Source organism: Pseudomonas sp. NFR16 (assembly GCF_900108875.1).
Classification (GTDB): domain Bacteria; phylum Pseudomonadota; class Gammaproteobacteria; order Pseudomonadales; family Pseudomonadaceae; genus Aquipseudomonas.
Window position 1 is genome coordinate 1 of sequence record NZ_FNYJ01000001.1, and the last position, 56,620, is coordinate 56,620.

Annotated in this window: 52 protein-coding genes and 2 pseudogenes (1 of these 54 cut by a window edge); 23 read left to right on the forward strand and 31 right to left on the reverse strand. The window is 60.3% G+C overall.

All coding sequences use genetic code 11. The features are described 5' to 3' along the window. The first annotated feature begins 409 nt into the window (after positions 1–409). The gene (locus tag BMZ10_RS00005) at positions 410–1,084 is read left to right on the forward strand and encodes an HAD family hydrolase (RefSeq protein ID WP_093458027.1); all 675 of its coding nucleotides are present in this window, start codon (positions 410–412) and stop codon (positions 1,082–1,084) included. A gap of 46 nt (positions 1,085–1,130) precedes the next feature. Here the strand turns inward: BMZ10_RS00005 and BMZ10_RS00010 are convergent, their stop codons facing one another. From BMZ10_RS00010 to BMZ10_RS00025, 5 genes and pseudogenes are all read right to left on the reverse strand, one after another. Then, positions 1,131–1,289, reverse strand: coding sequence for a DUF2986 domain-containing protein (locus BMZ10_RS00010; RefSeq protein WP_093458028.1), 159 nt, complete (start codon positions 1,287–1,289; stop codon positions 1,131–1,133). A gap of 61 nt (positions 1,290–1,350) precedes the next feature. Further along, positions 1,351–2,214, reverse strand: coding sequence for a methyl-accepting chemotaxis protein (locus BMZ10_RS28110; protein ID WP_371265930.1), 864 nt, complete (start codon positions 2,212–2,214; stop codon positions 1,351–1,353). Further along, a pseudogene (locus BMZ10_RS28115) lies at positions 2,209–2,970 on the reverse strand (MCP four helix bundle domain-containing protein); the annotation flags it as partial. The gene BMZ10_RS28110 and the pseudogene BMZ10_RS28115, both read right to left, overlap by 6 nt. A gap of 311 nt (positions 2,971–3,281) precedes the next feature. Beyond that, positions 3,282–3,812 (reverse strand): glyoxalase superfamily protein, encoded by a 531-nt coding sequence (locus BMZ10_RS00020; RefSeq protein ID WP_093458030.1) that lies wholly within the window; start codon positions 3,810–3,812, stop codon positions 3,282–3,284. A 217-nt stretch (positions 3,813–4,029) separates the two neighbouring features. Beyond that, positions 4,030–5,229, reverse strand: a complete 1,200-nt coding sequence (locus BMZ10_RS00025; RefSeq protein ID WP_093458031.1) for an MFS transporter — start codon at positions 5,227–5,229, stop codon at positions 4,030–4,032. Between the two features lie 234 nt (positions 5,230–5,463). Here BMZ10_RS00025 and BMZ10_RS00030 point away from each other — a divergent pair, with 234 nt between their 5' ends. From BMZ10_RS00030 to BMZ10_RS00050, 5 genes are all read left to right on the forward strand, one after another. Next, on the forward strand, positions 5,464–6,384 hold the full coding sequence (locus BMZ10_RS00030; RefSeq protein WP_177182015.1) for an AraC family transcriptional regulator: 921 nt from the start codon (positions 5,464–5,466) through the stop codon (positions 6,382–6,384). Between the two features lie 86 nt (positions 6,385–6,470). Next, entirely contained in the window at positions 6,471–6,935 is a 465-nt protein-coding gene (locus BMZ10_RS00035; RefSeq protein ID WP_093458033.1) for a (2Fe-2S)-binding protein, read from the forward strand. Beyond that, positions 6,935–9,184, forward strand: coding sequence for a xanthine dehydrogenase family protein molybdopterin-binding subunit (locus BMZ10_RS00040; protein ID WP_093458034.1), 2,250 nt, complete (start codon positions 6,935–6,937; stop codon positions 9,182–9,184). The genes BMZ10_RS00035 and BMZ10_RS00040 overlap by 1 nt, the downstream gene beginning before the upstream one ends. Positions 9,185–9,201: 17 nt before the next feature. Further along, on the forward strand, positions 9,202–10,554 hold the full coding sequence (locus BMZ10_RS00045; RefSeq protein WP_093458035.1) for a c-type cytochrome: 1,353 nt from the start codon (positions 9,202–9,204) through the stop codon (positions 10,552–10,554). A gap of 11 nt (positions 10,555–10,565) precedes the next feature. Then, positions 10,566–11,603 (forward strand): XdhC family protein, encoded by a 1,038-nt coding sequence (locus tag BMZ10_RS00050; protein ID WP_093458036.1) that lies wholly within the window; start codon positions 10,566–10,568, stop codon positions 11,601–11,603. Here BMZ10_RS00050 and BMZ10_RS00055 read toward each other — a convergent pair. From BMZ10_RS00055 to BMZ10_RS00090, 8 genes are all read right to left on the reverse strand, one after another. After that, positions 11,582–13,321 carry an ABC transporter ATP-binding protein gene (locus BMZ10_RS00055; protein ID WP_093458037.1) on the reverse strand — a complete coding sequence of 580 codons (1,740 nt, stop codon included), beginning with the start codon at positions 13,319–13,321 and terminating at the stop codon, positions 11,582–11,584. The two genes, BMZ10_RS00050 and BMZ10_RS00055, sit on opposite strands and share 22 nt — an antisense overlap. After that, positions 13,321–14,268: an acetamidase/formamidase family protein gene (locus BMZ10_RS00060; protein ID WP_093458038.1), complete on the reverse strand. Its 948-nt coding sequence runs from the start codon at positions 14,266–14,268 to the stop codon at positions 13,321–13,323. The genes BMZ10_RS00055 and BMZ10_RS00060 overlap by 1 nt, the downstream gene beginning before the upstream one ends. Before the next feature lie 69 nt (positions 14,269–14,337). Continuing rightward, the gene (locus tag BMZ10_RS00065; protein WP_093458039.1) at positions 14,338–15,945 is read right to left on the reverse strand and encodes an ABC transporter substrate-binding protein; all 1,608 of its coding nucleotides are present in this window, start codon (positions 15,943–15,945) and stop codon (positions 14,338–14,340) included. A gap of 26 nt (positions 15,946–15,971) precedes the next feature. Next, on the reverse strand, positions 15,972–16,898 hold the full coding sequence (locus BMZ10_RS00070; protein WP_093458040.1) for an ABC transporter permease: 927 nt from the start codon (positions 16,896–16,898) through the stop codon (positions 15,972–15,974). Then, positions 16,898–17,746, reverse strand: a complete 849-nt coding sequence (locus BMZ10_RS00075; protein ID WP_093458041.1) for an ABC transporter permease — start codon at positions 17,744–17,746, stop codon at positions 16,898–16,900. The genes BMZ10_RS00070 and BMZ10_RS00075 overlap by 1 nt, the downstream gene beginning before the upstream one ends. After that, the gene (locus tag BMZ10_RS00080; protein WP_093458042.1) at positions 17,743–18,327 is read right to left on the reverse strand and encodes an ANTAR domain-containing response regulator; all 585 of its coding nucleotides are present in this window, start codon (positions 18,325–18,327) and stop codon (positions 17,743–17,745) included. The genes BMZ10_RS00075 and BMZ10_RS00080 overlap by 4 nt, the downstream gene beginning before the upstream one ends. Next, positions 18,324–19,469 (reverse strand): transporter substrate-binding protein, encoded by a 1,146-nt coding sequence (locus BMZ10_RS00085; RefSeq protein ID WP_093458043.1) that lies wholly within the window; start codon positions 19,467–19,469, stop codon positions 18,324–18,326. The genes BMZ10_RS00080 and BMZ10_RS00085 overlap by 4 nt, the downstream gene beginning before the upstream one ends. A gap of 292 nt (positions 19,470–19,761) precedes the next feature. Continuing rightward, positions 19,762–20,271 carry a zinc-binding dehydrogenase gene (locus tag BMZ10_RS00090; protein WP_256214261.1) on the reverse strand — a complete coding sequence of 170 codons (510 nt, stop codon included), beginning with the start codon at positions 20,269–20,271 and terminating at the stop codon, positions 19,762–19,764. Positions 20,272–20,291: 20 nt separating this feature from the next. Between BMZ10_RS00090 and BMZ10_RS00095 the strand changes: the two genes are divergently transcribed. Then, complete coding sequence (locus BMZ10_RS00095; RefSeq protein WP_093458044.1) at positions 20,292–21,041, forward strand: carbon-nitrogen hydrolase family protein; 750 nt, start codon at positions 20,292–20,294, stop codon at positions 21,039–21,041. A 110-nt stretch (positions 21,042–21,151) separates the two neighbouring features. Here the strand turns inward: BMZ10_RS00095 and BMZ10_RS00100 are convergent, their stop codons facing one another. Together BMZ10_RS00100 and BMZ10_RS00105 are read right to left on the reverse strand one after the other, a co-directional pair. Continuing rightward, positions 21,152–21,583: a nuclear transport factor 2 family protein gene (locus BMZ10_RS00100; protein ID WP_093458045.1), complete on the reverse strand. Its 432-nt coding sequence runs from the start codon at positions 21,581–21,583 to the stop codon at positions 21,152–21,154. A gap of 88 nt (positions 21,584–21,671) precedes the next feature. After that, positions 21,672–23,081, reverse strand: a complete 1,410-nt coding sequence (locus tag BMZ10_RS00105; RefSeq protein ID WP_093458046.1) for an MFS transporter — start codon at positions 23,079–23,081, stop codon at positions 21,672–21,674. A 443-nt stretch (positions 23,082–23,524) separates the two neighbouring features. Between BMZ10_RS00105 and BMZ10_RS00110 the strand changes: the two genes are divergently transcribed. Then, the gene (locus BMZ10_RS00110; RefSeq protein WP_093459838.1) at positions 23,525–23,950 is read left to right on the forward strand and encodes a MarR family winged helix-turn-helix transcriptional regulator; all 426 of its coding nucleotides are present in this window, start codon (positions 23,525–23,527) and stop codon (positions 23,948–23,950) included. Positions 23,951–24,078: 128 nt separating this feature from the next. Here BMZ10_RS00110 and BMZ10_RS00115 read toward each other — a convergent pair whose 3' ends face one another. Continuing rightward, entirely contained in the window at positions 24,079–24,714 is a 636-nt protein-coding gene (locus BMZ10_RS00115; RefSeq protein WP_093458047.1) for a TetR/AcrR family transcriptional regulator, read from the reverse strand. Between the two features lie 112 nt (positions 24,715–24,826). Between BMZ10_RS00115 and BMZ10_RS00120 the strand changes: the two genes are divergently transcribed. Further along, positions 24,827–26,032 carry an MFS transporter gene (locus BMZ10_RS00120; RefSeq protein WP_093458048.1) on the forward strand — a complete coding sequence of 402 codons (1,206 nt, stop codon included), beginning with the start codon at positions 24,827–24,829 and terminating at the stop codon, positions 26,030–26,032. Between the two features lie 224 nt (positions 26,033–26,256). Here the strand turns inward: BMZ10_RS00120 and BMZ10_RS00125 are convergent, their stop codons facing one another. Beyond that, complete coding sequence (locus BMZ10_RS00125) at positions 26,257–26,574, reverse strand: hypothetical protein (RefSeq protein ID WP_093458049.1); 318 nt, start codon at positions 26,572–26,574, stop codon at positions 26,257–26,259. A 270-nt stretch (positions 26,575–26,844) separates the two neighbouring features. On the opposite strand from BMZ10_RS00125, the gene BMZ10_RS00130 reads away from it, so the two are divergent. From BMZ10_RS00130 to BMZ10_RS00160, 7 genes are all read left to right on the forward strand, one after another. Next, a complete protein-coding gene (locus tag BMZ10_RS00130; protein ID WP_093458050.1) occupies positions 26,845–26,985 on the forward strand; it encodes a DUF2256 domain-containing protein in 141 nt (46 codons plus the stop codon). Between the two features lie 874 nt (positions 26,986–27,859). Beyond that, complete coding sequence (locus tag BMZ10_RS00135) at positions 27,860–29,431, forward strand: hypothetical protein (protein WP_093458051.1); 1,572 nt, start codon at positions 27,860–27,862, stop codon at positions 29,429–29,431. A 1,035-nt stretch (positions 29,432–30,466) separates the two neighbouring features. Next, a complete protein-coding gene (locus BMZ10_RS00140; protein ID WP_093458052.1) occupies positions 30,467–31,168 on the forward strand; it encodes a glutathione S-transferase family protein in 702 nt (233 codons plus the stop codon). Between the two features lie 227 nt (positions 31,169–31,395). Continuing rightward, positions 31,396–31,959 carry a TetR/AcrR family transcriptional regulator gene (locus BMZ10_RS00145; RefSeq protein ID WP_093459840.1) on the forward strand — a complete coding sequence of 188 codons (564 nt, stop codon included), beginning with the start codon at positions 31,396–31,398 and terminating at the stop codon, positions 31,957–31,959. 155 nt (positions 31,960–32,114) lie between these two features. Continuing rightward, on the forward strand, positions 32,115–32,924 hold the full coding sequence (locus BMZ10_RS00150) for a helix-turn-helix transcriptional regulator (RefSeq protein ID WP_093458053.1): 810 nt from the start codon (positions 32,115–32,117) through the stop codon (positions 32,922–32,924). A 105-nt stretch (positions 32,925–33,029) separates the two neighbouring features. Beyond that, positions 33,030–34,430, forward strand: coding sequence for an NAD-dependent succinate-semialdehyde dehydrogenase (locus BMZ10_RS00155; protein ID WP_218147180.1), 1,401 nt, complete (start codon positions 33,030–33,032; stop codon positions 34,428–34,430). 38 nt (positions 34,431–34,468) lie between these two features. Further along, positions 34,469–35,563: an alkene reductase gene (locus BMZ10_RS00160; RefSeq protein ID WP_093458055.1), complete on the forward strand. Its 1,095-nt coding sequence runs from the start codon at positions 34,469–34,471 to the stop codon at positions 35,561–35,563. 534 nt (positions 35,564–36,097) lie between these two features. On the opposite strand, the gene BMZ10_RS00170 is transcribed toward BMZ10_RS00160, so the two are convergent. The 3 genes from BMZ10_RS00170 to BMZ10_RS00180 form a co-directional block, all read right to left on the reverse strand. After that, on the reverse strand, positions 36,098–37,057 hold the full coding sequence (locus BMZ10_RS00170; RefSeq protein ID WP_256214263.1) for an alpha/beta fold hydrolase: 960 nt from the start codon (positions 37,055–37,057) through the stop codon (positions 36,098–36,100). A 137-nt stretch (positions 37,058–37,194) separates the two neighbouring features. After that, positions 37,195–38,064, reverse strand: coding sequence for an SDR family oxidoreductase (locus BMZ10_RS00175; RefSeq protein ID WP_093458056.1), 870 nt, complete (start codon positions 38,062–38,064; stop codon positions 37,195–37,197). Positions 38,065–38,109: 45 nt separating this feature from the next. Continuing rightward, positions 38,110–38,862 (reverse strand): SDR family NAD(P)-dependent oxidoreductase, encoded by a 753-nt coding sequence (locus BMZ10_RS00180; RefSeq protein WP_093458057.1) that lies wholly within the window; start codon positions 38,860–38,862, stop codon positions 38,110–38,112. Between the two features lie 106 nt (positions 38,863–38,968). Here BMZ10_RS00180 and BMZ10_RS00185 point away from each other — a divergent pair, with 106 nt between their 5' ends. Beyond that, positions 38,969–39,562, forward strand: coding sequence for a TetR/AcrR family transcriptional regulator (locus BMZ10_RS00185; RefSeq protein WP_093458058.1), 594 nt, complete (start codon positions 38,969–38,971; stop codon positions 39,560–39,562). Between the two features lie 179 nt (positions 39,563–39,741). Then, the gene (locus BMZ10_RS00190; protein ID WP_093458059.1) at positions 39,742–40,512 is read left to right on the forward strand and encodes an SDR family NAD(P)-dependent oxidoreductase; all 771 of its coding nucleotides are present in this window, start codon (positions 39,742–39,744) and stop codon (positions 40,510–40,512) included. 680 nt (positions 40,513–41,192) lie between these two features. Here the strand turns inward: BMZ10_RS00190 and BMZ10_RS00195 are convergent. Further along, positions 41,193–41,648, reverse strand: coding sequence for an anti-virulence regulator CigR family protein (locus BMZ10_RS00195; protein ID WP_093458060.1), 456 nt, complete (start codon positions 41,646–41,648; stop codon positions 41,193–41,195). Positions 41,649–41,901: 253 nt separating this feature from the next. Here BMZ10_RS00195 and chrA point away from each other — a divergent pair, with 253 nt between their 5' ends. After that, the gene (chrA, locus tag BMZ10_RS00200) at positions 41,902–43,104 is read left to right on the forward strand and encodes a chromate efflux transporter (RefSeq protein ID WP_093458061.1); all 1,203 of its coding nucleotides are present in this window, start codon (positions 41,902–41,904) and stop codon (positions 43,102–43,104) included. Positions 43,105–43,271: 167 nt separating this feature from the next. Here the strand turns inward: chrA and BMZ10_RS00205 are convergent, their stop codons facing one another. Continuing rightward, a complete protein-coding gene (locus BMZ10_RS00205; RefSeq protein ID WP_093458062.1) occupies positions 43,272–43,643 on the reverse strand; it encodes a winged helix-turn-helix transcriptional regulator in 372 nt (123 codons plus the stop codon). Between the two features lie 97 nt (positions 43,644–43,740). Here BMZ10_RS00205 and BMZ10_RS00210 point away from each other — a divergent pair, with 97 nt between their 5' ends. Next, positions 43,741–44,466 carry an SDR family NAD(P)-dependent oxidoreductase gene (locus tag BMZ10_RS00210; protein ID WP_093458063.1) on the forward strand — a complete coding sequence of 242 codons (726 nt, stop codon included), beginning with the start codon at positions 43,741–43,743 and terminating at the stop codon, positions 44,464–44,466. Between the two features lie 307 nt (positions 44,467–44,773). Here BMZ10_RS00210 and BMZ10_RS00215 read toward each other — a convergent pair whose 3' ends face one another. Next, on the reverse strand, positions 44,774–45,367 hold the full coding sequence (locus BMZ10_RS00215) for an NADPH-dependent F420 reductase (RefSeq protein ID WP_093458064.1): 594 nt from the start codon (positions 45,365–45,367) through the stop codon (positions 44,774–44,776). Between the two features lie 10 nt (positions 45,368–45,377). Beyond that, entirely contained in the window at positions 45,378–46,130 is a 753-nt protein-coding gene (locus BMZ10_RS00220; RefSeq protein WP_093458065.1) for a 3-oxoacyl-ACP reductase family protein, read from the reverse strand. Positions 46,131–46,241: 111 nt separating this feature from the next. Here BMZ10_RS00220 and BMZ10_RS00225 point away from each other — a divergent pair, with 111 nt between their 5' ends. Further along, the gene (locus BMZ10_RS00225; protein ID WP_093458066.1) at positions 46,242–47,180 is read left to right on the forward strand and encodes a LysR family transcriptional regulator; all 939 of its coding nucleotides are present in this window, start codon (positions 46,242–46,244) and stop codon (positions 47,178–47,180) included. A gap of 199 nt (positions 47,181–47,379) precedes the next feature. On the opposite strand, the gene BMZ10_RS00230 is transcribed toward BMZ10_RS00225, so the two are convergent. From BMZ10_RS00230 to BMZ10_RS27870, 3 genes and pseudogenes are all read right to left on the reverse strand, one after another. After that, positions 47,380–48,975: a histidine kinase famiy protein gene (locus BMZ10_RS00230; protein WP_093458067.1), complete on the reverse strand. Its 1,596-nt coding sequence runs from the start codon at positions 48,973–48,975 to the stop codon at positions 47,380–47,382. A gap of 222 nt (positions 48,976–49,197) precedes the next feature. Then, on the reverse strand, positions 49,198–49,449 hold the full coding sequence (locus BMZ10_RS00235; protein ID WP_093459844.1) for a DUF3509 domain-containing protein: 252 nt from the start codon (positions 49,447–49,449) through the stop codon (positions 49,198–49,200). Between the two features lie 287 nt (positions 49,450–49,736). Then, positions 49,737–50,056, reverse strand: a pseudogene (locus BMZ10_RS27870) (chloride channel protein); the annotation flags it as partial. 168 nt (positions 50,057–50,224) lie between these two features. Here BMZ10_RS27870 and BMZ10_RS00245 point away from each other — a divergent pair. Together BMZ10_RS00245 and BMZ10_RS00250 are read left to right on the forward strand one after the other, a co-directional pair. Beyond that, positions 50,225–51,121 (forward strand): LysR family transcriptional regulator, encoded by an 897-nt coding sequence (locus BMZ10_RS00245; protein ID WP_093459846.1) that lies wholly within the window; start codon positions 50,225–50,227, stop codon positions 51,119–51,121. 199 nt (positions 51,122–51,320) lie between these two features. Beyond that, positions 51,321–52,427 (forward strand): alkene reductase, encoded by a 1,107-nt coding sequence (locus BMZ10_RS00250; protein WP_093458068.1) that lies wholly within the window; start codon positions 51,321–51,323, stop codon positions 52,425–52,427. Positions 52,428–52,576: 149 nt separating this feature from the next. Here the strand turns inward: BMZ10_RS00250 and BMZ10_RS00255 are convergent, their stop codons facing one another. From BMZ10_RS00255 to BMZ10_RS00270, 4 genes are all read right to left on the reverse strand, one after another. Then, positions 52,577–53,569 carry a zinc-dependent alcohol dehydrogenase family protein gene (locus BMZ10_RS00255; protein WP_093458069.1) on the reverse strand — a complete coding sequence of 331 codons (993 nt, stop codon included), beginning with the start codon at positions 53,567–53,569 and terminating at the stop codon, positions 52,577–52,579. Between the two features lie 107 nt (positions 53,570–53,676). Next, positions 53,677–54,888: an MFS transporter gene (locus BMZ10_RS00260; RefSeq protein ID WP_093458070.1), complete on the reverse strand. Its 1,212-nt coding sequence runs from the start codon at positions 54,886–54,888 to the stop codon at positions 53,677–53,679. A gap of 42 nt (positions 54,889–54,930) precedes the next feature. Continuing rightward, entirely contained in the window at positions 54,931–56,049 is a 1,119-nt protein-coding gene (locus BMZ10_RS00265) for an alkene reductase (protein WP_256214266.1), read from the reverse strand. Between the two features lie 40 nt (positions 56,050–56,089). After that, on the reverse strand, positions 56,090–56,620 hold the end of the coding sequence (locus tag BMZ10_RS00270) for a Gfo/Idh/MocA family protein (protein WP_093458072.1). Its footprint extends 576 nt past the window's final position; the window shows 531 of its 1,107 coding nt (coding positions 577–1,107); the start codon falls outside the window, past its right edge; the stop codon is at positions 56,090–56,092.

Genomic DNA, 56,620 nt, shown 5'->3' on the forward strand with positions numbered 1-56,620 from the left:
TGTGGGAGCGTGGCTTGTCCCGCGATCGGCGACGCAGTCGTCGTGATTCCGGTGGCTGCGGTGGTTCTGAAAAACCGCGTTCGTCGCTTCGCGCCGCTTGCTCGCCAGCGCCTGCTGGCTGATGTGGGCGAGCGCCGAGAAAGATCGAACGCCTGATGACGTGCGCACTCGAAACAGGGCAGATGGTTTGATTGTCGCCCGACTGTTCTGACTTGCCGGCCCCGATGCGGGTCGAGATGCTGCCTGACCAGGCCCGAACGCATTTTCAAGCACGTTACCCGCAGGTCACTTGGCTGCGAATGTCGAGCGACAAAACCCGGACCTGCACATTCCTGACAGCCATGCCTGGCCAGGTACCCCTTATTTTTTGGCCCGTGTCCGACGGTCGATCGAAGCAGAAGAGAATCCCATGCGCCCCCAGACCTCGTTCATTTTTGACCTGGACGGCACGCTGACAGACAGCGTTTATCAGAACGTAGCGGCCTGGAAAGAGGCGCTCGACGCCGAAGACATTCCGCTGGCGATGTGGCGAATCCACAGGAAGATCGGCATGAGCGGCGGGTTGATGCTCAAGTCGCTTTCTCGTGAGACGGGGCTGGACATCAGTGAAGATCAGGCCCAGCGCCTCAGTGACAGACACGCTGAAGCCTACGAGCGGCTGCAAGGCCAGATCATCGCGCTGCCGGGCGCCAAAGCGTTGCTCCAGTCGCTGAGCAAAGACAAGCTGAAGTGGTGCATCGCCACCAGCGGCGGCATGGACACCGCGAAAATCAACCTAAAGGCGCTGGGTCTTGAGATCGGCGATGTCGACCTGATCACCCGCGACGATGTGAACTACGGCAAGCCCGATCCGGACCTGTTCCTGGCGGCGGCGAAGCGCATGAACGTGGACATTGAAGAGTGCCTGGTCATCGGCGATGCGATCTGGGACATGCTTGCCGCCAGACGTTGCAAGGCAACCGGCATCGGCTTGCTCTCCGGCGGTTACGATATCGGCGAGCTTGAGCGGGCAGGGGCGTTGCGCGTGTATGAAGATCCGCAGGACTTGCTGGACCATCTGGACGAGATCGCGTCTCGCCCCTGATGACCACGTGCTGGATAAATGCCAGCGCCCCGGCCCGTCGACGGTGTCAGCCTTCGGTTGAGTCGGCCGGGCCTTGACCGGCCTCTTCGGCGAGCCTGGCCCGATCGGCCTTGCTGATGTATTTGGGCTTGCGCGGCGCCAGTTTGGCGTTGGCCTTTTTGGCGTGCGCTTCCAGCAGTTGCTTAATCTTCTTGCGGCGATTCATGGCATGTTCCCGACTTGGCAGGAGGCGATGATATCAGCTGGCGCGCAGCCTCGAAAAACGCCTACAACGTGAATCGACTGGTCATGGTCTTGAGTTGCGATGCCAGCGTGGACAGATCATGGCTTGCCACGCTGGTCTGCTCGGCGCCCTTGGACGTCTGCTGCGACAGGTCGCGGATGCGCACCAGGTTGCGATCAACCTCACGAGCCACTTGCGCTTGTTGCTCGGCGGCGGTGGCGATGACGATATTGCGCTCATTGATGATGCCCACGGCGATGGTGATCTGATTCAGCGCTTCATCGGTACGGCCGGCGCGCTGCAGGGTGTCGGTGGTCTGCTCGGCGCTGGATTGCATGGCGTCGACGGTCTCACGGGTCGATTGCTCGACCTTGCCGATCAGTGCTTCGATTTCGCGGGTCGACTGTCCTGTGCGATGGGCCAGAGCGCGAACCTCGTCGGCGACCACGGCGAACCCTCGGCCAGCGTCGCCCGCCCTCGCGGCTTCGATAGCAGCGTTGAGCGCCAGCAGGTTGGTCTGCTCGGCGACCGAGCGAATCACGTCCAGCACCTGGCTGATTTCAACCGTCTGCAGGGCCAGGCTCTGGACGCGTTCGGAGGTGGTGTTGACACGGGTCACCACCGTGTTCAGGGATTCGATGGTCTCGCTCAGTTCATTCTGGCCCTGCTGTGCCGTCTGCGAGGAGGCCTTCGATTCGTTGGATGTCGAGACCGCGTTGCGCGCCACTTCGTCGATTGCTGCGCTCATCTGGTTGAACGCCGCTGCGGCCTGATCGATTTCCTGATTCTGCTGGCGCAGACCTTCGCTGCTTTGCGCCATCACCTGACTCATTTCCTCGGCGGCGCTGGAAAGCTGCTCAGTGGACTGGGTGATTTCGCCGATCGTGCTGCGAAGGTTGTTGCGCATCACGCTCAGAGACTGCAGCAGTTGCGCCGGCTCGTCGGAACCGCTGCTGTCGATTTCGCCGCTCAAATCATTCGCCGCGATTCGCCGAGAGGTCGCCAGCGCGACACCTAGTGGCCGGTTGATGCTCAGGCTGAAGCGCCAGCTCAGCACGAGCGAGGCAGCCACCGCCAGCCCGATCGCAATCAGCGCCACCAGCCGCGCCTGGCTGTAGGCTTGTGCGGCCTCCAGTGCGGCGTCGTGGGCGTGCTCGCGTTCAAGCCGGTTCAGCAGTTCCGTCTGTTCATTGAAGGTGGTCCCGAACGCTGCCATTGAGCGAAGCTGCGCCGCTGCGTCATCCGGGCGACCGGCCTCCATCATGCTCAGCTCTTGGGCCACGCCGCTTTTGTAACCTTCATAGGCCTGGGACAGCTTGCCCAGCGCCTCTTGCTTGGCGGGGGTATCGGCGCTGTCGCGGTAGGCGGCGAGATTCTGGTCGATCAGCTTCTCCAGGCCGGCGATGGTGTTGGCCGCGGCAAGATAATCGGCCTTGGAGGTGAAGGTGTGTGACTGATAGGCCGTGATGCGCAAGCGCGAAACGTTGACCCCCAGCTCATTGCTCAGGTTGATGGCCGGAATGGAACGGGTTTCCATCTCTGTCACGGCCTGACGGATCGTGCTCATCTGGGCCACGCAGAACAGGCCAAGGGCGACGAGCATCAAAATGATTGCGATGAAGCACAGGAGGGTCCGTGCCTGGATTTTCAGTTTTCTCAGCATTGGGGCATTCTCGCCAGCAGGCGTTACGGTGACACGCCCGAGAGGGCCCGCGGGTGGCGACCATCCATTGCATCTCGGAAGCGGAGTTGTACGGGAAATATTTTCTGTACAAGATTTGTAGAGCTTCGAGGCAAAGATGGCAGGTTGGTTCAGGGCTGTTGAGCAAAATGCGGCAAATGGCCATCAGTTGTCGCAGACACGTATCCCGATGTCGCATCTGGATTATTTTTTGTGCTGGGTGCTTCAGTTCGGCGGGTTTGCCTCAAGAGACTGCCTTGAAGCAAAGCCGTGCAAGGTCCGTGAAGAGTGAATCAGCTCTGGCAGAACCGGATCCGGTTACCGAAAGGATCGTAGACCTCAAGCACTCGTCCCCAGCCCTGCTGAACGATGTCCGGACGGCCGTATCCGTAGCGCCGGGCCTGCAGCTCGTCGCGCAAGCGCTCGATATTACGCACCGGTACGAAGATCGTCGCACCGGGGCTCGCATCGCCATGATGCTCGGAAAGATGCAGGTTCAGATCGCCCCGGCTTATCCCCAGATAAAGTGGCATGCCGGCTTCGAAGCGATGCTCGAATTCGACGCTGAAACCGAGAAAATCCAGGTAGAACTCCCGTGCCTTGGCTTCATCGAACATGCGCAGTCTCGGGATGGTTTTCTCGAACGTGATGGCGTCGGTTGCATCGCCGCCAGGGAGCATCGCCGATGCGGTGTTCCAGTCCTTGTAGCCCAGTTGATGCGCCACCGTTTCCAGCGCAGCCGCGGGAGTGAGCGTCTTGTCGCGCGCCGCCAGCGAGGCGCGCAACCCTTTGGCCATCTGTTTGGCCTGTTCGATCGATACCATCGTAGCTCCCTGGGTCAAGGCATGTGGGTGCTCGCGTTGCCAGACCTCGACTCTTGAGAGATGCGACAGGAATGGGGAAGAACAATGCTTTCACCTTAGCGTACGCAGCGAGCGGCGGGCAGCATCGGCCCGTTGTGATGATACACAAAGGGAATCGGGCCGGTGCGCTTCCTGTTTGCTTAATGGTTACTGCCTGGCTCAAGGGATGTCGGGCGCCTTATGCGATGCCGTCGTCGGGCCGTAACGAGGGTGCAGCGGATGCCTCTCGCCCCGCGAGCCAGGCGAGGGCTGCTGCAAGCAACAGTACCGACGCGCTCGCTTCGAATGTCGCGCGATATCCGCTCAGGTCATAAGCGATGCCTCCGATGATCGCCCCTGCCGAGATCGCCAGCTGGACGATCGCCACCAGCAATCCGCCGCCTGCATCGGTGTCGTCAGGCAGCATGCGCGCCAGCCAGGTCCACCAACCCACGGGAGCAGCGGTGGCCACCAGTCCCCAGAGCGCCAGCAATATCGAGGTCAACGCGGGCGAAGAACCGAGGGTAATCAGTGCCAGAGCGATGGTCGCCATCAGCAGGGGAATCACTGTGAGCGTGCGATAGAGGTTCTCGCCCAGAAAACGCTCGATCAGGAAGGTCCCGATGAATCCCGCAATGCCCAGCCCCAGCAAGATCAGCGAAAGCGCCGAAACGCCGACCCCGGTCACTGTTTCAAGAAAAGGCCGCAGGTAGGTGAATAGCATGAATTGCCCCATGAAAAACACACTGACGGCGACCATGCCCAACGCGACAGGCTTTCTCTTCAGCAACCGCAAGGCGTTGCGGCTGTTCGGGCTGTGTTCATCGTTGAAGGACGGCAGGCTTGACCACAACCAGAGTGCCGCGAGGGCTGCAACCGGCACCACGCAGAAGAAAGCGCCACGCCAGCCAATCAGCGATCCGAGGAAACTGCCCATTGGCGCTGCTATGACAGTTGCCAGCGCGTTACCGCCGTTGACGATTGCCAGCGCGCGGGGTATCTGAGCAGGTGCTACCAGGCGTATAGCAGTGGCCGCTGACAGAGACCAGAACCCGCCGATCGCGACGCCGATCAGGGCGCGGCCGAGCATGAACGAGAAATACCCCGGCGCGAACGCCACCACCGTGCCGGAAGCCATCATCAATACGGCAAGGCATAGCAACAGGTGCTTGCGTTCCACGCGTGCCGCGATGGCGGCGATGAGCAGGCTGGTGATCAAGGCAAATGCGCCGGAGACAGAGATGCCCTGGCCCGCTTGCCCTTCGGTGACGTGCAGGTCCTGTGCGATCGGGGTCAACAGGCTGACCGGCATGAATTCGGATGCCACGAGGGCAAAGGCGGCCAGCGACATGGCCAGCACGGCGCCCCAGTGGTGTGTTTCGGTCGAGCGGGAAGTCATGAAAAAATCCTGTGCAGCGGTAGGTGAGGCAGCGGCATTCGCACGCCAAAGGCGATGCCGATATTCAAGGCACCGGTCGGTTGCGCTGCCCCGATCGCCTCATTGTCCCGGCGCCTCCTGCGGCCTCGTAGCGCAATCCTCTTGAATACTTGCCCAATCCTCTGACCTTGCAGGGCCATGGATAGGAATCGGCTCGCGCGAGAGCTAGAGTGGGTTCATCAGGAGCTTGTAACCATGACCAATGCCCGTTCTGGCCGGCCGCCAAATCTCGCGTCGATCATCGACCGACATGTGCGTCAGTCAGGTGATTTCGCCACGCCCATTGCGGGTCTTTCGCTGTTCCGCCGCGATCGACCCGTGCCGCCGTCGGTCTGCATGATCGAGCCAAGCATGGTGCTGGTTGCTCGCGGCGAGAAACGCCTGTGGGTGGGTGGCGAGGGCTACTGCTATGACCCGTCGCGTTTCATGGTGAGCTCCCTGGACCTGCCGGCCAATTCCGAGGTGCTCACCGCCAGCGTGCATGAGCCTTGCGTGGGGCTGGTGCTCAAACTGGACGTTTCGATGCTGGCTGAAGTGATCGCCACCGGCGGCCTTGCCGTATCGCGCGACCGGCCTGCCGGGCAGGGCGTCGGTATCGGCACTATGAGCGCAGCGCTACTGGACGCGATTTTCCGCCTGCTTGCGCTGCTCGACGAGCCCGTTGCGATTTCAACGCTCGCGCCGCTGGTGTTACGTGAGGTTCATTACCGCTTGCTGCACAGCGATCAGGCGCCGCGGCTGCGGCAGATCATGGCGATCGACGGCCAGGGCTATCGCATCGCCAGGGCCATCGACTGGCTGAAAATCAACTTTGCCGCGCCACTGCGCATCGACGAGCTGGCCTCCCGGGTGCAGATGAGCGCGCCGACGTTTCATCATCACTTCCGCCAGCTCACCGCGATGAGCCCTTTGCAGTACCAGAAATGGCTGCGTCTGAACGAGGCACGAAGGCTGATGCTGAGCGAGCAACTGGATGTATCGCGTGCGGCATTCGCCGTGGGTTATGAAAGCCCATCACAGTTCAGTCGCGAGTATGGCCGGCTCTTCGGCACAGCGCCCAGGCGTGACATCGAACAATTGCGTAATGGGACCATCGAGGCGATCGCGCCAGGATAAATGCACCTTGAGACACCGGCGGTACGTCGCATGGCCGCCCGGAAAAACTAGAAAAAGCACATCAACCGATGATCAGCGGGTGAGCCATGGAACTACGAATCAACCAGAAAACTTACCAGGTCGACGCCGACGCAGACACGCCCTTGCTGTGGGTGATCCGCGATGACCTGGGCATGACCGGCACCAAATATGGTTGCGGGCTGGCGCAGTGCGGCGCGTGTTCCGTGCTGGTGGATGGCAATGTCGTGCGCTCGTGTGTCACGCCGGTGGCCGGTGTGGTCGGACGCGAAGTCACCACCATTGAAGCCATCGAGTCCGACGAGGTCGGCAAACGCGTGGTGGCCACCTGGGTCGAGCATCAGGTCGCTCAATGCGGCTACTGCCAGTCCGGGCAGGTGATGGCGGCGACCGCGTTGCTCAAGCACACGCCGCAACCCAGCGCTGCCGAGATCGATGCGGCGATGATCAATCTGTGCCGCTGCGGCACGTACAACGCCATTCACGCCGCTGTGCATGACCTTGCCGGTCACAGTGCGAAGGGGGATGCCTGATGAATGCGCCACTGGACTCTATCGAGCAGCTCATCGGCCAGAACCTCAATGATCCGGTCAACCTGTCCCGTCGTCGTTTCCTCAAGGGCAGCGCCGTGGGCGCGCTGGTGCTGGGCTTCGGTTTACCGCTGGGCGCCACCCGGGTGCAAGCGGCCGCGGCGGCACCCGCCGAGCGCGGAACGCAGGTGCCTGCCTTCCTTGAAATTCGTCCGGACAACACCGTGCGCCTGCTGTCGCCTTTCATCGAAGGCGGACAGGGCACCTTCACGGCGATGGCGCAGATTGTCGGTGAAGAGCTCGACGCCGATCCCGCCACCTTCCTCGTTGAATGCGCGCCGCCGGGCGACGCCTATTACGTGATGGAGAACGGAATGCGCATCACCGGCGGCAGCATGTCGGTGCGGATGAGTTACCCGACCATGCGCCGGCTGGGCGCCCTGGCCCGGGCGATGCTGCTGCAGGCCGGCGCCCAGGCGCTGAATGTGCCGGTCAGTGAACTCACCACCGAACCGGGCAAGGTGGTGCATGCCGCCTCCGGCCGTTCCATTGCCTACGGCGAGTTGTCGGAACGGGCGATGGATCTGCCGGTGCCTGATCCGGCCAGCGTGCAATTGCGCGATCCCTCCCGCTTTCGCTGGATCGGCAAACCGGTCAAGCGTCTGGACGCCTACGACAAGTCCACCGGCAAGGCGCTGTACAGCATCGATCTGAAGGTCGACGGCATGCTGCATGCCGCCGTGCAACATGCGCCGCGCCTGGGCATGACGGTGGGAAGTCTGCGCAACGAAGAGCAGGTCAAAGCCATGAAGGGCGTGCATTCGGTGCATCGTCTGCCCGGCGCCGTTGCCGTGGTGGCCGAGCGCTGGTGGCATGCCAAGCGCGCCGTGGAAGCGGTGCAGGTTGACTGGCTGGAGGCTGCTGCCGATTCGACAGTGCGCGCCATGCCCGCGGACTTTTCCACCGAAGAGTACTTCAAGCGTCTGGCCGCGGAAAAAGGCCCTGCCCGTGACGATGAAAACGGAGGTGATGTCGCCGCGGCGCTGGCCAACGCCAAAACCCGCATCGAAGCCACGTACCACAACCAATATCTGCATCACGCCCAACTGGAGCCGCCGTCGGCCCTTGCACGCTTTGACGCCAACGGTTCGCTGGAAATCTGGCTGCCCAATCAGGCGCCGGAAATGTACCGTGCCGACATCGCCAAACGCACCGGTCTGGACCCTTCGCAAATCACGCTGCACTCGCCGCTGTTGGGCGGGTTCTTCGGTCGGCATTTCCTCTATGACTCCGCCAATCCTTATCCTCAGGCCATCGCTCTGGCCAAGGCGGTCGGGCGCCCGGTCAAGCTGATCTGGAGCCGTGAGGAAGAGTTCCTGCGCGACGTGCTTCGTCCGGTCGCTGCGGTGAATTTTCGCGGCGCGCTGGACAACGACGGCTGGCCGGTCGCGATCGAGGCGGTCAGTGCCACGGAAGGACCGACCGAGTCTCTGGCGGGCAAGCAAGGCGATAAGATCGACCCGACTGCGCTGGAGGGCCTGGCCGGCAAGTCATACGCCATTGCCAACAAGCGCATCGCCCAGATTTACGTCAAGGGTCCGGTGCCACTGGGCTACTGGCGCTCGGTGGGCAACTCGTTGAATGACTTCTTCTACGAAGCCTTTCTCGATGAACTCGCCGACAAAGGCGGCAAGGACCCGTTCGAATTGCGCCTGCACTTGCTGCGCGACAACAAGCGTCTGACGACCTTGCTCAACGCGGTGGGCGACTTGTCGGGGGGCTGGAAGCGCGGGCCGTTTACCGCCGAAGACGGCAGCAAACGGGCGCGCGGAGTGGCCATGGCATCGCCGTTCGGCACCCAGACCGCGGTCATTGCCGAAGTGTCGATCGAGCAGGGCCAGGTCAAGGTGCATGACATCTGGCAAGCCATCGATCCGGGCAGCATCGTCAATCCGGCCATCGTCGAGGCGCAGGTCGCCGGCGCCGTGTCCCTTGGCCTGTCGCAGGTGCTGCTGGAAGAGGCGGTGTACATCGACGGCAAACCGCGCGCGCGCAACTACGACTTGTATCCGATTCTGCCGCCTTCGCGGATGGCGCGGGTGCATGTGCGGATTGTCGAGAGCGGGGAAAAGATGGGCGGCATCGGTGAACCGCCGTTGCCAGCGGTGGCACCGGCGGTCGCCAACGCCGTTGCGGCACTGACCGGGCAGCGGATTCGCAGCATGCCTTTGAGCCGATACACCTTTACCTGACCTGCGCCGGAGTACTCATGAATAACAGCCGATTCGCAAGAACCGCTGGCTGGCTGGCGCTGCTGTGCCTGGTCGCGGCAGGCCTGCTGGCCTGGTATGTCACCCGCGAGCCTGCCTCGTCCCTGGAAAACGATCAGGTCGCAGCCGCCGACCTGGCCCCGGCGCTGGTCGCCCGGGGTGAATACGTGGCACGGCTCGGCGACTGCGTGGCCTGCCACAGCGTGCCAGGGGGCGCGCCTTTCGCCGGTGGTCTGGAAATGGCCACGCCGCTGGGAGCGATTCACACCACCAACGTCACCCCGGACCGCGAGACCGGCATCGGCGCTTACAGCCTGGCCGACTTCGACCGTGCCGTGCGTCATGGCGTGGCACCGGGCGGGCGCCGCCTGTATCCGGCGATGCCTTACCCGTCTTATGCCAAGCTGAGTGACGATGACGTGCGAGCGCTGTATGCGTTCTTCATGAAGGGCGTGGCGCCGGCGCGGCAGGTGAACATCCAGAGCGATATCCCCTGGCCGTTGAACATGCGCTGGCCGATCGCCTTATGGAACGGCGTCTTCACCGAACCTGCGCCGTATGCGCCGAAGCCTGGCAAGGACGCGCTGTGGAATCGCGGTGCCTACATTGTTCAGGGGCCGGGCCATTGCGGCAGTTGCCACACCCCGCGCGGGCTGGCGTTCAACGAGAAAGCGCTGGATGAATCCGGCACGCCGTTCCTCGCTGGCGCCTTGCTCGATGGCTGGTACGCGCCGAGCCTGCGCAACGACCACAACACCGGGCTGGGCCGCTGGAGCGAGCCTGAGATCGTTCAGTTCCTCAAGGCCGGGCGCAATCAGCATGCGGTTGTTTTCGGCTCTATGACCGAAGCATTCAACAACTCCACGCAGTTCATGAGTGACGAGGACCTGACGGCGATTGCGCGTTACCTCAAGTCGCTGCCGGGCGACCCGGGGCGCGACCGCAGCCCCTGGCAGTATCAGGCAACCTCAGTTGCGGCGCGTCCGGATTCGCCCGGCGCGCACACCTACGTGACCCGCTGTGCGTCGTGTCACGGTGTCGACGGCAAGGGGCAGTCCGAATGGATGCCGCCATTGGCCGGCGCCACCTCTGCACTGGCCAAGGAAAACGCGTCTGCGATCAACATCACCCTCAACGGTTCGCAGCGCATCGTCGCAGCCGGCGTACCCGACGCTTACCGAATGCCGGCGTTTCGTGAGCAGCTGTCGGATCAGGAAATCGCCGATGTCCTGACTTTCGTGCGCGGCACATGGGGCAATCAGGGCGGGGCAGTGGACGCGCAGGCCGTCGGCAAGCTGCGCGAGCGGACCGACCCGGCCAGCAGCACGCCCATCATTCTGCAGATGCGATAAGGAGCCGCACCATGGAAAGCATCGATTTGCTGGTCCTGCGCACGGCCCGTGACTGGCTGCGCGCCGGAGAGCGCGTGCTGCTGGCGACGGTGGCGCGGACATGGGGATCCTCGCCGCGCCCGGTGGGTTCGATGATGGCCCTGCGCAGCGACGGCCGAGTCGCCGGCAGCGTTTCCGGGGGCTGCATCGAGGATGACCTGATTCATCGCTACACCACCGCCCACGGCGGTCCGGGCATGACCGACGGGCCGCCGCAAGTGGCGCGCTACGGCGTCAGTGCCGACGAAGCCCACCGCTTCGGCTTGCCGTGCGGCGGAACGCTGGAATTGATTTTCGAATTCAGCCCGTCGTGGCAAGCGCTGGATGAGCTGCTGGCTCACCTCGACGCGGGGCGGCTGGTGCGTCGCCGTCTGGACCTGGCGAGCAACGCAGTGACGCTTGAACACAGCGTCACGCCCGAGCAATTCGCCTTCGACGGTCAGGTGATGCTCAATACGCTGGGGCCCGGGTATCGCCTGCTGATGATCGGTGCCGGAGCGCTGGCTGAGTATCTGGCGACCATGGCCTTGTTCAACGGCTTCAAAGTGGCGGTCTGCGATCCTCGCCCCGAGTACGTGCAGACCTGGTCGGTCAGCGGCGTGGAGCAGATCGTCGGGATGCCCGATGACGTGGTGCGGGCGTTTTCCGCCGATCTGCGCACCTGCATCGTTGCGTTGAGCCACGATCCGAAACTCGATGATCTGGCCTTGCTCGAAGCACTGCAAGGGCCGGCGTTCTACATCGGTGCCATCGGCTCGCGGCGCAACAGCCAGCAGCGACGCGAGCGCCTGATCGAGCACTTCGGCGAAACCGAGGCGTCGCTTCAGCGCCTGCGTGGCCCGATCGGCATTTACATCGGCAGCAAGACGCCGGCAGAGATCGCCGTCAGCGTCATGGCTGAGATCCTGGCGGCGAAAAACGGCGTCGAACTGCCCCACGATGTCAGCGTGAGTCAGGCGAAAGTCGCGCTTGAAACACAGGAGCCGACTTATTCCAGCGCGACCCAGTGATCGGTCGCCACCGCCGTGAACCGCTGCGGTGGCGCCACGAAGTCTGCCTGCTTGATCGGGTCGGGCCGCTCCAGTTCCTTGAGCAGGCTTTTGAAATCGCGGCGTCGACCCACTTCCGGCACTGGCACGGCCGCAAGCAGGCGCCGGGTGTAAGGATGCTGCGGGTTGTGCAGAACCTGATCGCGCGCGCCGATCTCGACGATACGACCGCCGTACATCACCGCGACCCGATGGCAGATCCGCTCGACCACGGCCATGTCATGGGAAATGAACAGGTAACTCAGGCCATGCTCGGCGCGCAGTCGTTCGAGCAGGTCCAGCACCTGGGCCTGCACCGACACATCCAGCGCCGACACGGACTCGTCGGCGATGATGACTTTGGGGTTGAGCGCCAGGGCGCGGGCGATGCAGATGCGCTGCCGCTGCCCACCGGAAAACTGATGCGGATACCGCTCCATCGCCTCTGACGGCAGGTCGACCTGCTGCAGCAACTGGGCGACACGCTCGCGGCGCTGCGGCTCAGGCATGTGATCGTGGATCAGCAACGGCTCGCCCACCAGATCGAAGATGGTCTTGCGCGGATTGAGCGCGGCGTAGGGGTCCTGGAACACCATCTGCACGTCGCGTCGCACTCTTTGCAGCGCCTCGCCCTTCAGCCCGTTGAGCTCCTGACCCATCAGCCTGACGCTGCCCTGGTAGCTCAGCATGTTCATCAGCGCCTTGCCGGTGGTGGATTTTCCGCAGCCGCTTTCGCCCACCAGCCCCAGCGTTTCACCCTGGCGCAACTCGAAATTAACGCCTTCCACCGCGTGCACGGTGCGCGGTGCCTCGAACCAGCCATGACGCAGGGCGAAGCGCACGTTCAGAACTTTCACCGCAAGCACCAGCGGCGATTCGCCCAGTTCCGCAGGTGGCGGGGCGCTGCCGAGCACGGGCACGGCCGCCAGCAGTTTGCGGGTGTAGGCTGCCTGCGGGGCGGTGAATACCTGATTCAGGGTGCCGCGCTCTTCCATGCGGCCCTGATTCATCACCACGACTTCGTCGGCCATCTCCGCGACCACGCCCATGTCGTGGGTGATCAGCAGCAGACTGGTCGCGAACTGCTGCTGCAATTCGCGCATGAGTTCCAGAATCTGCGCCTGGATGGTCACGTCCAGCGCTGTGGTCGGCTCATCGGCGATCAACACCTTGGGCTGACAGAGCATGGCCATCGCGATCATGACCCGCTGGCGCATGCCGCCGGACAGCTCATGGGGATACTGGGTCAGGCGCTTGTCGACCTGCGGCATGCGCACCGCATCGAGCATCTCGCGGCAGCGTCGATGCACATCGGCGCGGCTCATCGGCTCATGTCGACGCAAGGTTTCGGCCAGTTGCCGGCCCACGGTCAGCAGCGGATTGAGCGAGGTCATCGGCTCTTGAAAGATCATGCCGATCTGCTTGCCGCGCAAGCGCTGCATCTCGCGTTCCGACAGGCTCAGCAGGTCGCGATCCTCGAACAGGATGGCGCCGCCCGGTACGCTGGCCGCTTTCGGTAACAGCCCCATGATCGCCAGCGACGACAGCGACTTGCCGCTGCCCGACTCGCCGGCGATGCACAGCGTACGGCCGGGGTAGAGCGCAAAGCTCAGCTCCTCGACCACTCGACGGCGCGAGGCACCGCCGCCGACGTCAATGCTCAGTCGCTCCACCGACAGGCTGGGCAGGTCGTTTGGCATCAGTTGAATACCACCTTTGGAAAGTAGAACGACACCACCCAGTTAGGCAGGTCGACGATCTCGCTGATGCGCAGGTCGCCGCACACTGAACAGAGCATGTAGGCCTGCTCGGCGGGCATTCCGTGCTCCCGGCACAGCCAGTCGATGGTGTTGGCGACCGCCTGGCGAGCGGCCTGCATCAGGTCCGGCCCTATGCCGGTGAAGGCCTCGTAGCCTGCGCTGTCCAGATGACCGGTGACCGGGCCGGGCGTGCTGAAACGCGGCGTGGCCAGCGGTGTCTGCTTGATCAGGTCGAGCTTGACCACCACGTCCATGGCGCTCTCGATGGCGGTGCCACAGACTTCGCCGTCACCCTGGGCGGCATGGGTGTCGCCGATGGAAAACAGTGCGCCGGGCACTTCGACCGGCAGGTACAGCACGCTGCCCGCGGCCAGATCACGGATGTCCAGATTGCCGCCCACCCGACGTGGCGGCACGATCGAGTGCAAGCCTGGCTCGGCGGGCGCCACACCCACGGTGCCGGCAAACGGTTTGAGCGGCACCCTGGCGAATTCGCCGAAGGCCGCGGGCGCGAGGGTCTGGGTGTCGTAGTGCCAGAGCGCCAGGGCCGGCGCCTGAAACTGATCGGCGAGCAGGCCGAAGCCTGGAATGTTGGCGGTCCAGCCAAAGCCGCCTGGCTTGAAGCTGTCCAGGGTGATTTTCAGCACGTCGCCGGGTTCGGCCCCCTCGACATAGATCGGGCCGGTCACCGGGTTGATCTGGTCGAACGGCATCACGCTGACGTCGGCCACCTGCGATTGTGCGGTGAAGTAGCCGTTGGACGAGTCCCTGCAGTTCATCTGCAGGGTCGTGCCGGGCGCCACCCGCTCGACGGGGGCGAAGCGATGATCCCAGCCGAAGTGGCTGTTGACGCTGTGGATGGTGTTGACCAGGCAGTTCTGGCACATGTGGGCGTTCCTCATGGCAATGGGGCGATGGCCCGTTCCGCAGCGAAATACGGGACAGGCCAAGGGCGATCATTTCACCCAGATGTAGTCGTAGTTGACCGGCACGTGCACCGGATCGACGTACAGCGCGTCGTCGCCGCCCATGCGCTTGGAACGCACGGTGAAGCGCTGCTCGTTGAAGATCGGCACCCAAGGGGCATCGGCCATCACATCGGTGAAGATTTTCTTCCACGCTTCGGTGCGCTCGGCCTGCTGTTCCGGACGCGCCATCGCATCGGCCTTGGCGGCGCGTTCATCCAGCGCCTTGTTGCAGTACAACGCCCAGTTCCAGCCACCATCGACAGCGCCGCTGCACCCCAGGATCGGTCCGTAGAAGTTCGAAGGATCCGGGAAGTCGGCGATCCAGGCCATGCCGCCGGACCACACCATCGGCGCCTGATCTTTCGAGCTGCCCGCGGCGATCACGTTGGCCTGGGCCAGCGATTTGATCTGCACGCGGATGCCGACCTTGGCCAGGTCCTGCTGGATGGACTGGGCGATGCGCGGCTGCGGATCGGTGTTCATCACGTAGAGTTCGGTGTCGAAACCCTTGGCCAGGCCTGCGTCGGCAAGCAGCTTCTTCGCGCCTTCGACGTCGTACGGCAGCCCCTTGTACTGCGTGTCATAACCGGGCATTGCCGGCGGCAGCGGCTGATTGGCGGGCACCGCGCGGCCGTTGATGATGCGCACGATCCGCTCTTTGCTGATCGCCATGTTGATCGCCTGCCTCACCTTGAGGTTGTCGAACGGCGGCAGCGTGGTTTTCAGCGTCACATAACCGGTCTGCAACTGATTGCCGGTGACCAGCAACGGCTTGGACGCGGGATCGTTCTTGAATTGCAGGAACTGCGCGGGCGGCACGCCGTCGCCGGCGATATCGACCTCGCCCTTGTTCAGGCGCAGCAGGGCGACGGTGGGGTCCTGGCCGATTTCGAAGGTGATCTTGTCGACGTACGGCAGGCCCTTCTGGAAGTAGTTCGGGTTTTTGATCAGCTCAAGCTTCTGCCCCAGTTTCCATTCGCCCAGGCTGAAGGCGCCGCTGCCCATCGGGTGCTTGCCAAAGTCGGCGCCCCATTGCTCGACCGCCTCTTTGGGGACGACCGAGGCGAAGTTGATCGCCATGATGTGCAGGAACGTCGCGTTCGGCGCGCTGAGTGTGATGGTCAGGTGCTGATCGTCGATGACCTTGACGCCGCTGAGCGTCTGACTTTTGCCGGCGGTCATGTCCTCGTAGCCGACGATCGAGCTGAAGAACCCGGCGCCAGGGCTCTGGGTCTTGGGATTGACGGTGCGTTCCAGCGAGTATTTGACGTCATTGGCAACCAACTCACGGCCGTTCTGAAACTTCACGCCTTTGACCAGGGTAAAGCTGTACACCAACCCGTCCGCCGACACGCTGTAGTCCTCGGCCAGGCTTTTGACCAGTTCGGTGGTGCCCGGCCTATAGTCCATCAGGCGGCCGAACAGGCTCTTGATCATCGACCAGTTCTGCCAGTCATAGCCGATGGCCGGGTCCAGTGTCGCGACATCGTTCTGATACGTCACCACCAGATTGCCTCCGCTCTTGGGCGTGTCGGCCCACAGCGGCGTGGTGAACAGCGTGGCCGCCACGGCCAGGGTCAGCGCTTTGATTTTCATTCTTGTGCCCCGTTGTGTTGATGGATTCAGTGCTGCTTGATATCGATGCGCGGGTCCACCAGCGGGATCAGCAGATCCGCGAGCAGGTTGCCCAGAACGATGGCCACCGCAGAGAGCGTGGTCACTCCGACGATGACTGGAATGTCGACTTGCTGAATGGACTGCCAGGCCAGCTGACCGATGCCGGGCCAGCCGAAGACTGACTCCACCACGACCAGACCGCCCATGAACACGCCGATGTCGATGCCGATCATGGGGATCACCGGCACGATGGCGTTGGGCAGCACGTGCACGAAGATTACCCGCGCCCGGCTCAGACCCTTGGCCCGGGCTGTGCGAATGAAGTCCTGATGCAGCACGTCAATCATCGAGGAGCGGACCATGCGCGAGTACCAGCCGCTGCCCAACAGTCCCAGGGTCAGGGCCGGCAGCATCAGGTGGCTGGCCCCGCCGTAGCCGCCGAGCGGGAACCAGCCCAGCTGCACCGCGAAGAAATACAGGAACAGCATCGCGGCGATGAATTGCGGCGCCGAGACACCGACGAAGGAAAACGCCATCAACAGCTTGTCGGCGAAGCTGTCCCGCTTGAGGGCGGCGAGCATGCCCAGGCTGATGCCGATCAGCAGTTCGAAGCCGATGCCGGCGGCCATCAGTTCCAGAGACGGTCGCAGGCGGGCACCGATCAACTCGCTGACGGCGGTGCGCTGAATATACGAGCGGCCCAGATCGCCTTGAAGCAGATGCCCCAGATACCCGACATATTGCTGATAGAACGGCTGATCCAGACCCAGCTGCGCGCGGATGGCCGCCACGACTTCCGGCGTTGCGCTGCGCCCGGCAATCTGCCGCGCGGGGTCGGCGGGCAGCAGGAACAGCAACAGGTAGGTGATGAAGGTCACCCCCAACAGAATCAACAGCGCATAGCCGACCCGGCGGCAGATGAACGGCAGCATCAGCGGCGCCCCTTGAGTGTGGGGTCGAGTTCGTCGCGCAGGGCGTCTCCGACCAGATTGAACGCCAGTGACAGCAGGATGATTGCCGCGCCCGGAATGAACACCAGCCAGGGGGCCGAGGTGAAGTAGGTCTGGCTTTCGAAAATGATGTTGCCCCAGCTCGGTGTGGGCGGTTGCACGCCGACGCCGAGATAGGACAGGGTCGCTTCGAGCAGGACGGTGGTGGAAATTCCCAGCGTCGCCCATACCAGAATGGTCGGCAGCAAATGCGGCAACAGGTGCGAAAAGAGGATGCGCAGCGAGCTGGCGCCCAGCGTTCGCTCGACGGCGACGAAATCCCGCGCGCTCAGCGCCACGGTCTCGGCATAAATGACGCGGGCAATCTGCACCCAGTTGACCATCGCGATCACCATCGCGACGATCCACACACTCGGTTGAAAGATGGCCGACAAGGCAATCGCCAACAGCAGGGCAGGGAAGGCCATCATCAGATCGGTCAGGCGCATCAGTGCACTGCCCAGCCAGCCCCGCACGAAGCCTGCGGTCAGGCCCACCAGTGTGCCGATCAGCACCGCCATGCCGTTGGCCAGCACGCCGATGAACAGCGAGGTCCGTGCGCCGAAGATCAGGCGCGACATCAGGTCCCGGCCAAGCAGGTCAGTGCCCATCCAGTACGGCGTGGCAGGGGCCAGCGGCGCTCCTTCCATCGACAGGCCTTCGACGAACTGCTCGTCCGGGTCGAAGGGGCTCAGCCACGGCGCAAGCACGGCCAGCGCAATCACCGCCACGATGAACAGCAGCGACACCGCCACTGAAGGCCGACGCAGCAACGCCTTGAGTATGTTCATGCGCGGCCCTCGTCGCGGGTCGCCAGGACATCGACACACAGGGCCTCGATGGGGCGATTGAGCTGCATCGACAGGCTGCGCAGCCGTTCATAGGCGGTTGCCTCGTCGATGTGCTGAGTCACCATCAGGCGAGCAAGCGCCTGGCCGAGCAGCGGTCGCATCGCCAGGCGCTCCTGCAGCACGGCAAGCTGTTCGGCATCGGCCCGTTGCCGGTTGCGCAATCCCACCGCCATCATCAGGGTGGTGTAGACCGAGCCCTGGCTGATGGGTTTGTTGAGCAACGCGGTGGCGCCCAGCTGCAGCGCCCGCTGTATTTGCGACAGGGTTTCGTGGGCGGTGAGGGCGACGATCGGAATACCGGCGGCATCCAGCGTCTTCACCGTCGCAGGACTGGCGAAGTGCTCGATCTCGATGATGGCGGCGAAGCAGCCCTGGGTGTCGCAAGGTGCATCGCGATGCAGCGCCTGCGCCCGAATGCCCAGCCGCTGCAGGCTTTTGCCCAAGCTGGCCTGACTGCGCTCATCGCAGTCGATCAACAGCAAGTGCCCCTGATCGAGGGCAGGAAACGCTCGTGCTTTCATTTGACGATCCTCAGGCGCACCGGCTTGCCGTTGTGTCGTTCGACCCCGCAGGCGTGTAGATCGGTGACGGTCAGATAGGGGTCGGCGGCTACTGGAGCGCAGGCCGAGTGCAGAAGCTGGAAGCGCCCGTCGCGCAACTCCGCGATGTGACTGGCCAGGGCGCTGTGGTGATTGCGCGCCGACAGGCTCACGGTGCCGAGAACGCTGTCCATGGGATGGTTGAACAGGTGTTCGCAAATGGCCGCGGGCGAGGCGTCGGCACAGGCGTGCAGCGCCTGCGCGAACAGCCACAACGCCGAGTATGCGCTGGTGTAATAGTGTGAGCAGTGACGTGGCCCGTGGCGCTGTTGCCGGCGGCAGAAATCCGGGTTCAGGGTCTCGAAAAACGGGCCGCACGACAGCAGCCGCAGGGCGTGCATCGGGCCGACCGCATCGAGTTCGGCCTCGGTCAGGTTGCAGCTGAGCACCGGCAGGCGCAGCCCGTGTGCCGCGCAGGCCTGATCCAGCTGCTGAAGGAAGGCGTACGAGGACTCGCCTACCAGATTGTTGAGCACGAACGAGGGGCGTTCGCTCATCAGGGTATCGATCAGCGTCTGGAACCCGGTCGCGCCCAGATGCCAGTACTTTTCACCCAGCACCTGAGCGCCGTTGGCTTCCAGCAGTTCCCGGGCGATGCGGTTGCTCTCCCAGCCCCACACGTAATTTGAGCCGAGCAGAAACGCCCGCGTGCCGAAATGGCTCAGGGCGTAATGCAGCAGTGGCAGCAGCGTCTGGTTGGGGCAGCCGCCCAGATACAGCACGTTCTCGCTGCTCTCGTAGCCTTCGTACGGGCTTGAGTACCAGAGCAGCGCATTGTGTTGATCCAGGTCGGGAATGATCTCCTTGCGGCTCGCCGACAGGGTCGTGCCAAAGATGTGCCTCACCCCGGCGCCGAGCAGTTGCTCGACTCCGCTGCCGTATGCCGCCGGCTCGCCCAGGGGATCGGCGCAGATCGCCTCCAGCCTGAAACGGTGTTGCTCGTCGGCATTGATCTCCGCGAGTGCATCCTGCAGGCCGAGCAAGGCGCTGCGGCCCATGCGCCGATAGGTGCCTTCGGTGGACAGCAGAAAGCCGACGCAGACGGCGGGACGAGGATCGGACATGACGTTCATCCATAAAAAAAGCCTGATCGACCCGGCGAAAGGTTGATCAGGCTTCGATACCTGGCGCATTCGATGGCGCATATGTGGGCGAGACTTAAGGAGCGAACTCCGGCTTGCCGATGTGGCAAGAACCATGAAATAAGCATGCCAAGTGTCGAACGCGTCATGTCGCGCAACCGGGGCAGCGATGCCTTGCAGGGTGAGCGCTCCAGGTTGGGGCAAATCATCTCGGCGCGGCCTCAAAGCAGCGCAGCGACGTCAGTGTTCGCTGCAGGGCTTTGCGGACTGCGATTCAAACGAGGTCTTCAGGCTGCAGGGTCAGGATGATCTTGCCGACGTTTTCCGATGACTCCATGCGGCGATGCGCGTCGGCGGCGCGTGACAACGCAAAGGTGCTGTCGACGACCGGCTCAAGGCTGGCACCTCCTTCGAACCGATCGAGCCAGTGTTCGCGGAAGCGTTTGATCATGGCGTGCTTTTCAGGCTGGGTGCGCGATTTCATGACAGTGCCGATGATCTGCAAATGCCGGTAAAGGATCTGCTCCAGCGTGACTTTCACGCTGCCGCCACCGCCCAGGATGCCGACCTGGATCAGGCGGCCGCCCTTGGCCAGTGAGGCAATGTTGCGCTCGAAATACGGCTCGCCGACGAAGTCGATGATCACGTCGACACCCTGGCCCTCTGTTGCCTGCGCGATGACCTCGGCAAAATCCCGGGTCTTGTAGCGACCTTTATTGTTGTGTGCCGGTGTTTCAGTAGGCCGTCGGCAGTCGTGGAGGGCGCAGTCGTGTTTTACTGGCACTTTTCTTCGGGGGAAAATCATTGACCGACCTTGACCTTTGCGCCGCACAGTACTGCGCGGTGGCAGGCGACCTCGACGCCAATATTGATCGTCATCTCCAGTTCATGCGGCTAGCCGCCGGGCACGGGATCGATTTCCTGTTGTTTCCGGAGTTGTCCCTTACCGGCTACGAGCCCTCGCAGGCTTGCGAATTGGCGCAGGCACCGGACGGGACACGTTTGCAGCCGTTGCGTGATCTGGCGATGCAGTCTGCAATGACAACAGTCGTCGGCGGGCCTGTTCGACTGCCTGAAAGTGCTGCAATTTTTATCGGCGCGTGGGTGTTTGCCGCTGACGGCTCATGCACCGTTTACACCAAGCAACATCTGCATGCGGGTGAGGAAGCCGTATTCAGTGCAGGCACCGGGGGAGAGCCTTTGAGCATCGCTTGCGAGCAGATTGCATTGTCCATTTGCGCAGATTTCACCCAAGCCAGCCACCCGCGTGCCACTGCACATGCGGGCGCCGGCGTCTACGCGACCAGCGTGCTCATCAGTGAAAACGGCTACAGCCATGACAGCGGGTTGCTGAAAGGCTACGCCACGACGAATGCGTTCGGGGTATTGATGGCTAACCATGGCGGCCCGACCGGAGGTTGGACTTCTGCAGGGCGCAGCACGTTTTGGTCGCCGGACGGAGAGCGGGTGGTGAGCGCCGAAGGGGCAGGCGATTGTCTGGTTATTGCGCGTCGGCGTGAAGGCGTATGGCAAGGGCAGATCGTGGATTGCTGAGACCCGGAACTGGCACGCTTGAAGATTTGGCGGGAAGGGGCCTTAAGGAGTGGCACCTCCTGTGCGTGTCGACAGGGCGATCACGGATCGCCCTGTCGACAGCAAGCGAGTCAGAAGCGGAATGCCTGACGGCCGATCAGCAGCCAGTGGCCTTTCTGTTTCTGCCAGATCTGGAAGTTTTCGATCTCGGTCGGCACTTCCACGCCGCTGTTCACGGCCTGAGCGGAGAAGTGGTTACGCACCAGTGCGACGTCGCCGTTCAGCTTGATCGTCTGGTTGAGCATCTGCAGGGTTTTGAAGCCGCTGCGACCGGTTTCGATGTCGGCGATGAATTCCTGCTTGTTCTGAATCTTGCCGCTCGAGTGCCCGTAGGTCACGTTGTCAGACGTCAGCGCGTTCAGGGCCTTGATGTCTTTGTGCAGCATGGCTTGAGTCATGTTGTCGACGGCCTTGGCCACCTCCTGCTCGTCGGCCGAGGGAGCTGCCATGGCAGAACCCGAGAGCAGACATAGAAACGCCACCACCAATTTGAACTGAGTCATCGATACTTCCTTTTTATTGTAAGCGGACGCGTGACGCGTCCGGTCTGTGTCCACGGCGAGTCCGTGAAACGGGGTCAAGTTCGACCGATCAAAGATCAGTGATCTCTTTATGGCGCGGCACCAGAGCCTTCATCACACACCACGCCACCAGGTAAGCCAGGGCGCAGATGGCGAACATGATCATGTAGCCGGTGTGAATGTCGTTGATCGACTTGTAGTAGTCGAACACCCAGCCGCCGATCTTGGTCATGACCACACCGCCGAGTCCGCCGGCCATGCCGCCGATGCCGACCACGGAGGCCACGGTCTTCTGCGGGAACATGTCGGACACGGTGGTGAAGATGTTGCAGGACCACGCCTGGTGCGCGGACGCGCCGATGCCGATCAGCAGCACGGGCACCCAGAAACTGATGTAGCCCAGGGGTTGCGCCAGCAGCACCAGCAGCGGGAACAGGGCGATCACCAGCATCGCTTTCATCCGGCCGTCATAAGGCTTGTCGCCACGGGCCATGAAGTAGCTCGGGAACCAGCCGCCGCCGATGCTGCCGACCATGGTCATGCTGTACAGCACGAACAGCGGGATCACGATGGCCTGGCCTTTCATGCCGTACTGCGCCGACAGATACGTCGGCAACCAGAACAGGAAAAACCACCACACGCCGTCAGTCATGAACTTGCCGAAGGCAAACGCCCAAGTCTGACGGTAGGTCAGCAGCTTGAACCACGACACTTTTCTGGCCGGCGCATCCGGCGCAGCCGTGACCTGCTCGCTTGCGTCACTGCGGATGTAGGCCAGTTCTTCGGCGGTCAGACGCTTCTGCTGATCAGGCTTCTCGTACAGCGCCATCCACACGCCCAGCCAGACAAAACCCAGCAGGCCGATGACGATGAACGCCGATTCCCAGCCCCACATCGCAGCGATCAACGGGACACAGATGGGTGCCGCGATTGCGCCGACGTTGGCGCCGGAGTTGAAGATACCGGTGGCGAAAGAGCGCTCTTTCTTCGGGAAGTATTCAGCGGTGGCCTTGATCGCGATAGGGAAGTTACCCGCCTCACCGATTGCAAGGATCGCCCGGGACAGCATGAAGCCGGCGATGGACACCGGAATCGCCGCGAAACCCAGCGCCGTGGTAATCGCACCGATACCCTGGCCCAGTGGCACGGCGAAAGCGTGCATCACCGCGCCCGTGGACCATACGCCGATCGCGACGATGTAGGCGGTCTTGGTGCCGATCTTGTCGACGAAGCGACCGGCGAAAACCATCGCGATCGCGTAGACGAACTGGAACACCGAGGCGATGTTGGCGTAGTCGGTGTTGCTCCAGCCGAATTGCGTGGACAGGTCAGGGGCCAGCAGGCTGAGCACCTGCCGATCCAGGTAATTGACCGTGGTTGCGAAAAACAGCAACGCGCAAATCGTCCAGCGGTATTTGCCGACCGTGCGGGTGGCCGCCTGGGTGATGCTTTGCGGATGTGTGGACTCGTTCAGGTTCATGGCATCACTTTTATTCTTGGAGGGGTGATGCTCTCTCGGCCGGGCTGGCGAGAGCGCACGCGTGCGTCTCCGAGGCGCTGGGCCTGGAGTCAGACGTCTAACAAGTACTGGATCGTGCAGGGAGGGAGCGTTGGGGCGGACCGGACATACCGTGGCTGAACAGAATCAGCGACGTACCGAGAGGCCGGGTATTCGAGAATGTGAGTGAGCAAGTCGAATTCATGATGGTGACCGACATTTTTATTTTTAGAGGTGACCCGACGTTAAATCGTCTGTCGTCGTACAACGCTATAGTTATAGCGAGCGTTTGATCTGCCTGTCAATCTCTAAAAAGGGCGTCCGGACGCCTGCAACGTCCAGGCTCATGCCCGACGTTTCGGACCCTGCAGTATGTCGCGCGAAGATCAGTTGACTAATGTGCATATGCACATATGATGGTCGACATGAAAGAAATCACTGGCCCGGATCTCTGCCACTGCCTCGCCGCTCGGCGCAATGCGAGATACCTCACACGACTTTATGACCGACACTTGGCTGCGGCGGGTTTGTCTGTGTCGCAATTTTCGCTGCTGGCGATGCTGGCGGAACACCCTGAAATTTCGGTATCGGATCTCACCGAATTGATGGTGATGGAACGCACGACCCTGGTGAGGGCGCTCAAGCCCCTGCAACTGGCAGGATTCGTTCATAGCCGCGCCGAAGGGCCACGCGCTGCGTTACGTCTGTCTCTCTCATCGGACGGGCAGTCGAAATTGCGCGAAGCCGAGCATTATTGGCAATCGGCTCAGACGGAGCTTGAACAACAGGTCGGGACGGATAGCGCGGTGTCCCTGAGAGCCTCGCTGCTGGCGGTTGTGCCTAGCATTTGATGTGCCGGAGCCTGAATTCGAATAACCGGAACCTGTAACCTGGCCTCAGCAGCCAGGCATCCGGTTCCACGCGCAAAATCCGGTGCGTCGTCCTGATGCGATCGGTGATCGAATCAATATGCCTGCCGTTAAATCTCGCTTCGCTGACCCTCGTGAATCCGCAAGCTGTCCCACAAGCCCATCATCTGCGTGACGGCGGCATCCAGCGCAGCGTGTGGAATGTCGTCGCGGGCCAGGGTCGACAGGCCCAGCAGAAAGCTGTCGAACGCGGTGGCGAGCGTCTGGGGCGTCACGGTCGTGGGCAGCTCGCCTGCAGCGATGGCGCGCTCGATGCACCTCACGATACCCGCTCGGTTCTTGTTTCTCGCCTGAGCAAGCGGCGCCGAGATCGCCTTGCTCTCATCCGAGCACGCGCTCATCAGGCCCAGTGACACCAGACAGCCTCTGGGATGATCCGGCTCACACTGCATCTTCGCTGAGCGTCGCAGGGTGAGTTCGATCGCGTCGCGTGGCGGCAGGGTCTCATCGAACAGGCTGTCAGTGACCCGGCCGTGAGTGGTCAGGTATCGCGCCATCACCTCACTGAACAAGGCCTGCTTGGAGCCAAAGGCTGCGTAAAAGCTGGGCGCGGTGATGCCTCCGCCCATGTGCGCCTTGAGCAGGCTGAGCGGGGTCGCGTCATATCCATGCTCCCAGAACAGGTGCATGGCCTGAGTGATTGCCAGGTCGCGGTCAAAGGTGCGGGGACGTCCCATCTGCGCCATGTCGAGTCTCCTTCAGCCAGCGGTACTTAAATACTAATCGATACATAAGTCGTTGACCAGACGAGCGTCGATCCCTATATTTATACCGATCAGTATATTAGTAGGTGATCGCATGACTCACGATGAGAAACAGAGCGCCAGGCTTCCCTTAGGCGCGTTGCTGGCACTGGCGATGACGGGGTTCATCTGCATTTTGACTGAAACATTGCCTGCCGGTTTGTTGCCGCAGATCGGGCGCGGGCTGGAAGTCTCCGCCTCGTTGACCGGGCAGTTGGTCACTGTGTACGCGCTCGGCTCTTTGCTGGCGGCCATCCCGCTGACCATCGCCACCCAGCGCTGGCGCCGCAGAACGGTGTTGCTGCTGACGATTGTCGGCTTTCTGGTATTCAATTCCGTCACGGCGCTGTCGTCCACCTATTGGCTGACACTGGTCGCACGGTTTTTCGCCGGTGTCTCTGCGGGACTGGCCTGGAGCCTGATTGCCGGTTACGCGCGGCGCATGGTGACGGTGCAACTGCAGGGCCGCGCGCTGGCCGTGGCCATGGTGGGAACACCCATTGCCCTGTCGCTGGGTGTGCCGATGGGCACCTGGCTGGGCGGATTGATCGGTTGGCGCATGGCGTTCGGCTTGATGTCCGGACTGACCCTCTTGCTGATCGTCTGGGTGCTGGTCAAAGTGCCCGATTACCCTGGGCAGTCCTCATCTCAGCGCATGGCGTTGCGACAGGTTTTCCTCACGCCCGGCGTGCGCTCGGTGCTGGGTGTCGTCTTCACCTGGATGCTGGCTCACAACATTCTCTACACCTACATCGCTCCCTTCATCGCCGGCGCAGGGCTGGCGGATGACGTGGATCGGGTATTGCTGGCATTCGGTGTCGCGGCGCTGGCGGGTATCTGGATTACCGGGCGGCTGGTTGACCGTCATCTGCGATCGACCGTGCTGGCCAGTCTCGCCGCGTTCGCAGCGGTCGCGGTTTTTCTGGGACTGTTCTCAAGCGATGCCTTGGCCGTCTACGTGGGTGTCTTCATCTGGGGCCTGACCTTTGGCGGCGCCGCGACACTGTTGCAGACCGCGCTCGCCGACTCGGCCGGCAAGGGCGCTGATGTGGCGCTTTCCATGAACGTGGTGGTCTGGAACAGCGCGATCGCAAGCGGCGGGTTGCTGGGTGGCGTGTTGCTCGGTCAGTGGGGAATCAGCTCGGTTCCCTGGGTCTTGCTGATCTTGTTGCTGCTCAGTCTGACCATCGCAACGCGAGCGCGCGTCCATGGCTTTGCCGCGGGTGAAAGGCAGTCCGGCGAAATGGTCGTAGGCCATTGACCGTGAGCAATGGGCGTCGCCCGACTTGCAGGCGGCCGGCATTAGTGTGAAGCCAGCGGAGGAACGGTCAGCCGTTCCTCATCCATCGCCCGTCTCGGCACGTCCGCATCCAGATAGAACTCGTCCAGCTGCGGAGGCGCAACCTGGGTACCAGAGAGCTCATGGCTCAACGCGCCTGGGCGAGGAAGGTGTTCATGGGTAAACCCCTGCATCCTGGCTGCGGATCAATCTTTGATAACTTTAAGCAATTGTTCGCTCGCCTGCGCTGCCACCGCGCCCGCTTGCATGTCTGCCCAATCTGCAAAGTCTGTATTGGCGGCAACGAAGGCATCCCACTGTTCGTCTGCTACAGATTCGAAGTCTTCGATGGTATGCACGTCATAGCCGGCCGACTCGCAGAAGGTGATGAAATCCGGGCTTCGGGAATGCCTGGACATAAAAGCCGGGTTGAGCAAATCCAGCAGCAAGGAACGTCGGGTCTCTGCAAGTCGCTTGGCGGCCTCCGTCAAGCTTTCATAATGAACGGTGTCTTTGGTTTCCATGATTTACTCCTGCTACAGCCAAAGGAATCTTCTGATCTGCAGGGTTGACCTCGCGGTATCTGAGTTGGTTCGAGGGGGGAACCGGGCGCACGATGGCTGGCAGGCGGGAGGGGCTTCGCGGAGCTGATGAACGTCTTGAAGGCTCGACGTACGTGCTGCGTGCATTGATCGAGGGAACGACCTCACGCTTTGGCGGGATCAAGATTTCGAAGAAACGGCCGATCAGTCCAGTGGCGCCTCAGAGGCCAGCTTGGAGAGTGGAGGAAAAAGGTGAAAAAGAGTGAGCTGCCGACCAAGACCTGTGCCAGTTGCCAGCTGCCCTTCACCTGGCGCAAAAAATGGGCGCGGTGCTGGGACGAGGTCAGGTATTGCTCGGAGCGGTGCCGACGTGCGGGAAAACATCACAGGTAAATGACGGATGAAAGCGGAAACAAGCGACGCACCGGAACGCATTACTCGAAAGAACCGCAGGCGCGGGATGCCGAATCTGGTTGCGTTTCTGGCAGTGGCAAGTGTTGTTGTGGTCAGCGCGTTTCTGTGGGCAAGCCGATCAGAGCCTCATCGCCGCATCACTTCAACGGGGCCCGAAGCCCGAGCAGTTGTGGAGGCGAACAGTGGCGTTGTCATAAGGAGCACGCCAGCCACGTTGAGCGCCGAGGCATTCCCCGCAGATCGACAGACCAGCTTCAATGATCAGAACTTTGTCCCGGCTGGCGCCCACAACATCGTCACCTTTCATCACAGCCCGGGTGACAGCCCTCGGGTTGAGGCGCCGGCGAAGGTGAAGCTGACAATTGTCCGCCAAACGCCCAGCATGAGAGATCGCGCTTGCTGGCCTTATCGGCAGGGGAGTATCGAGGCTCGCAACTGTCGATTGTCAGTGGGTCTCAAGCATCGAGACTAGGGCTAAATCAACGCTCGCGCTGCTTCCTACCTGGCATAAGACTCGTGGCCATCAGTCGACCTTAGAGATGCGACGGGCTGAGCGGGAACGAGTCTTCATTCTGAAACATAACCGTCAAATACCGCCTGTGCATCAGGAACCGGAACGATGCGGTCGGCCACACACCTCTATGAATACCTTCGCGGGTAACAGCGACGGATCCCTATATCCAGAGAGGACTTCATCATGCGCGTGTCTGGCCAGCAAACCCCCGTTTCTTCACACTCCATCGAACTTCCAGAGCGGTCAGGCTCCAGTGCCGTCACCGACCACGCCAGCGTGGGGCACGGTCATCCCCAATCCGGACAGGTGAGCGCCGCGGCTGTAAGCGAGGCCCGTGAAATGAGGCATCTGCTCACGGGCTATATAAGCCGCCAGTTCGCGCCTTATCGAGAGCGCCTGGATGCAGAATCGCCCCATCGCGGAGAAATTGATCGCATCATCGAGAGCCGAGTCAACAAACTGATGGAAGCGAACATCTCGTTCGAAGAGCTTCGAACGGTGATGGACAAAGCGAAGAAGATGGACCGCAACGCCTCGGTTGTATCGGGCACGGTTGGCGGTTTGCCGTTTGCCCTGGCGTCGACGCTGCAGGCCGCCATTCCCGTCATTACAGGCGTCGGTGCGAATATTCAGAATCCGGTGGCGAAAGCGGCAGCTCAAGGGGCGATCGCGCTCGCCACGGCGTCAGTGATGGATCAGGTCGGCGGCGCTTCCATGAAAAAACTCCGAGAAGATGCGTATTACCTGCAAGCGCCCGGGGACAAACTGCATGATTCGTTGAATGCCGCGCTGGAGACGATCGATACCAAAGCGAACTTGGCCATCAAAAACGGATTGGAGGCGCAGACGTTCACGTTGCGAAATGCGGGCAGGTGGATCGCAGGTCCGGTGGCCGCCGCTTCAAATCCTGCGGCCGAGCCCATTGTCGATACCGTCCTGGCCATTACCGGAGGACTGGCCGCCGGTGCCGGTACCGGTTATGCCGCACACACGCGTCGCACCGAGCAATTCACCAGTGGCCCGGCGCTGCTGTTGGGACGCAGAGATGCCGAGCCCAAAGAGGACCTGAATCAGGAAACCGAGTGGTTCGACACCTTGCAAGCGTTGCGGGGCGCAAACACCATGACTACGCCTCTCATCAATGCCGGAGGGCGTCTGGCCGATGCGGGCCGCACACTGTTCACCGATCCGCTCGGGGCGGTGTCGAGAACCGCAAAGGGCACTTTCACCGCGTCCGGTGCAGCGAACGTCAGCACACTGACCGGTGGCTTCGCCGCCCTGGAAGCCGCCAAAGGCGCTGCGGTAAACGCGTTGAGCGAACACCCTGTCTTGGGGTCGGTTGCAAAACACGCCATCAATACAATAGGAGGCGCCGCAGTTTTTGGTGCCAATGCTGCAAGCGTCGCTGTCGCGGACAAGCTGGTTGGGGATTTGACGTCGCCAGGTAGAACAACAGCCGAACCCGTGGCGGGCGCGACACCGACCGCGTCAGTGCGAGAGGAAACGGAGGGGGCACCAGACGAGGCGTCAGGCCGTCTCGGCAGACGTTCCAGTCAACAATCCCGGCAAGCGGGATCTGAAGCGAATTCGCTTGCGCGCACCAGCCTCACCGGCAATCGGATCATGAATGCCGAGAACACGGCGCCCAACTCCCTGAAGTCTTCAGCAGGCAGTGTCCGGGCGAGCCTTGACGGCGGGCAAGCCCAGCCAACGATCAACGACGGCCCCTCAAGCCAGGCCGAGCGGCCGGGCTCGCCGTCTTCGAGGAACTCCGCCGAGCGCCCGGTTCGACCTTCAGTGCAGACAGAAAACCTCTCGGACGACGATGCATCCAGCTATTACACCGCCACAGAGGACGCAGCCGATGACAACGAATCCGTCTACTTCACTCCGCCACAAAGCCCGGTTTGAACAGGCTGGATGATGGGTTCGACACCGTGGCCGCAGTCGTCCGGGACAGTACTGCGACCATGGCGTCTTGGCCCGACTCAACGGGGTCGGATTGAAAACGCCTGATCTCCACAACGCTGCACTCAGCATCTTGCGCGACAACCGAAGAAAGCACATGCACCGCTGCGAAGCGGCCATCAGTGGTTGCCGGTCCTGTTGCGGGGCGCCGCGCACATCAGGGCCGTGCGCGTCAGAGTTGGGCCGCTGAATGAAGCAGCAGGTCCTCACAACCATAACCGGCCCCGAGCTGCATGCCGACCGGCAAACCAATTTTCGAATCCTGGGCCAGCGGCATTGTTACGCCGAGAGGGTCGGGCGCGAAGGTCGGTCACCAGATGGACCAAGGACCGCTTCTTTCCCGTGCATGGTCGCGATCAGAACAGCGAGACGGGTTTCGCTACCGGCAACCTTTTGCACCAGAACAGCGGGGGATTGAGCAGGATCGAGAGCGCTTGATGCCGACGCGCTCAGAAAGGCAGATGTCATGACTGAGTCCATCTGGCCAGGGGTTCGCGGTAAGGAACCCAGGCGCCGGGGATATTCCGGCGCAGATGACATTTGAGTCACGCTGGCATGCCGGGCCGGAATGCAACTTTCATATCGACACTCGTAAACACTCGACGCAGAACGCATCTGAACCCAAGGTCGCCGTTCGTGAAAGGCTCCATCAGATCCCGACGCGGACCGTCGCGAGGGGCGACCCTGGGCGATAGCTTTCTCCATCTCGCAGTCTTTTACACCCCAACCAAATCCGACTGCTTTCCCAAAATCGGGTACCCGGGCTCAGCAGTTTATTTCACGAACGCCTTCCGCACTCATGGCCAGACTTGGTCGTCACTCGTCTGTCGAGCTCGTGGTCAGGTGCGCCTGGATCATCGCGAAAATTAAAAGACTAACAAATGTTAGGTAGGTGTTGACATGCCCAAAAGCGAGAGATAAATTAGCCACACCTAACGAACGTTAGGTAGAAAATTCCTCTTCCTTCTGGAGCTGACCATGACCGCTAAACTGCAACTCTTCACATCGCCATCCGCTTTTCCCAACCCTCAACGCCTGCGTCTGTTCATGCACGAAAAGGGAATAGCGGACCAGTTCGAAGAAACGATTTATGACATGGCCCCCGGGGGCGAGCAGCGCGGGTGGCGTCACCTCAATATGAATCCTTGGGGTGAAACGCCCACGCTGAAACTCGCAGACGGCAGCTTCATTTCCGAAACGGCCGCTATCGTTCGCTATCTCGACCAGTCCTATCCAGGTCGCAAGATCATGGGCGAGACCGCGTTGGAGCAAGGGCTCGATAACATGTGGGATAACCGGGTGTGGGTGCATATCCTGTACCGGATCGTGACGGCGTTTCACGTGTTGCACACCGGATTGGGCTTCAAGCTTGAACTGACGAAGAATGAGGCGTGGGGCGAGCACTGTCGCAAGGAAGCCTTGGCCCATGCAGCGTTGGTCAATCGTCACCTGTCCGATGGCCGTGAATGGTTGCTGGGCGGCGACGCTCCAACCTTTGCTGACATCACGCTGGCAACCGCGATTGCCTTCTCCAAGTTCCCGGTCAACGCCACCCCACTGGATGAGCGCTTCGAGTTCCTCGATGCCTACTGGCAGCGCTGGCAGAAACGCCCGAGCTTCCAGGCTGCCTATGCTGATCGGAGCAGCGGAATTCCGGAACTGGATTCGCCGTCTGAGTGACCTCGTGCTGCATGAGTAGAGTCGTCGGGACCGCAATGCATGGCGCTCCCGACGGAGCTATTTCTGACTCGGTGTTCGAGGGGGACGGGATGTGTGACGACGTGCCTCATCGGCATGAGTTGAACGGGTGTGGTGACGGATGTACAACAGCACTACCTAACAAAAGGTAGGTTTTTTGATTTAGCATGGCGAACTTCCGAAAAACCACCAAGGACAAAGGCAAAGCAATGACGATCAACGCCCGGGAAGCCATTCTGCTGGCGGCGCGAAATATCGCCCAGTCCCAAGGCTACAACGGCCTGAATTTCCGTGATCTCGCCACTGAGGTGGGAATCAAGCCCGCGAGTATTTACTACCACTTCCCAAGCAAGGCTGATCTGGGTGTGGCGGTCGCCAGGCGTTACTGGGAAGACGGCGCTGCGGCGCTCGAAGTGATCTCACTGGAAACGCCAGATGCGCTCGACGCACTGCGTCGTTTTCCCGAGATTTTTCGTCGTTCACTGGAGGCTGACAACCGGCTCTGTCTGGGCAGCTTTGTGGGCGCGGAAACCGACAATTTGCCGCCAGAGATGACGCAGGAAATTCAGGCTTTCGCGGAGGTGAACGTGGCTTGGCTGAGCAGGCTTCTCATAGCCGCCAACCTATGCAAGCCAGAAGACAGCGAGAAGCGCGCCCGTGCGATTTTCTCGGCCGTGGCGGGTGCTCAGCTGATCGCCAGAAGCCGATCGGACATCTCGCTATTTGACACGCTGATTGATACCTATCGTGCATACGGACCCTTGCCAGCGTAGGGGAGGGGACCGACCCGGAGTGTGTCAGGGCCCGAATCAAGCCATCGTCGCCGTCCTGAAAGGGGCGTCACGGAATTCATTTGATCAAGTTGATAAAACCGGATCTCATCAACGGTTCTACGATCCGTCGACGACCCGTCGCACCTGAGGGACCCATGACCAAGAGACCATCGTTAGAAGCACGGCGTGAATTCGGAAAATTCCTCTCTGCGGGACGAGCCCGTCTGGATCCCAAGGATTTCGGTCTGCCAGAGGGGCCTCGTCGCACCCCGGGTCTTCGTCGGGAGGAAGTCGCCGTCCTGGCGGGTGTGAGCGTCAGCTGGTACACCTGGCTGGAGCAAGGTCGGGATATCCAGCCGTCACCTGACGCGCTGAGGCGTATTTCCAAAGTTCTCAAGCTCGATCACGTCGAGTCTTCGCATTTGTTTGCGTTGTCTGCACTTGAAGCGCCTGCCCCAGCGGCTGGCGGCGGCATCACTCCAGGACTGGAAATGCTTGTGCGCGCGATCAATCCTGTCCCTGCTTATGTGCGCAACTCCCGACTCGACATTCTGGTCTGGAACGACGCGATCGCTGATTTGCTCGTCGACTACGGCTCCTTACAGCCTCATGAGCGCAACACCCTGCGTCTGTTGTTTCTGTACATCCCGTATCGGACGTTGATTCTGGATTGGGAGCAAATGGCCAGGGGAATGATCAGCACCTTTCGCGCCTCCCGGGCACTCGCTCAAGACAAGGCGCCGTTCGACAGTCTGGTCGAGGAGCTGTCGGCTCAGAGCCCGGAGTTTCGAGAGTGGTGGCAGGAGACGGAAGTCAAAGGCTTCGACGAAGGACGCAAGCGGTTGCTGCATCCAGTCAGCGGCTATATCGACTTTACTTATGTGGCGCTGACGCCGGAAGGCAGGCCCGATCTTTCGCTCGTGACGTACATCCCTCGCCACCATGCCTATGACTCTGACTCATAGGATAACAAGACGCCTTATTGGCCTTCGCGAACACCCCCAAAGTAGCGTCCATCGCAGCGCAAACCGCGTTGCAGCGACACTTTAAAGGTGATCCCGATGACCGCAATGAACCCCGCTTCGACTGCACCCGCCTTTGCGACTTCACGTAATCCGGCAACGGGTGAACTGATCGCGACGTACCCCTTCCAGACGCCGAGTGAGGTAGAACAGCTGCTGGATACCAACGCGGCCGCCTTCCGCCTGTGGCGTGCCACCCCGATGCGCGAGCGAGTAACAGCCTATCGTCGTCTGTCCGCGACGCTGCGAGACCGTTCGGATGTGTTTGCAGCCTTGATCACCGCCGAAATGGGCAAGACTCTGGCGTCGGCTCGGGCGGAGGTGGAAAAGTGTGCCGCGACTATCGAATGGATTGCCGACAATGGTCCCGCGATCCTGGCTGATGAGCCCGTTGACGTCGAGGGCGATGATCAGGTTCACGTCTCGTTCCTGCCGATCGGCACCATCCTGGCCGTGATGCCCTGGAACTTCCCTCTGTGGCAGGTGATTCGTGCTTCGGGTCCGATCATGCTTTCAGGCAACGGTTTCCTGCTCAAGCATGCCCCTAACGTGATGGGCTCTGCGTACGCACTGCAAGAGGCATACGAGGCCGCCGGTTTCCCTAAAGGACTGTTCGCTAATCTCATCGCGGACAACGACACAGTGGCTCGCACGATCGAGGATCCGCGTATCGCAGCCGTCACTCTCACCGGCAGCATGCGTGCAGGGTCGGCAGTCGCGGCCACTGCCGGCAAGGCGCTCAAGAAAAGTCTCCTCGAACTGGGCGGCTCCGACGCCTTCGTCGTCCTGGCAGACGCCAATGTCGATCTGGCCGTCAAAGCCGCCGTTGAAGCCCGCTTTCAGAATGCCGGGCAAGTTTGCCTGGCGGCCAAGCGCTTCATCATCGAACAGCCGATCGCAGAGGAGTTCACTCGTAAATTCGTGGCGGCGGTCCGGCAATTGAAGGTCGGAAACCCACTGGACAGTGAGAATAACGTCGGGCCAATGGCGCGCGGCGATCTGCGGGACGAGCTCGATGGTCAGGTTCAGCGCACCATCGCCGCCGGTGCCACCTTGCTGCTGGGAGGCAAAAAAATGGAAGGCCCTGGCAACTTCTACGAACCCACGGTCTTGGCCAACGTTCTGCCGGGAATGGCCGCATTCGACGAGGAAACCTTTGGACCGGTCGCCGCAATCACCGTTGCTGAAAATGCCGAACATGCCATCGCGCTGACCAATACCAGTGATTACGGGTTGGGCGGCAGCCTGTGGACACAAGACCAGGCCCGCGCCCAGCGCATCGCTCGCCGACTGGAAACGGGTGGGGTTTTCATCAACGGCTTCCCTGCCACGAATGCACGCATTCCGGTGGGCGGAGTGAAGAAAAGTGGCTACGGCAGAGAGCTCTCGCATTTCGGACTGCGCGAGTTCACCAACGCGCAAGCCGTCTGGGCCAAAACCGTCGACTGAGCGGCCTGTCAACTTCCTCATTCTGCAGAGAGAATTTCATGACCAATCGTATTGCAAGCCCGATCCTGCAGCCTGTCACCTTGGGTGGGTTGCAACTCAAGAACCGCATCGTGATGGCGCCCATGACCCGCAGCCGGGCAGATGACAATGGCATACAGCCTGATTATGCCGCCGAATATTACGCCCAGCGCGCTGGCGCGGGGCTGATCGTCACGGAGGCGACCAACATTTCAGCCCAGGCGCGCGGTTATACCCGCACGCCCGGGATTTGGAACGAGGATCAAATCACGGCCTGGAAACGGGTGACACAGGCCGTACATCAGCGCGAAGGCAAGATATTCCTGCAACTGTGGCATACGGGGCGCATGTCTCACCCCGACATGCACGACGGGGGGTTGCCCGTCGCGCCCTCAGCCATCAAGCCACACGGACAGATTCGCGTACATGAAGGCATGAAGGATTTCGTCACGCCTCGTGCGCTCAGGACCGATGAAATTCCGCTGATCGTCGAGGACTACCGTCGGGGGGCTGAGAATGCCAAAGCCGCAGGTTTCGATGGAGTGGAAATTCACTCAGCCAACAACTATTTGCTGGAACAATTCATTCGCGACAGTACCAACGTTCGGACCGACCGTTACGGCGGCTCGCTGGAAAATCGCCTTCGCTTCCCGCTGGAGGTCGTCCAGGCTGTCATCGACGTGTGGGGCGCCGAACGAGTGGGCATCCGTATTTCGCCCGTAACCACTACGCCTGGCGAAACCCCGCTGGACAGCGACACTATGCGCACGTTCGGCACCTATGTTGCCGCGCTGTCAAACCTTGGACTCCTGTATGTCCATGAGATCGAAGGCGTCACGCAGCAGAGTCGAGAGGAGGTTAGCGATGTCAGCTTTGCCGCGCTGCGACGGGCGTTCCGCGGTGCCTACATCGCGAATAATCAATACACGCTGGATCTGGCCGAGCAGACGCTGGCCGCCGGCGATGCTGACTTGTTCAGCATCGGACGCCCCTTCATTGCCAACCCTGATCTGGTCGCGCGTTTGGCCAGCGGCGCGCCTTTGGCAGAAGCACCCAAAGCCTACTGGTATGGTGGTGATTCGACCGGCTATTCGGATTGGCCAACGATGAGTTGAGGTCCGCTGGGTTCACAGTTGCCCATTCGCTCCCAGTGCCGTCGCTTCTGCGACGGCATTTGTATCGGAGTTAGCGTCTGATGACTGATTCAATGCGAAAAACCGGCATTGGTCAGGGGCAGGGGATGATAACGGAGATGTCGTTATTGATTTATCTCCGGACGTCCTCAAGGCAGCGAATATGAATGTCGGTGATTATCTGAGTGGTGAGCGGGTCGAAAGAGCGGCGGTGCCAAAGCCAATCCGCGAGGTCGACGCGAAGACAGACGGCCGGTTGCTATCCATGATGGACGGGCGCGGGATCAGCCGGTAAGCAGATCGCCCAACGCTTTCCCGGCTCTGGATTCTGGTGGAGGAATCACAGGCCGAGTTCGCGTCACGGGTTACAGTGCTCTCGTCGTAGAAGATGTATTTGTGCGCCCGCAAAGTTGGAGTGACCGGACGGGAAGGTGTTTTTGCCGTGCACCACGGTGCCAGCGGTATTCAGTGAAAGTTTCTCCTTGCTGGCGTAGTTAGGTGCAGGCTATTTCACTGCTACGCTCCTGGAACTACTCGATCAAGGAAGGTGTGTATCTCATTGCCGATTTCACTGCCGTGAGTTTCCAGCGCAAAGTGTCCGGTGTTGTAAAAGTGAACCTCCGTATTCCTGTCGTCACCTTTGAACGCGTTTGCTCCTGCGGGTAAAAAGAAAGGATCATTCTTTCCCCAGACAGCGAGAATCGGCGGCTGATAGCGACGAAAATACGCTTGAAATGCCGGGTAGAGTGCTACGTTGCTGCCGTAATCTCCCAACAGGTCAAGCTGGATTTCATCGTTACCTGGTCTTGCAACCGATGCTGCATCCAGCGTGTAGGTTTCAGGGGCCACGGCTGTCGGATCCGGAGCTCCTTGGGTATACAGCCACTTTATCGTCCCAGGTTTCAGCAAATCGCGAAGTTGATCGCGATTCACCTGACTAGGCTGCGACCAATAACGCTGAAGGGGTTTCCATCCTTCGCTGAGGCCTTCTTTGTAAGCGTTGCCATTCTGCGTAATGATCGCGGTGATTCGCTCTGGATGAGCCGCTGCTAAACGCCATCCGACTGGAGCTCCATAATCGAAGACCCCCAGTGCATACCGTTTGAGCTCAAGCCTTTGTGTGAAACTGTCCATTGTTTGCGCGAGATGATCGAAGGTGTATGCATAGTGGGCGCGATCGGGGCTTGCTGAAAAACCGAAACCGGGAAAGTCGGGTGCAATGACGTGATAACGGTCAGCGAGCTTTGGTATCAAGTTTCGGTACATAAAAGATGACGTTGGAAAGCCATGCAGGAGCAGCACCGTTGGCGCTTTTGGATCACCGGCCTCTCTGAAAAATATCTTGACGCCGTCTACCTCGGTCTCGTGATAACTGACCATTTCGTGCTGCCCCGAGCTCGGCTCAGTTGATGCTTGCACGAGCGAGGTTAAAGCTCCGGCGGATAACATCACACCGATCAATAAAATCTTACTCATCAGCCTAGAACTCCTGATCGAAAAGGGCTTCGGTATTGTTGTGAGAGGCAAGCGGTTGGGCATGGAGAGTCGCCTTGAGCCTCAGTGCCCAAGCAAATGAAAGGTCAGACGTACGAACTACCAAAATTTCCTGGCGCTCAACTTCCGTAAATCTGTCTTAAGTAAGTCTTGTAGCTGAGGGGCGCGCGGCCGGTCAGCCTTTCCAGGTCGCCTGTCACTTGCTCGAACTCTCCCACCGACACGGCGTGTGACCATTCGCTCAAAAAGTCGGCAAAGTGTTTGGGCAAGCCCCGCGCTTCCAGTATTTGCGCATACTGCCGCGCTGATACGCCCTTGAATCCCACCAACTTGCCACTTATTTCCGAAAGCTCCGCCGCGACATCCGAGAAGGAGAAAGCTTCGCTTGCACCCAATGTGTAAGTCTGGTTTTCGTGCCCGGGTTCGGTAAGAACCACCGCATTGGCCTCAGCCAGATCTGATCGAGCAACGAGTACCCCCTTGCCTTCACCTTGGGTTAAACGCACCCCCTCCTCGAGAACGAGTTCGCCCAACATGAATGGCAGCACATCGAGGTACAAGGAATTACGCAGAATGGTAAACGCCAATCCACTCGCTTTCAGTGCCGCTTCGGTGTCTTTATCGGCTTGCGTCACCATCGAAATCTCAAATGTCGATCCAGGTTTGCGCTGAATTGACGTGTAGATGATGTGTTTGACACCTGACGCCTTGGCAGCGTCGATGACATTCAATTGCTGGGTCAGTCGGTCGGTAAATGCCACGGCCGAGATCATCAGCACCTTGTCCACATCACGAAACGCGCTCATCAGAGAGTCGGGGTCGAAGTAATCGCCTCGCCTGACATCAACGCCTCGTTTAGCCAACCCGATGGCCTTGGCGGGGTCTCGTGCCAGTGCGGCTATTCGCTCAGGCCCAACGCGCCTCAGCAATGCCTCGACAGTCAGCTTTCCCAGCGCCCCGGTTGCACCGGTCACTAGTATTTTGCTCATCGTATATACCTTTCTTTTGAACGCGGATTTGGATGCTTCGAAAACTCACACCTGTGTCCATCCACCGTCCACGGGGATGTCTGCGCCGTTGATATAGCTGGCATTCTCGGATGCTAGAAACACCGCGACTTTCGCAATGTCATCGGGCTCGCCGACACGCCCGGCCGGGATAAGCGTTGCGAAGTGATCAAGCATTCCTTGAGCAGCGACTGAGTCCGCAGCCCCGCCCTTGAGCCCCGGCGTTTCAATAGCGCCAGGGCTGATAGTGTTCACCCGAATCTTGCGGTCCTTGAGGTCGACCATCCAGCCACGAGCGAGACTTCGGATCGAGGCTTTGGTAGCGGCGTAAATGCTATTGGCCGGTAAACCCTTACTCGCAACCAGCGAGGATGTCAGCAGTATTGCGCCGCCGTCAGCCAAGAGCGGCAGCGCTTTCTGAACGGTGAAGATGATCCCCTTCACATTGACGTCGAACAGGCGATCCACCGAGTCTTCCGTTATCTCGCCGATGGCCCCCTTTTCGAGAATGCCGGCGTTGGCAAAGACGATGTCCAGTCGGCCTTTTTTGAGGCCGATGATTTCATAGAGCCGATCCAGATCCGCAGGGCTGGAAGAGTCCGCTTGTACAGCGATTACGTCCCCGCTGATCTGCGAAACTGCCTTATCCAGTTCCTCTTGCCGGCGCCCGGTGATGAACACACTCGCGCCTTCCGCGGCAAAACGCTTCGCTGCCGCCAGCCCCAGCCCCGAACTCCCCCCGGTGATAAGCGCGACTTTTCCCCGCAACTGCTGCGTCATGAATACCTTCTCTTGTTGTGAAATTTAGTGATCGATAAATTAGAGAGGAGTAGTATTGCGGTCAACATATAAATAAACTGATTAGTAAATTACAGGAGCAGACTGCTTGCCACGCCCCAGAAAATACGATGAAAACTTGGCGCTCGACCGCGCGATGGAGGTGTTCTGGGCCTTGAGTTACGAGGGCGCCTCAATGACTGAGCTCACCAAAGCAATGGGCATGAACGCGCCGAGCGTTTATTTCGCATTTGGTAGCAAACGAGGGCTTTTTGATGCGGTGCTGGAGCGTTACGACGTGCGTCGCATTCAATACAAGGAGTCGATCCTTAAAGCATCAACGGCTCATGAAGCGATCGAGCGAACCCTGTATGGCGCCATCGAGTGGTTGACCGATCCCGCTGAGCCGCCTGGTTGCCTGCTCATGCAGTCAGGTCTTACGAGCGGCGCCGCAAGTCAAGATGTATGCAATGAGCTGGTGCGGCGTCGTGATCGGGTTATCCCGCTGCTTACGGAAATATTTGAGCACGGGCAGAAGAACGGAAATGTGGTTGGCACGGCAGACGCAGGGGCGCTTGCGCGCTATTGCCAGACGATCTTTAGTGGGTTGTGCGTGCAGGCCGCCGCGGGCTGTTCGCGAACCGAACTTGAGAACTGCGCACATCTCGCGCTTGCAGGCCTTAATGAGTTCTGGTGCCAATGAGATCCTCGATTAAGACAAGGTACTGTCAGATATGGCCGCTGTGCAGAGTGCTTTTTTATTCGCTGTTCACGCAGCGATGTTTCACCGAGTGACCGGGTATGGCTGCTGACGGTTCCGTATGCCAGATCATCAAGGTTTTGCGCAAAGGGCGATTTTGCCCTCATTAGAGGAGTAGGGCCGTGACAGACGAAACAACGGTATCTTTGAATGGCAAGGTCGCGCTGGTGACGGGTTCTGCACGGGGGCTGGGCTTTGAAATTGCCAAACAACTCGGACTGTGCGGTGCCCGGGTGATCATCGGTTCAAGAGAAAGCGGCAGAGCGACTACCGTCGCATCTGATCTAAAGGGTCTAGGCATCACTGTCTCAGCGTTGAAGCTCGATGTGACCAGTGAGGATGACAGGCTCGCAGCATTTACGACAATTGATGCCGATTACGGCAAGCTCGACATACTGATAAATAACGCAGGCGTGTTGCTCGACAGCGTGGATGCGGGTGTACCTGCGAAATGGCGCCCAAGCGAAACCCCGGTCAATGTCCTGCGTGAGACATTCGAGGCCAACTTTTTTGCTCCCGTATTGCTGACGCAAAGGCTGCTACCGCTGTTGAAACGTTCAGAGGCAGGACGGATTGTGAACCTCGCTAGCATTAGAGGTTCCCTCACACACCTGTCGGATCCTGACTCGCCTGTTTATCCCGGCCATGCGTTGGCTTATGACTCATCCAAAGTGGCCCTCAACGCGTTCACGGTGCTCTTGGGAGAGGAACTGCGCGACACCTCAATCAAAGTCAACGCGATTCATCCCGGTTGGTTGCGTACAGAGATGGGAGGTAAAAATGCTGACCTGAGCGTTGAAGAAGGCGCTCGAACAGTCGTCCAGTACGCTTGCCTTGCAGATGATGGTCCCACAGCAGGTTTTTTTTCCCGCGACGAGCGCATGCCTTGGTAAGTAGGCGTCGTTACCGTGTGCGTGCAGCGGGTGCTGGACAGGGTAACTGGGTGCCCTGGATGGCAGCCGCTAACAAGCACGCGGCGCGTTAGCCGCTTTTTCCTCAGCGGGTCATTCTTCAAATTGGTAATGGAGGAAGCAAGACAGCATCCGTCACAGGCATAGTTTTCAATATGCCTCGCCTTCAACACTGGCCGCGAGTGCTTTCGCCATTTCCCGGGCCTTAATGTTTGCCGCATCGCTGTAGACGAAGGAAATAACCCCTCTGCGATAATCAAACAGAGACTGTCGCCGTGTTGGCGAGTATTCAATACTGATAAACGTTCATTTGTAAGCTCGTCTTTTTTATTGTAATTCCCGCCAGGTTATATCGCTGCTCACTATGTTTGGAGATCGAACAAGAAGTTTAAGAGTCAGCGTATACAAGCTTTCTAAGTTCTGTTGCAATAGATCCAAATGTATTGGAGTCTGCGCCTGATATGTTAGGAAGAGAAGCCCGCCAGTTCACAGCGTCTTGAAGCTCGGCCACGACGGTATTCCGTGTTGTCCCGTTCTCTCGTTCTTCAGGGTCAGAGGAAACAGCTGAGATATCCGGCAGTGCCGGCACCCCTTGATGATTCATCACGCTCTATGACCGGTTCTGGCCATCAGCAGAGACTGAGACAATTTCTTGGACCTCGTCAGTCGAAAGCATCATTCAAAACTTCGTAAATGAGGCCGGTTGCCAATGCAACCAGTATCAGATCAGTGCCTGCCTGCTGCCATTCGTATCCGTCATAGCGAGGAAGTTGGCCGAGCAACCTGCCGTCCAGCTTCTTTGCAATCCCTGGGGGAAGAGGCTTACCCCCGGCGAGATTCTTTTGAATGCCTGGAGGAAGCGCAGGGCCCGGAGCCCAGTAGTCCCTGGCGCCGCTCACGATGCCCAGGATGGTCCCTCGATTGATGCTCGGGCCATGGCCTTGGTCATTGCTGCCGTTACTTCTGCCTTTACTGTTCTGATTTCCCTGTTTGCCGGTGCCTTGGCTGTGTCCTTTGCCTTGACCATTTCCGTTGCCGGGGTCAGCCAGGGCCGCCGTCGGGCAGCCCAACAACGCCAAACATGTAGTAACTGCCACTAGCGAGCTGGAAATACGCATGAGTTTTGCCTGATGGATGGGGACGTGTGTGAAGCTTAGCGGGTTCGAGAGTGCTGATAAGAACGATCACGACCCTTGCTCGCCGTGATCACGGAATATGCCCGGGCCGAAACGTTTGTGTCGATCGATCGTGGCCCTGGCATTTTTGACTCCTGACCAGGCGTTTAAAGATCACCAATACCTGAAATAGAGCCTGTTTCCTGAGTGCTGTCTTGGTTATGTTGGCAACTCCAGTTTTCAGAGATAAAAGCCGGTGTCTGAACAGCGCATCATCGACAGCCGCCCGTGGGGCGTGTTTCTGGTTTTTCTGCGGCTGGGTCTGACCTCGTTCGGCGGTCCGGTCGCGCACTTGGGCTATTTCCGGGATGAAATTGTGATTCGTCGCCGTTGGCTAAGCGAGCAGGGATATGGGGATCTGGTGGCTATGTGTCAGTTCCTGCCGGGGCCGGCGAGTAGCCAGGTCGGTATCGCGCTTGGTCTTTGCAGAGCCGGGTACGCTGGCGCAATCGCCGCGTGGGTGGGCTTCACCGCGCCCTCGGCGATCGCCATGATCCTGCTGGCCAAAGGCCTTACCTTTTATGGTGAAACGATTCCTGCTGCAGCGTTGCATGGCTTGAAAGTTGCGGCCGTGGCGGTAGTGGCCCAGGCGCTTTGGGGCATGGCACGGAATCTGTGTCCGGATGCATCGCGAATCAGCCTGATGGTTCTGGTGGCCTGTTTCACGGTCCTGGTGTCGTCTATCTATGCTCAATTACTCAGCATGGCGCTGGCAGCCGTCTTCGGAATGCTGCTGTTCACCTCAACGCTGCCGACGTCGCGAGAACCGTTGCCGTTGACACTCCCGCGCAGTGCAGGTGCGTTTTGGCTATCGCTGTTCGTCTTGATGCTCGCAGGCTTGCCCATACTCGCGGCTACGTATCCCAGCCACACGCTATCGCTGCTTGCTGCGTTCTTCCGGGTAGGGTCGTTGGTGTTCGGGGGTGGGCATGTCGTGCTGCCGCTGTTGCAAACCGAGGTCGTGCCCACCGGGTGGGTTGCCAACGATGTATTTCTGGCGGGATATGGCGCTGTTCAGGCGATGCCTGGGCCGCTGTTTACCTTTGCAGCATTTCTTGGAGCCTCGATCAGCGAGGCGCCAAGTGGCTGGTCAGGCGGACTGCTGTGTCTGGCGGCAATCTTCGCGCCTTCGTTTCTGCTGGTGATGGGTGCTTTGCCCTTCTGGGAAAGCCTGCGGCAGAACAGGCGCATGCAAGCTGCGCTCATGGGCGTGAATGCGGCGGTGGTTGGTTTGCTTCTGGCCGCCTTTTATCAGCCGGTATGGACCAGCGCGATCCTGGCCCCGCAAGACTTCGCGTTGGCACTGATGGCGCTGCTTGCATTGATGCGCTGGCAGCTGCCGCCCTGGTTAGTGGTGCTGGGATGTGGCGGTGCCGGCTGGTTGGCGACTGCTGTCTAGCTCGTTTCGCGGCGGGTGGCCGCTTTCGACCATCAACGCATCACTGACGCAATGCTGCCCTACGCGCAATAGCGTGGATGCATCGCTGATGAACGATTCGTTTTGCGCTGTTGCCGATGGCCCAAAAAGGCCGATCCATCGCCAGGTTTTAAGGGCACTCACCTATGTCAGCTTCTTTCTGACGTGTCATACGCATATTGCGCTCTTTCCATCGCGGGACCATTGGCAATCGACCAGTTGTAAAGGGCCGCGAATGGTTCGCGTAGTGAGCAGCCAAGGTCGGTAATGGTGTACTCGACGCCGATTGGCCGCGTCGGCAGCACTTGTCGACTGATGAGGCCGTTGCGCTCCAGACGCTTTAATGCGTCAGCCAACGCCTTGTGGGTAATGCCATCAAGCCGGCGCTTGAGATCGTTGAACCGTGCCGGTTGCGTGCAGAGGACACTCAGGATCAGCACCGTCCACTTATTGGCGATATGTTCGAGGATCGGCCGCGTCGCGGTGACATCGAGCGGCAGTTCGAGCACGTCTTTGGACATGGGTATACACCTCGATATCTAGGCACCATCAGGTGCGTCCTTGTGATTAGATATAAGAATGATAGCTTGTTCGTCATCATTCACGATGGGAGGACGTATGAGCACTCTTTCAGACAAAATTGCCGTTGTGGTCGGTGGCCATGGGGGTATTGGTGGTGCAATCGCAGAACGATTCGCGACGGAAGGGGCGACCGTCTACGCCACAAGTCGTCGCGCCGAAGAGGGAGGCGTCGAGCTTGGTGCCGGCAGGCTGTACCCTCGTCGCGTCGATGCTTCCGATCTGACGGCGCTCGTTGCCTTCTTCGAGGAGGTGGCCAGCGAGGCGGGGCGGGTGGATGTGCTCGTCGTCAACGCCGGTATCTCCGAGTACGCGACACTTGCTGACATCAGCGAGGATCATTTCGACAGGACCTTCGACCTCAATGTGCGTGCGCTGCTTTTTGCCGCCAAGGCCGCAACGGCGATCATGCCGGATGGTGGTTCAATCGTGCTGGTAGGCTCGATTGCCGATGCGATCGGCACCAAAGGCTATGGCGTCTACGGAGCGACCAAGGCCGCCGTACGCTCATTCGCGCGAACCTGGGCCAATGAGCTTGCTAGCCGCAACATCCGCGTCAACGTGGTGGCCCCGGGGCCGACCGACACCGCCATGATGGCAGCGGCGTCCGACGAGGTGCGCGAGACGCTGACGAAGCTGATCCCGCTCGGACGCATGGGGCGGGCAGATGAAATAGCTTCGGCCGCGCTGTTCCTTGCAAGCGACCAAAGCAGTTACATCACCGGAGTCGAGCTGCCGGTCGATGGTGGCATGGCTCAGGTCTGACCTGCGCCGCCTGAATGCGCGCCGTCGAGAGAGAGGATCGTTGGGAGTCAGCCGCATTGACTCACGGCCACTGCGCGGTGCTGGCTGTCCTGAACTGAGTGACCAGTATCATCCTGCCGTCAACACGGCGAATGCTCCGAGCGTCAACGCACTCAGAACCCGAGGCGATCGACCGTCAGCCCGCCAGCCAATGCGCCGAGGCCGATCCCCACCGCAGCGATCGAAAGCAACGAGGAGGCAGCGGTTGAACAAGTCAAGGGGTTGCACAAGCGTCTCGAAAAGCGAGGCCGCACCCGCGGCCTGCCTGTCAGTTGTGTTTGACGAGGTTGAGTCCGGGAATCGGACCACCGGGGAACTGCGCCAACTGGCCTTGTTGCAGCCCCCCTAGATCGATTCCGAAAAAGCCCAGCTGTGTGATCAATCCCGCGACGGTCTGTTTGGCCTGCGCGTCTTCGCCGGCATAGAACAGCACTCGCTTGCCGCCCTCAGCTTCCGGGTTGGCCAGCAACGGCGGGGCGAGGTGGTTGAACGCCTTCACCAGCCGGGCGCCGGGCAGCAGCTCGGCGACAACCTGAGATGAGGTATTGCCCTTTAGATCGAACGGCTTGAACAGCGGCGCTTCGATCGGGTTGTTGGTGTCCACCACAATCCGGCCATCCCACCGGCCTAGCCCTTCGACCGCCTTGGCAATCTTCGACCAGTTGACCGCAAGGAAGACGACGTCCGCCTGGCTGGCCTGCTGCGCCGTGACCCCTTGAGCGAGCGGGCCCAGCTCAGCCACCAGTGACGCAAGGCTTTCAGGGCCGCGACTGTTGGCGATGCTGACCTTCAAACCTGCATTGACGATCAGACGGGCAATGGCTGTGCCGATGGCGCCGGCACCGATGATGCTGATATTCATGACAGCCTCCTCAAGCAGTGAAACCACCGTCGACCATCAACTCGGCGCCGCTGACGAAGCTCGCTTCCGGGCTTGCCAGGTACGCGACTGCGCTGGCGATGTCTTTACCTTCCCCATAGCGACCGACCGCAATGTTGGGGCGCACGAAATCGGCCACTGGACCATCGCCAGGGTTCATGTCGCTGTCGGTCGGGCCCGGGTGAACGGTATTGACGGTAATGCCGCGAGGGCCCAGATCACGAACCAGTCCGCGGCTGAACCCGGCGACTGCGCCTTTGGTCAGGGTATAGGCGGAGGCTGTGGCGAACGCTGCGTACTGCACCATCGAGCTGCCAATGTGAATGATGCGTCCGCCTTGCCCCATATGTTTGAGCGCCTCTTGGGTGGCGACGAACACTCCGGTGACGTTGACGGCGAGGATGCGCTGGAAGTCTTCGAAAGAGATTTCGTCTGGCGCGCCAAGGACGCTGATGCCGGCGTTGTTGACCAGGATGTCGACCTTGCCGTAACGCCTGGCGACCTCACTCACCGCAGCACGCACAGCGTCAGGGTTACCGGCATCGGCTGCCAGTGCAATGGCCTGGCCGCCTGCGTGGACGATGTCATTCACGACCGATTCGGCACGCTCGGGCGACGCGTGGTAGGTAATGGCAACAATGGCGCCATCAGCGGCGAGGCGCTTGGCAATGGCAGCGCCGATGCTGCGCGAGCCGCCGGTCACGATCGCGATTTTGCCAGTGAGGGGGAGGGTGGTTGCGTTCATCGTTGTAGCCTCAGATGTTCAGGAAGTGAGGCTATGAGACGCTTTTCATATCTTTCCCAGTAGTGGGTAGTCGCTATAATCATTTTCAATGATTACTTGAAGGTGGGGCTCATGGAAACGTTGGCGAATCTGCTGTCATTCGTGCGCAGCGCTGAAGCCGGAAGTTTTTCAGCGGCAGCACGTCGGCTCGGTTTGACGCCGGCAGCCGTCAGTCGCAACGTCGCCCAGCTCGAAGCCAACCTGGGCGTTCAACTGTTCCAACGCAGTACGCGCCGCGTCACGCTGACCGAGGCGGGCGAGCGTTTTCGCGGGAATGTCGAGCCTGGCCTGGAAAGCGTGCAGGCTGCGATTGCCGATATCACCAGCCATGCAGGCGAACCTGCGGGAGTGCTCAGGCTGACAGCTGCACCGAGTTTCGGTCGTGACTTCCTGCTCCCACTGATGCCCGCTTTCCTGGCTCAGTACCCGAGCGTGATACCGGAGTGGCATTTGGACAACCGGCAGGTGGACCTGGTCGCTGAAGGGTTTGACGCCGCCATTGGAGGAGGCTTTGAACTCGCACCGGGTCAAGTCGCCCGGGAAATAGCACCCGCGCACCTTATTCTCGTAGCCTCGAAAGCGTATCTCGCGGGCAAAGGCCGCATTTCCACACTCGACGACGTGTCACGTTTGGAGCATCTGGCCATGCGTTCAAGCATGACGGGCAAGGTCAGAAGCTGGATGCTGCAAGGCCCCAAGGGCCAGCAGCGGACGTTGGAAATGAAGCCGCGCCTGCTTGTCAACGATCCCCAGGCACTGTGCCAAAGCGTCTTGCTGGGGTTGGGCGTTGCGCTACTGGCGGTTCCGGATGTGCTCAAAAACCTTGAAGACGGCAGTCTGGTGCGAGTGCTGCCTGACTGGTACGTCAACGCGGGTCAGATCTCCCTGTATTTCTCCAGCCAAAAACTGCTGCCTGCCAAAACGCGGGCGTTTGTGGACTTTCTGGTGGGCCACGCGCGGCAGGAGAAGTGGGGGCAACGGCTCGACGCGCGCCGGACCGCGGGCCATTGAATCATTCAAGGGATAGCAGCAGCCAGCGACACAGCTGCTGATTGATCGAGTGATAACGGTTGCACTAGGCGGTCTGTTAACCAGATCCAGCCGCCGCGCCACCGGGTACCCGACGATGTGACCGGCTTGGTGAGATCTGCCCTCGATCGGCCTAAGGATGGCTTTCCCACGCTTTGTGTCGCTGAATGGAATGCAAGCTTCAGCTGACACCATTGGGACCTTGTAAGACTTGTCGGACTTTCTTGGCCAAGTCCGTCGGGATGTAGGGTTTGGAGATGACTTCGAATTCGTTCCCTCCTGCATCAGTGCGCTCCAGCGAATTCTCCGAATACCCTGTGGTAAGTAGCACCCTGAGCTCCGGAGAAATGCGCTTGGCCTCTCGAGCCAGCATCACGCCATTCATGCCGCCTGGCATGATGAGGTCGGTGAATAGCAGGTCGAAGTGTTCGGATTTGAGAATGGCTAACGCTTCCTTGCCGCTGTAGGCCAGATCGCAGCTGTAGCCGTATTCTTCCAGCACCATCCGGGCCAGCTCGGCAACGTCGGGACGATCTTCTACCACCAGAACTCGCTCATGACCGGATTGCTCAATGACATTTTCTTTACTGGGGATGATGTGAAGCTGGCTGTCATCGGCAGGGAAATACATGCGGATTGTGGTGCCTATTCCTTCCTCTGAATAAATGCGCGCAGTCCCTCCGGATTGCTTCATGAACCCATAAACCATCGATAGCCCCAACCCGGAGCCTTTACCCTCGTCTTTCGTGGTAAAAAACGGGTCCATGACCCGATTGACGATCGCCGCCGGCATGCCGGTACCACTGTCGGTGATTGCTACGCTGACATAACGGCCGGGCATCAGGCCGTCATACGACGTTGATCCAAGATCCTGAATTCTTACATTCTTGGTCTCAATGGTCAGACGGCGGCTTTCCTTTGACTCCATCGCATCACGGGCATTGATAAAAATGTTCAACAGTGCGACTTCGGTTTGAGTGGTGTCCACCCTGCAGTTCCAGAGGTCCTCAGCCAATGCCAGACGGATGTCCGTATCGATCAATGTGCGCTCGGCCATCTCCTGGGATGAGTTCACAATGGCATTGAGGTTGACAACGCGGCCCTGAAGCTTCTGCTTGCGAGAAAATGCGAGCAATTGCTGAGTTAGCGTTTTGGCCCGCTCTGCCGCATCGCGGGCGTTGGCAGCGCTGCGAAGGATTCTCTGCTGATCGTACTGTGGCTTGTCGGCGGTGCGCTGGATCATATCCAGGTAACCGATCATTACCTGAAGCAGATTGTTGAAGTCGTGCGCGATCCCTCCCGTCAACTGCCCCAAGGCCTCCATCTTCTGCGCTTGGCGGAGTCCGTCCTCAGCATCACGGCGGCGACTCACGTCCAGCTGGGAGGCAAAGAAATAAATAAGCTCGCCCGAGTCGTTGTATACCGGCGAAATGAACAATGCATTCCAGAAGGTAGAGCCGTCCTTTTTATAGTTGACCAGCTCGACCGCCACTTCCTTTTCAGCTGCAATCGCTTCGCGAACTTCTCGAACTGCCGACGGATCGGTTTCTGGCCCCTGCAGAAATCGGCAGTTATGCCCGAGAATGTCCTCCAGGCGGTACCCAGTCATGTCAATGAACGCATTATTGGCAAAGATGATCGGGTTATCGGGCCGCTTGGGGTCGGTCACGATCATCGGCATGCGAGTGGTTTCTACCGCTGCAAAAAAAATGTTGTGGTCCGAACCACTTATATCGCCGGTGGAGCTATCGTCGACACGCGTAGGGTGTTTCGCCATTGCTGCTCCAGTAAGGCACGAGGCATATTTCTTCAGTAGATGTGTATATTTGAACAGTGCTTGACCGATGATGCAATTTGGGGAGCGAATGAATTGGCCGCACAGCCGCGCCCCGGGGGGCGCTAAGCTTGGTGAAGCCTTTTTCATCTGTCGCCGGTAATCACCATCCCTGACAATTCACTGGCATTGAGCGCAGGTCACGAGGGAGACACTGCCTTATGTTCATCGAGAAACGTAGGTGGGCATATCAAATCGTTGCTGGCTTTGCAGTGCAGCAATAGCGGGAAGCTCTTCCGGCAGTACTGCCAAATCACGGCGTATCGAGCTGATAAGCCATTCCATCTGAAGCGCGTTATGAAGCTGCAGGTATGAAATCGCGCGAGTAATTTTGCGTCCGCGGCCATCCTTGATTTCGAACAAGACCCCGCCATCCGGCCGATTTCTGGTACTGGTCTGAAAGCCTGCAAAAGCCATGATCAAGCGGTCAAAGTGATTCTTCACAGGTGTTACTCCACAGCAGTCATTTGAGTGCTTGCTGTGTCGCAGCTATCGTGCCAGTGCTGGAGGCTGAAATAATCCTTTAAAATCAATTAGTTAAACAGATGTCCTCGCTCGAATGTCGGGCTTTTTGCCTGATTTCCTGTGTCGAACATTGCATATCGCTTGGCGAGCGTTTCCATTCGACCGTCTTCGCATCGGCGTGCCTGTTTTATTTGAGCCGATCTACAGCGGGCTGATAATGCACCCTCAGTTGGCAAGGCAATTTCGGCTCCTACGGCCAATGAAGGAGCAAAAATTCCGCCCGGAATGCCAGAGCAACAAGTGACATCGGTTGCCAAAAATCGAGTGATTGGCGCGTGCCACGGCAGGCCCACATCGGAGGCGATTATTTGAGAAGTGATGCCATAACCACTGCCAAATGACATCCCGCCGCTGAGCCAGCCCAGCATTGCCACGATTACTCCGCAGATGCCTGCGAACCTTACGGGATGCAGTCGGCGCCACTCCCACAAGATGAGGCGTGCATGTCGCTGCGGCCAGAGCAGCATTCGGCTGAACATGCGCCTGACAAGCCGCAGCCGCGAGCAGATCCCGGCACTCGCCGAGCGCAACCGTCTGCGCGCGGCCTAATGTTTCCGCCTGATTGAGCCTGAGCTGACAGAAACCGAACACGTCATGAAATCTGCTGATATCGTCACGGGACATTACGTCACGTGACGTTATCGTTCACACAACAGGAACGCCTATGCTGGACAGCCTCAGTGGCATCATGGCCTTTGTTCAAGTTGCCGAAACGCGCAGTTTTACCGAAGCTGCCCGTCTTATGGAAATCTCGTCCTCCGCAGTGGGCAAGAGTGTGTCGCGCATGGAGGAGCGCCTTGGCGTTCGCCTGTTTCACCGCAGCACTCGCAGCGTCACGCTGACCGCCGAGGGCGAGCTGTTTCTCGAACGCTGCAAACGCATCATTCAAGAGGCGGAGCAGGCGGAAATCGAGCTATCGCAGTTGGCCGATGCGCCGCGCGGTAAGTTGCGCATCAGTGTGCCGTTACAGAACACGCTGATCTTTCCGTTGCTGACAGGTTTCATGCAGGCGTATCCGCAAATCGAGCTGGACGTAGACTTGTCCGATCGCATGGTCGACGTAATCGAGGAAGGCTTCGATGCCGTGGTCCGCACCGGTCAGCCGTCTGATTCGCGGCTCATGGCGCGCAAGCTGGGTGAGTACAAGCTCGAACTGGTGGCCTCGCCGGAGTATCTGGCCCGCCGTGGCCGACCGACCCACCCGAACCAGTTGCGCGATCATGCATGCCTGTTGCACAAATTCCCGGCCACCGGTTCTCTGGAGCGCTGGCCTGTGCGCGACCCTGACGCAGACAGCGATCCGGAGCTGGGCCGGGTCATTGCCTGTACCACCACCGACGCCTTGACTCATATGGCGCTCGAAGGGTTGGGCATCGCCTGCCTGGCTGACTTTTCGACGATCGAGGCACTGCGCGATGGCAAACTTGAGCGCGTGTTGCCGGAATTCACCGATCATCGAGGCTCGCTGTGGATGCTGTGGCCGTCGGGCCGCAACGCAACGCCCAGGCTGCGGGCGTTGATCGATTACTTCAAGCAGCACATCGCGACCGTCTCTCAGCCCTGACAGAACCCTGAGTCGGAGATTGCCAACTCACGGCATCGGCCTCTGAGGGATTACAGCCCAATAGTCCGGATTGTTGTGACGGCTGGGCCGTTTATCTCGTTCGGGAAAACCCTTGTACTAGGCGCCAGTGCCCAGGCCCTGAAAGTCATACTGACTTTCAGGCGGGCAAGCGTCTTTTCCCTTCCCGAACGAGGCAACCATGTCCAAACTCCATTCCCCGGTCAGCATCGGCCCCTTCACCTTTTCCCACCGCGTCGTACTGGCGCCTTTGACCCGCATGCGTGCCGAAGAGGGCGCACGTCCCGGCCCTCTGATGGCTGAGTATTATGCGCAGCGCGCCACCGAAGGCGGCCTGCTCATTGGCGAAGCGACCATCGCCGCGCCTAACGGCAACGGCTATCTGGGCGCACCAGGCTTGTTCGACGACAGCCAGATCGCGGGTTGGAAACAGGTCACCGACGCGGTCCACGCCAAGGGCGCGAAGATCTTCCTGCAGCTCTACCATGCCGGTCGGCAGTCCAACAGCGAAGTGCAGCCGCAAGGCAGCATTCCGGTCGGGCCGTCCGAAGTGCCCCATGGCGGCGTGGCATACACCAAAGAAGGCTGGTTGCCGAACACACCGAATCGCGCACTGACCGTCGAGGAAATCGCCGAACTGGTCGAGAGCTTCCGCACGGCGGCCGAGCGCGGCGTCAAGGCCGGTTTTGACGGTGTCGAGCTGCATGGCGCCAACGGTTATCTGGTGGATCAATTCCTTCAGGACAACAGCAACAAGCGCACCGACAGTTACGGTGGCTCCTTCGAAAACCGTGCGCGGTTTCTGCTGGAAGTGACCGGCGCACTGATCTCGGTGTGGGGCGCCAACCGTGTAGCGGTTCGTCTGGGCCCGAGCGGCACGTGGGGCGACATGGGCGACACCGATCCGCAAGGCCTGTTCACTTACGTCGCTCAACAACTGGCGCCGCTGAACCTCGCGTATCTGCACCTGATCGAGCCGCGCATCCTGGGCAACGTCGAAGATGAAAACGCAGACCCTGCGCCGGTTGCAGCACAGATGATGCGCAAGCATTTCCCGGGCGTGATCATTGCGGCGGGCGGTTTTGACGGCGAAAGCGCAGAAGCGATCATCCGCGCCGGTGATGCTGACCTTGTGGCGTTCGGTCGTCACTTCATCGCCAACCCCGATCTGCCGGAAAGGCTGCGCCTCAAGCGTGCGTTGAATGCCTATGATCGTCCGACCTTCTTCGGCGGCACAGAGGTTGGCTACATCGACTATCCGTTCTACGAAGAGGCTGCGGTGGTCTGACACGGCAGCGATTGGACAAAGCCGACAACGATTGATCGTTGTCGGCTTTTTTGTACGTGGAAGAAATGAGCCACCCACCCACCGAACTTCGCCCAATAGAAAGCCCGGTGGTGGGCACCGGGCTCTGAGCGGGAATCGTTGGCGTCGCTTCAGTTCACGGTCACGACAATACGGCCAAGGTGCAGGTTCTTCTCAAGCTCACGATGAGCCTCGACCATCTCGTCGAAGGTGAACGTCTTGGCGATGACGGTGTGCAACGCACCGGACTTCAAACCCGCGAACACATACTCGGTCGCCTTGCGTTGACGCTCTGGGTCGGTGGTCGTACCAAAGAGGTTGTAGCCGCGAATCACTGGGGTCTTGGCGATCACGGTCAGCAACGGCAACGGAGTGACGTCCTCGCTCAAGGCTCCGTAGATGAACACGGTACCGCCGACGCGCAAGGCCTGCAGCAGTTTCGGGAAGGTGCTGCCGCCGACGGGTTCGAACACGATGTCTGCACCACGCCCCTCGGTGATGCGATTGACCGCTTCCACCAGATCTTCCTCATCAGTCACGATCACGTGGCTTGCGCCTGCCTGCAGCAACTGTTCGCGCTTGGCGCGGGTGCGGGTCAGTGCGACCGCAATACCACCTGCTGCACGCACGACTTGCAAGGTGCCCAAGCCGACTGAACTGGACGCTGCGGGCACCAACACCACGTCGCCAGCCTTGAGCAGGCCGGTCTCGATCAGTGCGCCATAAGGCGTGATGAACACGTTCCAGATAGCCGTGGCCTGTTCGAACGACACCGAGTTCGGCAGCTTCACAACAGCATGTGCGGGCGCCAGCACTTCTTCGCCGTACATGCCGTAATCGTTCAATGAAAAGGAAGGCACTGTGCTGACCCGATCGCCGACTGCGACGTGCTTGACGTCTGCGCCGACCGCCGTGACAACACCGGCTGATTCATAACCCAGGCGGGCAGGAAGGTTGACTGGCTCGACGTAGCTGCCTTGTCGCCACATGGACTCGGCCCGGTTCAGGCCGATGGCCCGGACCCGGATCAGCACTTCATTCACGGCGGGTGTCGGCGTTTCGAGGGTCTGATAGCGCAGCACGTGCGGGCTGCCGTATTCGGTGAAATGGATGATGCGAGGCATGGAAATCTCCAGGGATGGACAGGGATAGCAAGCGACGGTCGGTTCAAATTCAGACCAATCGTCAGGGTGCCCTCGAAGCGAGGGCGTTAGCGCGAACTGCGTGCGCCTCAGACGGCACACGCCATGGCCGCACTGCTCGACACTTTTTGACGGATCAGCAGATGCAGAACCAGACCGGATAATTCACAGGCCGCTGCCACCCAACCCAGTGCGGTCACGTCGAAAAAGCTCAGGGTCAATGAGCCAAGGGCAGCACCTAGCGAGAAGCCCAGGTACATGAATGAGGCATTGAGGGACAACGCAACAGGCGTTCCTTTGAGACCGGCGATGGTGATCAGGCCCGCTTGCTGCGCCGGGTAAAACGACCAGTGCGCCACACCCCACACCAGCACGCCTGCCACAACCGGGACCAGCGCCTGATCGGCGGAAAGTATGTCGACACTCAGGGACAGGATGACGAACGAGGCGATCATCGCCATCAGGCACCAGGGGATGACCCGGCGTGAGCCGAGACGGTCCACCAGCTTGCCGCCAATTATCACACCGCCCCCGGCGGCAACACCCCAGGCGAAAAAGACATACCCGACTTGAGCTCCGGCCAATGGCGTGGTGTCAGCGATTAACAGCGCCAGATAGGTGTACACCGTGTACGCGCCGGTTGCCCACAGCGTCGTGACCAGCAGGCTGAGCAGAATGGCCGGGCGGCGGGCGGTGTCGAGTCGCTCTCGCAATGATGCTACGGGCAAGCCACGGCCGATGGCGTCAGGCAGCCCTACGATCAGGCCGACGCAGGCCAGCGCGGACAGACCCGCTACCCCGGCGAAGGTCATGCGCCAGCCGAGATGTTCGCCCACGACCGAACCCAGTGGCACGCCGAACGCAACGGCGAGCGTGATACCGCCGTTTACGATGGCCAGAGCTGTACCACGCCTGTCCGGACCGACGATCGCCCCAGCCAGCGCGTTCGCGCCCGGAACGAACAGCCCCGCCGTGAATGCCAGCAGCACCCGGGCGAACATCAGCACCCAGTAATCGAGAGCAGCGAAAGCAATCACATTTGCCAGTGTGAAGCCGAGCATCGTGAGAATCATAAGAGCGCGGCGAGAGTATCGGCCGGTAAGGGCCGTGAAGATCGGTGAGCTGAAGGCGTACGCCAAGGCGAAGACGGTTACCAGTTGCCCGGCAGCGACGAATGTCGTGGCGAAATCGCTGGCGATTTCCGGCAACAACCCCGCGAGCATGAAACTTTCGGTGCCCACGGCGAAGGTGCCCAGCGCCAGCCAATACAAGGGTACAAGTGAAATCGACGGGTTGTTCATTGAAGGGATCCTTCTAACGATCAGGCGCTGGACGAACGGTTGTCACCGTCCTCTTTTTTCAGTGCAGTACTCGGGAAAATCGTTGTAGTCCTGCTCGGTGCCGCCCCAGAACGCTTCCCGCACGTAAGGGGTCAGCGGCCAGTCGTGGCGCAGGCGTTCGGGCAAGTCCGGGTTGGCGCTGAAATGGCGACCGAAGGCCACCAGGTCAGCTGCACCGGATTGAAGAATCGCTTCGGCACCTCCGCGATCAAAGCCCCCAGCGGCGATGATCGGGCCGTCGAAAAACGGTCGTAAAAATGCGGCTGCTACAGGCGGACGGTCGGGTTCGATTTCGTCGGTGCCCTTGATGCGCGGCTCGATCACATGCAGATACGCCAGCCCGTATTCATTAAGTCGGCGTGCGAAGTATTCGAAGGTGGCTTGCGGATTGCTGTCAGAAATCGAACCCCACTGGCCGCTCGGCGACACGCGCACTCCGACCCGATCCGCACCCCAGACGGACACCAGCGCATCGAGCACCTGCAAGGGGAATCGCACGCGGTTTTCGAGGGAGCCGCCGTAGTCGTCGTCGCGTTTGTTCGTACCGTCTTGCAGGAAGGTGTCCAGCAGATAGCCGTTGGCGTTGTGCAACTCAACGCCATCAAAGCCTGCGTCCAGTGCACGCTGCGCGCTTTGCCGATAACTCTCGATCAGCGCGGGCAACTCGTCGCGTTCAACGGCGCGATGTGGCGAGGCCGGTACCCAACCGTGGTGGGTAAAAGCATTGGTTTCGAAGGGCACAACCGAGGGCGCAATCGGCGGCTTGCCGCCGCTCAAGTCGCTATGGGACTGGCGGCCGTCATGGCCGAGTTGCAAAAACACCACGCCACCCTTGGCGTGTACTGCTTCGACAATGGGTTTCCAGGCGTCCCGGTGGGCGTCGGTGTAGATGCCCGGCGCGCCCAGGTAACCCCGGCTTTCCAGCGAGGGATGCGTCGATTCGACGATCAGCAGGCCACCGTTCGACGCTCGCTGTTCATAGTAACGCTGCATCATCTGGCTCGGGCTGTCGTCGCGATCTGCGCGTAACCGGGTCATGGGCGCGTGAACCACGCGATGGCTCAGGCGATGAGGGCCGACAACCGTGTTCGACAACAACTTCAATGGCAATGAATGGGCCACGGGTAAACCTCCAAATTGGATGGATAACAAGCAACGGCGTTCAAAGGGCGAGCAGCGCTCGGCGGCCGGTTTGCGAGGACGCCAGTACGCCATCGAGCAGTTTGTGCATGCGCACGGCATCGTCGAAGGTCGTGGCAGCGTGGGTGCCTTCGGCGACGTCCTGGGCGTAAACGTGATACAGCTCGGCGAGTTCCAGCACCGAGGACGGCAGGTCCGCCGCGGGCAGACGTGAGTAGCCGGCAGGTACTGGCAGCACTTCGAGAGGAAGATGATCGCCGTGTGCGCCTACGATCACGTAGTCATCGCCCCGGTCGCCAAACGCCGAGACGTTGGTGATGCGCAGATCGCCTTCGTGGCCCGTGATGTCGATCTGCACGCCCGAGCCGTTGCGCTTGCCGCCCTCGATGTGAACCGACAGCAGGGCGCCGTCTTCCAGTTGACCCGCCAGCACCATTTGATCCGGAGCGCTGCCTTGAAGGCGCTCGCCGGTTTCCTTGATGGTAACGATGTCGAACTGATTGACCATCAGTGCGCTGACATTGACTGGCCAGCCCATGGCAGTGAACAGCAT

Coding starts and splice junctions, on each gene's coding strand:
- BMZ10_RS00005 (WP_093458027.1), top strand. CDS start 410: ATGCGCCCCCAGACCTCGTTCATTTTTGACCTGGACGGCACGCTGACA.
- BMZ10_RS00010 (WP_093458028.1), bottom strand. CDS start 1,289: ATGAATCGCCGCAAGAAGATTAAGCAACTGCTGGAAGCGCACGCCAAA.
- BMZ10_RS28110 (WP_371265930.1), bottom strand. CDS start 2,214: ATGCGCAACAACCTTCGCAGCACGATCGGCGAAATCACCCAGTCCACT.
- BMZ10_RS00020 (WP_093458030.1), bottom strand. CDS start 3,812: ATGGTATCGATCGAACAGGCCAAACAGATGGCCAAAGGGTTGCGCGCC.
- BMZ10_RS00025 (WP_093458031.1), bottom strand. CDS start 5,229: ATGACTTCCCGCTCGACCGAAACACACCACTGGGGCGCCGTGCTGGCC.
- BMZ10_RS00030 (WP_177182015.1), top strand. CDS start 5,464: ATGACCAATGCCCGTTCTGGCCGGCCGCCAAATCTCGCGTCGATCATC.
- BMZ10_RS00035 (WP_093458033.1), top strand. CDS start 6,471: ATGGAACTACGAATCAACCAGAAAACTTACCAGGTCGACGCCGACGCA.
- BMZ10_RS00040 (WP_093458034.1), top strand. CDS start 6,935: ATGAATGCGCCACTGGACTCTATCGAGCAGCTCATCGGCCAGAACCTC.
- BMZ10_RS00045 (WP_093458035.1), top strand. CDS start 9,202: ATGAATAACAGCCGATTCGCAAGAACCGCTGGCTGGCTGGCGCTGCTG.
- BMZ10_RS00050 (WP_093458036.1), top strand. CDS start 10,566: ATGGAAAGCATCGATTTGCTGGTCCTGCGCACGGCCCGTGACTGGCTG.
- BMZ10_RS00055 (WP_093458037.1), bottom strand. CDS start 13,321: ATGCCAAACGACCTGCCCAGCCTGTCGGTGGAGCGACTGAGCATTGAC.
- BMZ10_RS00060 (WP_093458038.1), bottom strand. CDS start 14,268: ATGTGCCAGAACTGCCTGGTCAACACCATCCACAGCGTCAACAGCCAC.
- BMZ10_RS00065 (WP_093458039.1), bottom strand. CDS start 15,945: ATGAAAATCAAAGCGCTGACCCTGGCCGTGGCGGCCACGCTGTTCACC.
- BMZ10_RS00070 (WP_093458040.1), bottom strand. CDS start 16,898: ATGCTGCCGTTCATCTGCCGCCGGGTCGGCTATGCGCTGTTGATTCTG.
- BMZ10_RS00075 (WP_093458041.1), bottom strand. CDS start 17,746: ATGAACATACTCAAGGCGTTGCTGCGTCGGCCTTCAGTGGCGGTGTCG.
- BMZ10_RS00080 (WP_093458042.1), bottom strand. CDS start 18,327: ATGAAAGCACGAGCGTTTCCTGCCCTCGATCAGGGGCACTTGCTGTTG.
- BMZ10_RS00085 (WP_093458043.1), bottom strand. CDS start 19,469: ATGTCCGATCCTCGTCCCGCCGTCTGCGTCGGCTTTCTGCTGTCCACC.
- BMZ10_RS00100 (WP_093458045.1), bottom strand. CDS start 21,583: ATGACTCAGTTCAAATTGGTGGTGGCGTTTCTATGTCTGCTCTCGGGT.
- BMZ10_RS00105 (WP_093458046.1), bottom strand. CDS start 23,081: ATGAACCTGAACGAGTCCACACATCCGCAAAGCATCACCCAGGCGGCC.
- BMZ10_RS00110 (WP_093459838.1), top strand. CDS start 23,525: ATGAAAGAAATCACTGGCCCGGATCTCTGCCACTGCCTCGCCGCTCGG.
- BMZ10_RS00115 (WP_093458047.1), bottom strand. CDS start 24,714: ATGGCGCAGATGGGACGTCCCCGCACCTTTGACCGCGACCTGGCAATC.
- BMZ10_RS00120 (WP_093458048.1), top strand. CDS start 24,827: ATGACTCACGATGAGAAACAGAGCGCCAGGCTTCCCTTAGGCGCGTTG.
- BMZ10_RS00125 (WP_093458049.1), bottom strand. CDS start 26,574: ATGGAAACCAAAGACACCGTTCATTATGAAAGCTTGACGGAGGCCGCC.
- BMZ10_RS00135 (WP_093458051.1), top strand. CDS start 27,860: ATGAGGCATCTGCTCACGGGCTATATAAGCCGCCAGTTCGCGCCTTAT.
- BMZ10_RS00140 (WP_093458052.1), top strand. CDS start 30,467: ATGACCGCTAAACTGCAACTCTTCACATCGCCATCCGCTTTTCCCAAC.
- BMZ10_RS00145 (WP_093459840.1), top strand. CDS start 31,396: ATGACGATCAACGCCCGGGAAGCCATTCTGCTGGCGGCGCGAAATATC.
- BMZ10_RS00150 (WP_093458053.1), top strand. CDS start 32,115: ATGACCAAGAGACCATCGTTAGAAGCACGGCGTGAATTCGGAAAATTC.
- BMZ10_RS00155 (WP_218147180.1), top strand. CDS start 33,030: ATGAACCCCGCTTCGACTGCACCCGCCTTTGCGACTTCACGTAATCCG.
- BMZ10_RS00160 (WP_093458055.1), top strand. CDS start 34,469: ATGACCAATCGTATTGCAAGCCCGATCCTGCAGCCTGTCACCTTGGGT.
- BMZ10_RS00170 (WP_256214263.1), bottom strand. CDS start 37,057: ATGAGTAAGATTTTATTGATCGGTGTGATGTTATCCGCCGGAGCTTTA.
- BMZ10_RS00175 (WP_093458056.1), bottom strand. CDS start 38,064: ATGAGCAAAATACTAGTGACCGGTGCAACCGGGGCGCTGGGAAAGCTG.
- BMZ10_RS00180 (WP_093458057.1), bottom strand. CDS start 38,862: ATGACGCAGCAGTTGCGGGGAAAAGTCGCGCTTATCACCGGGGGGAGT.
- BMZ10_RS00195 (WP_093458060.1), bottom strand. CDS start 41,648: ATGCGTATTTCCAGCTCGCTAGTGGCAGTTACTACATGTTTGGCGTTG.
- BMZ10_RS00205 (WP_093458062.1), bottom strand. CDS start 43,643: ATGTCCAAAGACGTGCTCGAACTGCCGCTCGATGTCACCGCGACGCGG.
- BMZ10_RS00210 (WP_093458063.1), top strand. CDS start 43,741: ATGAGCACTCTTTCAGACAAAATTGCCGTTGTGGTCGGTGGCCATGGG.
- BMZ10_RS00215 (WP_093458064.1), bottom strand. CDS start 45,367: ATGAATATCAGCATCATCGGTGCCGGCGCCATCGGCACAGCCATTGCC.
- BMZ10_RS00220 (WP_093458065.1), bottom strand. CDS start 46,130: ATGAACGCAACCACCCTCCCCCTCACTGGCAAAATCGCGATCGTGACC.
- BMZ10_RS00225 (WP_093458066.1), top strand. CDS start 46,242: ATGGAAACGTTGGCGAATCTGCTGTCATTCGTGCGCAGCGCTGAAGCC.
- BMZ10_RS00230 (WP_093458067.1), bottom strand. CDS start 48,975: ATGGCGAAACACCCTACGCGTGTCGACGATAGCTCCACCGGCGATATA.
- BMZ10_RS00235 (WP_093459844.1), bottom strand. CDS start 49,449: ATGGCTTTTGCAGGCTTTCAGACCAGTACCAGAAATCGGCCGGATGGC.
- BMZ10_RS00250 (WP_093458068.1), top strand. CDS start 51,321: ATGTCCAAACTCCATTCCCCGGTCAGCATCGGCCCCTTCACCTTTTCC.
- BMZ10_RS00255 (WP_093458069.1), bottom strand. CDS start 53,569: ATGCCTCGCATCATCCATTTCACCGAATACGGCAGCCCGCACGTGCTG.
- BMZ10_RS00260 (WP_093458070.1), bottom strand. CDS start 54,888: ATGAACAACCCGTCGATTTCACTTGTACCCTTGTATTGGCTGGCGCTG.